At 63.5% G+C, this 57,671-nt stretch carries 28 protein-coding genes and 2 pseudogenes (1 of these 30 running past the window's edge); 19 read left to right on the forward strand and 11 right to left on the reverse strand.

Features of this window, described 5'->3' with window-relative positions; all coding sequences use genetic code 11:
- Window positions 1-143 precede the first annotated feature (143 nt).
- The 8 genes from cobW (at window position 144) to A7D21_RS07730 (ending at window position 34,186) form a co-directional block, all read left to right on the forward strand.
- Window positions 144-1,205 carry a cobalamin biosynthesis protein CobW gene (gene cobW / locus A7D21_RS07695; protein ID WP_053256492.1) on the forward strand — a complete coding sequence of 354 codons (1,062 nt, stop codon included), beginning with the start codon at window positions 144-146 and terminating at the stop codon, window positions 1,203-1,205.
- 3 nt (window positions 1,206-1,208) lie between these two features.
- Complete coding sequence (gene cobN / locus A7D21_RS07700; protein WP_069551393.1) at window positions 1,209-4,970, forward strand: cobaltochelatase subunit CobN; 3,762 nt, start codon at window positions 1,209-1,211, stop codon at window positions 4,968-4,970.
- On the forward strand, window positions 4,970-5,968 hold the full coding sequence (locus A7D21_RS07705) for an ATP-binding protein (protein ID WP_053256490.1): 999 nt from the start codon (window positions 4,970-4,972) through the stop codon (window positions 5,966-5,968). Before cobN ends, A7D21_RS07705 begins: the two co-directional genes overlap by 1 nt.
- A 53-nt stretch (window positions 5,969-6,021) precedes the next feature.
- Window positions 6,022-6,633 (forward strand): VWA domain-containing protein, encoded by a 612-nt coding sequence (locus tag A7D21_RS07710; RefSeq protein WP_069551458.1) that lies wholly within the window; start codon window positions 6,022-6,024, stop codon window positions 6,631-6,633.
- Between the two features lie 207 nt (window positions 6,634-6,840).
- Window positions 6,841-19,752, forward strand: coding sequence for a non-ribosomal peptide synthetase (locus A7D21_RS07715; RefSeq protein ID WP_069551394.1), 12,912 nt, complete (start codon window positions 6,841-6,843; stop codon window positions 19,750-19,752).
- The gene (locus tag A7D21_RS07720) at window positions 19,749-31,085 is read left to right on the forward strand and encodes a non-ribosomal peptide synthetase (protein WP_069551395.1); all 11,337 of its coding nucleotides are present in this window, start codon (window positions 19,749-19,751) and stop codon (window positions 31,083-31,085) included. The genes A7D21_RS07715 and A7D21_RS07720 overlap by 4 nt, the downstream gene beginning before the upstream one ends.
- Complete coding sequence (macA, locus tag A7D21_RS07725) at window positions 31,082-32,224, forward strand: macrolide transporter subunit MacA (protein WP_218188673.1); 1,143 nt, start codon at window positions 31,082-31,084, stop codon at window positions 32,222-32,224. The genes A7D21_RS07720 and macA overlap by 4 nt, the downstream gene beginning before the upstream one ends.
- A 3-nt stretch (window positions 32,225-32,227) precedes the next feature.
- Window positions 32,228-34,186 carry a MacB family efflux pump subunit gene (locus A7D21_RS07730; protein ID WP_053256487.1) on the forward strand — a complete coding sequence of 653 codons (1,959 nt, stop codon included), beginning with the start codon at window positions 32,228-32,230 and terminating at the stop codon, window positions 34,184-34,186.
- A 68-nt stretch (window positions 34,187-34,254) separates the two neighbouring features.
- Here the strand turns inward: A7D21_RS07730 and A7D21_RS07735 are convergent, their stop codons facing one another.
- Window positions 34,255-34,932 (reverse strand): response regulator transcription factor, encoded by a 678-nt coding sequence (locus A7D21_RS07735; protein WP_078828139.1) that lies wholly within the window; start codon window positions 34,930-34,932, stop codon window positions 34,255-34,257.
- 232 nt (window positions 34,933-35,164) lie between these two features.
- Window positions 35,165-36,409 (reverse strand): methionine gamma-lyase, encoded by a 1,245-nt coding sequence (locus A7D21_RS07740; RefSeq protein ID WP_069551397.1) that lies wholly within the window; start codon window positions 36,407-36,409, stop codon window positions 35,165-35,167.
- 123 nt (window positions 36,410-36,532) lie between these two features.
- Between A7D21_RS07740 and A7D21_RS07745 the strand changes: the two genes are divergently transcribed.
- Entirely contained in the window at window positions 36,533-37,003 is a 471-nt protein-coding gene (locus tag A7D21_RS07745) for an Lrp/AsnC family transcriptional regulator (RefSeq protein ID WP_053256484.1), read from the forward strand.
- 78 nt (window positions 37,004-37,081) lie between these two features.
- On the opposite strand, the gene A7D21_RS07750 is transcribed toward A7D21_RS07745, so the two are convergent.
- Window positions 37,082-37,852, reverse strand: a complete 771-nt coding sequence (locus A7D21_RS07750) for a helix-turn-helix domain-containing protein (RefSeq protein ID WP_053256483.1) — start codon at window positions 37,850-37,852, stop codon at window positions 37,082-37,084.
- A gap of 98 nt (window positions 37,853-37,950) precedes the next feature.
- Here A7D21_RS07750 and A7D21_RS07755 point away from each other — a divergent pair, with 98 nt between their 5' ends.
- Window positions 37,951-39,081: an MFS transporter gene (locus A7D21_RS07755; RefSeq protein WP_069551398.1), complete on the forward strand. Its 1,131-nt coding sequence runs from the start codon at window positions 37,951-37,953 to the stop codon at window positions 39,079-39,081.
- Here A7D21_RS07755 and A7D21_RS07760 read toward each other — a convergent pair.
- Window positions 39,071-41,212, reverse strand: coding sequence for a TonB-dependent siderophore receptor (locus A7D21_RS07760; RefSeq protein WP_069551399.1), 2,142 nt, complete (start codon window positions 41,210-41,212; stop codon window positions 39,071-39,073). The genes A7D21_RS07755 and A7D21_RS07760 overlap by 11 nt on opposite strands.
- A 105-nt stretch (window positions 41,213-41,317) precedes the next feature.
- Window positions 41,318-42,214, reverse strand: coding sequence for a helix-turn-helix domain-containing protein (locus A7D21_RS07765; protein WP_053256480.1), 897 nt, complete (start codon window positions 42,212-42,214; stop codon window positions 41,318-41,320).
- 138 nt (window positions 42,215-42,352) lie between these two features.
- Between A7D21_RS07765 and A7D21_RS07770 the strand changes: the two genes are divergently transcribed.
- Genes A7D21_RS07770 through A7D21_RS07780 form a run of 3 tightly spaced genes read left to right on the forward strand, consistent with a single transcriptional unit; the run spans window position 42,353 to window position 46,114 of the window.
- Complete coding sequence (locus A7D21_RS07770; RefSeq protein ID WP_053256479.1) at window positions 42,353-43,711, forward strand: glutamine synthetase family protein; 1,359 nt, start codon at window positions 42,353-42,355, stop codon at window positions 43,709-43,711.
- Window positions 43,712-43,733: 22 nt separating this feature from the next.
- The gene (locus A7D21_RS07775) at window positions 43,734-44,822 is read left to right on the forward strand and encodes a polyamine ABC transporter substrate-binding protein (RefSeq protein WP_069551400.1); all 1,089 of its coding nucleotides are present in this window, start codon (window positions 43,734-43,736) and stop codon (window positions 44,820-44,822) included.
- A complete protein-coding gene (locus A7D21_RS07780; RefSeq protein WP_069551401.1) occupies window positions 44,819-46,114 on the forward strand; it encodes an FAD-binding oxidoreductase in 1,296 nt (431 codons plus the stop codon). Before A7D21_RS07775 ends, A7D21_RS07780 begins: the two co-directional genes overlap by 4 nt.
- Window positions 46,115-46,227: 113 nt before the next feature.
- On the opposite strand, the pseudogene A7D21_RS07785 reads toward A7D21_RS07780, so the two are convergent.
- Window positions 46,228-46,754: pseudogene (locus A7D21_RS07785) on the reverse strand (LysR family transcriptional regulator); the annotation flags it as partial.
- On the opposite strand from A7D21_RS07785, the pseudogene A7D21_RS07790 reads away from it, so the two are divergent.
- From A7D21_RS07790 to A7D21_RS07800, 3 genes and pseudogenes are all read left to right on the forward strand, one after another.
- Window positions 46,732-46,989: pseudogene (locus tag A7D21_RS07790) on the forward strand (aldo/keto reductase); the annotation flags it as partial. The pseudogenes A7D21_RS07785 and A7D21_RS07790 overlap by 23 nt on opposite strands.
- Window positions 46,990-47,004: 15 nt before the next feature.
- Window positions 47,005-47,802, forward strand: coding sequence for an SDR family NAD(P)-dependent oxidoreductase (locus tag A7D21_RS07795; protein WP_053256474.1), 798 nt, complete (start codon window positions 47,005-47,007; stop codon window positions 47,800-47,802).
- Between the two features lie 27 nt (window positions 47,803-47,829).
- Window positions 47,830-48,246, forward strand: a complete 417-nt coding sequence (locus A7D21_RS07800) for an SRPBCC family protein (protein ID WP_053256473.1) — start codon at window positions 47,830-47,832, stop codon at window positions 48,244-48,246.
- 132 nt (window positions 48,247-48,378) lie between these two features.
- Here the strand turns inward: A7D21_RS07800 and A7D21_RS07805 are convergent, their stop codons facing one another.
- On the reverse strand, window positions 48,379-49,770 hold the full coding sequence (locus A7D21_RS07805) for a HAMP domain-containing sensor histidine kinase (RefSeq protein ID WP_053256472.1): 1,392 nt from the start codon (window positions 49,768-49,770) through the stop codon (window positions 48,379-48,381).
- Window positions 49,748-50,431: a response regulator transcription factor gene (locus A7D21_RS07810; protein WP_003219726.1), complete on the reverse strand. Its 684-nt coding sequence runs from the start codon at window positions 50,429-50,431 to the stop codon at window positions 49,748-49,750. Before A7D21_RS07810 ends, A7D21_RS07805 begins: the two co-directional genes overlap by 23 nt.
- A 410-nt stretch (window positions 50,432-50,841) precedes the next feature.
- On the opposite strand from A7D21_RS07810, the gene A7D21_RS07815 reads away from it, so the two are divergent.
- A complete protein-coding gene (locus tag A7D21_RS07815) occupies window positions 50,842-51,747 on the forward strand; it encodes a hypothetical protein (protein ID WP_069551404.1) in 906 nt (301 codons plus the stop codon).
- A gap of 153 nt (window positions 51,748-51,900) precedes the next feature.
- Here A7D21_RS07815 and A7D21_RS07820 read toward each other — a convergent pair whose 3' ends face one another.
- On the reverse strand, window positions 51,901-53,130 hold the full coding sequence (locus A7D21_RS07820) for a multidrug effflux MFS transporter (protein WP_083272168.1): 1,230 nt from the start codon (window positions 53,128-53,130) through the stop codon (window positions 51,901-51,903).
- A 92-nt stretch (window positions 53,131-53,222) separates the two neighbouring features.
- Between A7D21_RS07820 and A7D21_RS07825 the strand changes: the two genes are divergently transcribed.
- On the forward strand, window positions 53,223-54,644 hold the full coding sequence (locus A7D21_RS07825) for a PLP-dependent aminotransferase family protein (RefSeq protein ID WP_069551406.1): 1,422 nt from the start codon (window positions 53,223-53,225) through the stop codon (window positions 54,642-54,644).
- A 126-nt stretch (window positions 54,645-54,770) separates the two neighbouring features.
- On the opposite strand, the gene A7D21_RS07830 is transcribed toward A7D21_RS07825, so the two are convergent.
- Together A7D21_RS07830 and A7D21_RS35190 are read right to left on the reverse strand one after the other, a co-directional pair.
- On the reverse strand, window positions 54,771-55,691 hold the full coding sequence (locus A7D21_RS07830; RefSeq protein ID WP_053256468.1) for a MurR/RpiR family transcriptional regulator: 921 nt from the start codon (window positions 55,689-55,691) through the stop codon (window positions 54,771-54,773).
- A gap of 83 nt (window positions 55,692-55,774) precedes the next feature.
- Window positions 55,775-55,978 carry a hypothetical protein gene (locus tag A7D21_RS35190; protein ID WP_141125166.1) on the reverse strand — a complete coding sequence of 68 codons (204 nt, stop codon included), beginning with the start codon at window positions 55,976-55,978 and terminating at the stop codon, window positions 55,775-55,777.
- Here A7D21_RS35190 and iolC point away from each other — a divergent pair.
- Window positions 55,977-57,671 carry the 5' portion of a 5-dehydro-2-deoxygluconokinase gene (gene iolC / locus A7D21_RS07835; protein ID WP_069551407.1) on the forward strand. It continues 243 nt past the right edge of the window, so the window shows 1,695 of its 1,938 coding nt (coding positions 1-1,695); the start codon lies at window positions 55,977-55,979; its stop codon lies beyond the right edge, outside the window. The two genes, A7D21_RS35190 and iolC, sit on opposite strands and share 2 nt — an antisense overlap.

Below are 57,671 nucleotides of genomic sequence, written 5' to 3' on the forward strand. Positions count from 1 at the left end.
GCAAGACCCGCATGCCCCAAGCCAGGAGACCTGCCTCGTCACCGATTTTCTACTTCAACCGGGCGGGGTGATCCGGTGACGAAATCAGCTTCTGCGCGTTGCGCAGGGCCATCGTCCCGTATGCCCGCCCCAAAGGGCATCCGATGAAAACACTGGCCAAACTTCCCGTCACCATCGTCACCGGCTTCCTCGGCTCGGGCAAAACCACCTTGCTGCGCCATATGCTCGACAACGCCCAGGGCCGTCGCATCGCCGTGATCGTCAACGAGTTCGGCGAGCTGGGCATTGACGGTGAAATCCTCAAGCAGTGTTCGATCGGTTGCACCGAGGAAGAAGCCAACGGCCGCGTGTACGAACTGGCCAACGGCTGCCTGTGCTGCACCGTGCAGGAAGAGTTCTTCCCGGTGATGCGCGAGTTGGTCGCCCGTCGCGGTGACCTCGACCATATCCTGATCGAAACCTCGGGCCTGGCCCTGCCAAAACCCTTGGTCCAGGCCTTCCAGTGGCCGGAAATCCGCAGCGCCTGCACGGTTGACGCGGTCATCACCGTGGTCGACAGCCCGGCCGTGGCCGCCGGAACCTTCGCCGCGTTCCCGGACCAGGTGGATGCCCAGCGCAAACTCGACCCGAACCTGGACCATGAATCGCCGCTGCATGAGCTGTTCGCCGACCAACTGGCCAGCGCCGACCTGGTGATCCTGAATAAATCCGACCTGATCAGCCCTGAAGACCTGGCCCGCGTGCGCCTCGAAGTCGCCGAAGAGCTGCCACCCGCCGTAAAAATCATCGAAGCCAGCAGCGGTCGCCTGCCGCTGGACGTGTTGATCGGCCTGGGCGCCGGTTCCGAAGCACACATCGACGACCGCCACAGCCATCACGATCATCACCACGAAGGGGAAGACGACCACGACCACGATGCGTTCGATTCCATCTCCATCGACCTGCCGCAAGCCGATGAAGCGCTGCTGCTCGACGCCCTGACGCAGTTGGTGGTGCAACACGGCATCCTGCGCGTCAAAGGTTTCGCGGCGATCCCGAACAAACCGATGCGCCTGCTGATCCAGGGCGTGGGCACACGTTTCGACAAGCACTTCGACCGTGCCTGGCAGGCTGATGAAGCACGCGTCACGCGTCTGGTGCTGATCGGCCAGGCGCTGGACGCGGCGGGCCTCGAAGCGCAACTGCGCGCCGCCCTCAGCGTTTAACCCATGCACCTGCTCAGGACCCAGCCCGGCGGTTTCGTCTCGGAAGACAACATTGCCGACTTAGGCCAAACCCCCGCTGAACTGGTGATCCTGTGCAGCGGCGACTCCAGCCTGGCACTGCTCGCCGAAGCGGCTCAGCAGTTACCCGACGACTACCCCAGCTTTCGCCTGGCCAACCCGATGCAGGTGCAAAACCATGCCTCTGTCGACCTGTACGTGGACGAGGTGCTGCGCCACGCCAAGGTCATCCTGATTTCGCTGCACGGCGGCATCGGTTATTGGCGCTACGGCATCGAGCGCCTGGTGGAGTTGGCCGAGCGTGGCGTGCAACTGATCCTGGTGCCGGGCGATGATCGCCCGGACCCGGAACTCAGCGGCTTGAGCACCGTAGGCGTGGACGCGCGCGACCGCCTGTGGCACTTCCTGCGCCAGGGCGGCCTGGGCAACGCGCTGGATTTCTATCGCTGCCTGGCAAGCAGCTACCTGGCCCGTGACTATGCCTGGGCCGAACCGCAAAGCCTGCCGCGCACCGCGATTTATCACCCGCATAAAGCCAACCCGCGCTTGAATGACTGGCAGTCGGATTGGCAGGCAGACTGGCCGGTAGCCGCCGTGCTGTTCTACCGCTCGCATTTGCAGGCGGCCAATACCGGGTTTATCGACGTGTTCTGCCAACGCTTGCAAGCGGCGGGTCTTAACCCGTTGCCGATAGCGGTGGCCAGTTTGAAAGAGCCCGGCTGCCTGACGGTGGTCGAAGACTGGCTGGATGACGTGCAGGCGGCGGTGATTCTGAACACCACCGGCTTTGCCCAGTCCAGCCCGGAAGCCCCGCATTTGCGCCCGTTCCGGCGCAATATTCCGGTGATCCAGGCGATTTGCGCCCAGGACAACCAGCCCGGCTGGGAGGCCAGCGAGCAAGGCCTCGGCCCGCGCGACCTGGCGATGCATATTGCCTTGCCGGAGCTGGACGGGCGCATTATCAGCCGTCCCATCAGCTTCAAAGACCTGGCCTGGCGCAGTGAGCGCAGCCAGTCCGACGTGGTGTGTTACCGCGCTGCGCCCGAGCGTATGGATTTCGTCGCCGAGCTGGCGCGGCGTTGGGTTGAGCTGGCGCGGGTGCCGAATGCGCAAAAGCGCATCGCGCTGATCCTCGCCAACTACCCGACCCGCGACGGCCGCATCGGCAATGGCGTGGGCCTGGATACCCCGGCGGCGGCGCTGAATATCCTGCGCGCGCTGCAAGCCGACGGTTATCCAGTGCCCAGTGAGTTGCCGCACAGCGGCACGGCCTTGATTCATGAGCTGCTTGGCGGCGTGACCAACGATCTGGACAGCCTCGACCTGCGCCCGTGCCACCAAAGCCTGGGCCTGGACGACTACGAGGCGATGTTCAAGCGCCTGCCGGAAGCCAATCGCCAGGCGGTACTGGAGCGCTGGGGCACGCCGCAGAACGATCCGATGTGCCGCGACGGCCGCATGATGATCGCCGGCCTGCGCCTGGGCCTGACCTTCGTCGGCATCCAGCCGGCGCGGGGTTATCAGGTGGACCACAGCGCGGTCTATCACGACCCGGACCTGGTGCCGCCCCACGGCTATTTGGCGTTCTACTTTTGGTTGCGCCACACCTACGGCGCCCATGGCGTGATCCACGTGGGCAAGCACGGCAACCTCGAATGGCTGCCGGGCAAGGGTGTGGGGCTGTCGGAAAACTGCTGGCCCGACGCGCTGCTGGGGCCGTTGCCGAATATCTACCCGTTTATCGTCAACGACCCGGGCGAGGGCGCCCAGGCCAAGCGGCGCACTCAAGCGGTGATCATCGACCACTTGATGCCGCCACTGACGCGGGCCGAGACCTACGGCCCGCTGCGTAACCTGGAGCTGTTGGCCGACGAATATTACGAGGCGCAATTGCTGGACCCGCGCCGCGCCCTTGAATTGCAAAAAGACATTCTCAAGCTGGTGCGCGAAACCCATATCGATCAGGAGCTGGAGCTGGACAACGACGCCGACGCCGCGATCTGGTTGCCGCGCCTGGACACTTACCTGTGCGACTTGAAGGAGTCGCAGATCCGCGACGGCCTGCATATTTTTGGCGAGTCGCCCGACGGCCGTTTGCGCATCGACACCTTGCTGGCCTTGCTGCGCATTCCGCGCGGCGATGGGCGTGGTCCGCAGTCGAGCTTGCTGCGCGTTTTGGCCAAGGCGTTTGCGCTGGGCTTCGACCCACTCGATTGTGCGCTGGCCGAGCCGTGGACCGGGCGTCGCCCCGAGGTGCTGCAAGCCATTGATCCGCAGCTCTGGCGCACTGCCGGTGATACCCGCGAGCGCCTGGAGTTATACGCCGCGCGGCTGATCGAACAAGCGCTGGAAGGGCCGCTCGAGCAACTGGAGGAACCCGGCTGGGAGGACGTGAAGGCGGTCATCGAAAGCCTGCGCATCGTCGTGGCGCCACGCCTGGATGCGTGCGGGCCGGCGGAAATGCGCGGTTTGCTGGATGCGTTGAGTGGCCGCTTTGTACCCGCAGGCCCCAGCGGCGCACCGAGTCGTGGGCGCCTGGATGTGCTGCCCACCGGGCGCAATTTCTTTACCGTGGATGTGCGTAACCTGCCCACCACTACCGCCTGGCGCATCGGCTTTCAATCCGCCAACCTGATCCTTGAGCGGCACCTGCAAGACCACGGCGACCACCTGCGCCAGCTCGGCCTGTCGGTCTGGGGCACTGCCACCATGCGTACCGGCGGTGATGATATTGCCCAGGCCATGGCGCTGATGGGCGTACGCCCGGTGTGGGCCACCGGCAGCCAGCGCGTGGATGACTTCGAGATTCTGCCGATCAGTTTGTTGGATCGCCCGCGCGTTGACGTGACGCTGCGCGTGTCCGGGTTCTTCCGCGATGCCTTTGCCAATCTGATCCGGCTGTTTGATGCAGCCGTGCAAGCGGTGGCGGCCTTGGATGAGCCGGATGCCATGAACCCGCTGGCGGCCAAGGTGCGCAGCGAGCGCGAGGCGCTGCTCAGCGCGGGCCTGGATGAAGAGGCGGCGGCGAAACAGGCCGGCTGGCGCATCTTTGGCGCCAAGCCTGGCGCCTACGGCGCGGGCGTACAGGGTGCGATTGATGGTCGCTTGTGGCAGAGCCGCGAGGATTTGGCCGAGGTCTACCTGAACTGGGGCGGCTATGCGTATGGCGGTGCCGACGAAGGCACTGCCGCCCGCGAACAGTTCGCCCAGCGCCTGAGCCAGGTGCAGGCGGTCCTGCAGAACCAGGACAACCGCGAGCACGACCTGCTCGATTCCAACGACTACTACCAATTCCAGGGCGGCATGCTCGCCGCCGTGGAAACCCTGAGCGGTGACAAGGCCGCCAGCTATCATGGCGACCATAGCCAGCCGGACCTGCCCAGGATCCGTACCCTGAAGGAAGAGCTGAACCGGGTTATCCGTTCCCGTGCCGCCAACCCCAAATGGATCGAAGGCGTGAAGCGCCATGGCTATAAAGGCGCGTTCGAAATGGCCGCGACGGTGGACAATCTGTTCGCGTTCGACGCCACCACTGCGCTGATTGATGATCACCAATACGCCTTGCTCGCCGACGCCTACTTGCTCGACCCTGACACCCGGGCGTTTGTGCAGCAGCACAACCCCGATGCCCTGCGCGACATGACCGAGCGTATGCTCGAAGCCCAGCAGCGCGGCATGTGGCAAGCGCCGGGCGCGTATCGCGAGGCGTTGGAAAACCTGTTGCTGGACATAGAAGAAGACAGCTGATGACTGATATTGCGCATTTCCCGCTGTCCGCCGTGGTCGGCGCCGACGACTTGAAACTGGCCCTGTGCCTCACCGCCATCGACCCGAAAATCGGCGGCGTGCTGATCGAAGGCCCGCGCGGCATGGCCAAGTCCACGTTGGCCCGAGGCCTGGCGGATTTGTTGGCCAGCGGGCAGTTTGTCACCTTGCCGTTGGGCGCTACCGAAGAGCGGCTGGTGGGCACGTTGGATCTGGACGCAGCGCTGGGCGAAGGCCGCGCGCAATTTTCCCCCGGCGTCCTGGCCAAGGCTGACGGCGGCGTGCTGTACGTTGATGAAGTCAACTTGCTGCCCGATCACCTGGTGGACCTGCTACTCGATGTGGCCGCCAGCGGCACCAACCTGATCGAGCGCGACGGCATTTCCCACCGGCATTCGGCACGCTTTGTATTGATCGGCACCATGAACCCGGAAGAGGGCGAGTTGCGCCCGCAACTGCTCGACCGCTTTGGCTTCAATGTGGCCTTGAGCGGGCAAACCCTGCCCACCGAGCGCGGGCAGATTATCCGCCGCCGCCTGGATTTCGACAGCGATCCTGCCGCGTTTTGCAGCCAATGGGCTACGCAGCAAGCCGCCTTGCGCGATCGCTGCACCCAGGCGCGGGCGCGGCTCGACAGCATTGCCTTGGATGATCAGGCATTGGCGCAGATCACTGAGCGCTGTTTTGCCGCCGGTGTCGATGGCTTGCGCGCAGACCTTGTGTGGTTGCGCGGCGCGCGCGCCCATGCAGCCTGGCGCGGCGCGGGCGCTATCGCCGAGGAAGATATCGACACCGTGGCCGAATTTGCCTTGCGTCATCGTCGCCAGGTGCAAACGCCTCCGGCGAGCCCGCCCGATAAAGGCCAGGCGCCACAACCTTCGGACAGCTCACCCGGCCAAGGCCAATGGGGCGCTATGCCCGCAGCGCCGTTGCCCACGGGCGCGCGCCGGGATGTGCCCACCTGGCCAAAAAAGCCCTAGGCATTCGCCCCCGACCTGACGCGGGGGCGGATGCCCGGCCCAAGGCGGGGCGACTGGAAAAAGGCAGGCACGGCAAAGCGCGTAGCGCACCGTTTGGTTCGATCAACTGGCCGGGCACCTTGCTCGGTGGTCGCCCGCAAACCCGTGAGGATTTGGTGTACCACCTGCGCAGTCGTGCAGCCCATGAGTTGTGGCTGGTGATTGTCGATGCCTCGGCGTCCACCCGGCGCCATGGTGCGTTGAGTGACGCCAAAGGCTTGCTCGCCCAGTTGTTTGATGACGCGTATCGGCAACGGGCGCGCATGGCGTTACTGACGGCCAGCGGGCACGTGCCCAAATGGCAGGTGCAGGGGGTGAAAGCCGCCAAGGGCCTGACCGATTGGCTCGCTCAACTCGGTGCCGGCGGCGGCACGCCGTTGCTGGCGGCGCTGTCCGAAGCCGGGCATTGGCTGCACGCGCGGCGCAAGCGCTACCCGGCCGAGCAGCAGCGTTTGCTGGTAATTACCGATGGGCGGCTCAAAGATATCGCCGGATTAGCGGCGCTCGAGTGCCCGGGATTACTGGTGGATATCGAGCGCGGCCCGATCCAGCTCGGGCGCGCCCAACAGCTGGCGCTTGTGTTGCAGTTGGACTATCGGCATATCGACAGCGTGCCGCTGCAATAAAAGTGAACGTTCCCTGATTCCCGCTTGTCCCCGCTTCCCATGTCACCCCCCGCCTGCCAAATCCCTTAATTTTTCAAGCCTGCCGGAAGCCGCTCCTGGCCTCCGGCTGTGCCCGCGATTTTTTCAGGGCGCCCAGCACACCCGATGCAAGCGGCAGCTGAAAACGGACTTTCTCCTCAACCGTGACTTATCAGGCAGGTTACCCCCATGCAGTTCAGCGAATTATTGGCAGCGATTTCCACCCATGCGATCCGTCTGCAACTGGAAGAGGGCGACCTGATCATCCTGGGCGACGATGAGGCACTGGATGACGCGCTGTGGGACCAACTGATTGCCCACAAACCGCGCCTGCTTGAGTGGGTGGCCGAGCATGGCGGTGACTGGCTGAGCCCGGCGTACCGCATCACCCCGGACATGTTGCCGCTGGTCAACCTCGACCAAGCGGCCATCGACCGGATTGTCGCCGCCATCCCCGGTGGTGCGGCGAATGTGCAGGATATCTACCCGTTGGCGCCGCTCCAGGAGGGGATGCTCTACCATCATTTGTCGGCGCAACAGGGCGATCCGTACGTGCTGCACGCGCAGTTTGTGTTCGACAACCGCGCGCGTCTGGAGGGGTTTGCGCAAGCGCTGCAATGGGTCGTCGACCGCCACGATATCCTGCGCACCTCGATGGCCTGGGAGCGCCTCGATGAGCCGCTGCAAGTGGTGTGGCGCAAGGCAACCCTGGCGTGCGAACAGGCCTCCTTGACCGGCGGCGACGTGTTGGCCCAACTGCTGGCGCGCTACGATGCGCGCACTTACCGCATGGGCCTGGATCAGGCGCCGTTGCTGCGCCTGGTGTTTGCCGACGACCCGGCCAACCAGCGCGTGGTGGCGATGCTGCTGTTTCACCACACTATTCTCGACCACACTGCGCTCGACGTGGTGCGCCATGAAATCCAGTTGTACCTGGCCGGCCAGCAAGCCCAAGCCGCTGAACCGGTGGCGTTTCGCAGCTACATCGCCCATGTGCGGCACGCCGTCAGCGAGCAGGCGCATGAGGCGTTCTTCCGCGAGATGCTGGCGGATATCGAGGCGCCGACCTTGCCGTTCGGCCTGCAGGATGTGCGCGGCGATGGGCAGGGCATTGATGAAGCGCGCATTCCCGTAGACAGCAGCGTAAGCCGTCGCCTGCGCACCTTGGCGCGTCCGCTTGGGGTGAGCGTGGCGAGCATGATGCACGTGGCTATGGCGCGTGTATTGGGGGTGGTCTCCGGTCGCGAGTCGGTGGTGTTCGGCACGGTAATGCTCGGCCGCATGGGCGCGGGCGAGGGCAGTGAGCGCGCCTTGGGCATGTTTATCAACACCTTGCCACTGCGCGTGGATGTGGGCGCGCAGGCTGTGCGCGCCGAGGTCCAGGCCACCCATGCACGCCTTAGCGCCTTGCTCAATCACGAACACGCCTCCCTGGCACTGGCCCAGCGGTGCAGTGGGGTGGCGGCGCCTATGCCACTGTTCAGCGCGATGCTCAACTACCGCCACAGCGCCGCCACCGATATGGCCGCCGTGATTGAGGTTGCCGAAGGCATTCAGGTGCTGGGCGCCGAAGAGCGCACCAACTACCCGCTGACGGTCAACGTGGATGACCTGGGTGAAGACGTTGCGTTGACGGTAATGGTCGACGCCGCCATCGGTGCGCAATGCGTTGCCGGTTACCTGCATACCGCTTTGGAAAGCCTGGCCGATGCCCTGGAGCAGCGACCGGATCAGCCGCTGAGCGGCCTGAATATTCTCCCCGATGCCGAGCGTCACCACCTGCTGCACAGCCTCAACCAAAGCCCCGCGCACTACACCGACACCGCCCTGATCCACCAGCAAGTCGAAGCTCACGCCGCCGCCCAACCCGACGCCATTGCCGTGCGCTTTGAACACCTGCGCCTCACCTATCGCCAACTCAACGAACGCGCCAATCAGCTCGCCCACCGCCTGCTGGCCCAAGGCATACGCGCGGATGATCGAGTGGCGATTTGCGTGGAGCGCGGCCCGGAAATGATCATCGGCCTGCTGGGCATCCTCAAGGCCGGTGCCGGCTATGTCCCCATCGACCCGGCTTACCCGCTGGAGCGCATCGCCTACACCCTGGCTGACAGCGAACCCTCGGCGGTGCTGGTGCACGCCAACACTCGCCATCTGGTCGGCGACCGCATGGCGATTGATCTCGACAGCGTGCAAGGTGAGTCCATCGTCAACCCGCGGGTCAATCTCAGCCCGGCCAACCTCGCCTATGTGATCTACACCTCAGGTTCCACCGGCCTGCCCAAAGGCGTGATGATCGAGCATCGCCAGGTGGCGCGGCTGTTCACGGCCACCGAGCCGTGGTTCGGCTTCAACCCTAACGATGTGTGGGCACTGTTTCATTCCTTTGCGTTCGACTTCTCCGTGTGGGAAATCTGGGGCGCGCTGATGCACGGTGGCCAGCTGTTGATCGTGCCGCAACTGGTCAGCCGCTCGCCGGATGAGTGCTACACGCTGCTCTGCGAAGCCGGCGTGAGCATACTCAACCAGACGCCGAGTGCCTTCCGGCAACTGATCGCCGCGCAGGGCAGCAACCCGCAGTCGCATTCCTTTCGCCAGGTGATTTTCGGCGGCGAGGCGCTGGAGCCCGGCATGCTCAAACCGTGGTACAGCCGCGCGATCAACGCCGGAACGCAATTGGTCAATATGTACGGCATCACCGAAACCACGGTGCACGTCACTTATCGCGCGCTGGAAGCGGCGGATGCGCAGTTGGTCGGCGTGAGCCCGATTGGCGTGCGTATTCCCGACCTGCAGCTCTACGTGTTGGACGAGCAGCGCGAGCCGCTGCCGTTTGGCGTGGTTGGCGAGTTGTACGTCGGCGGCGCCGGTGTGGCGCGCGGTTACCTCAACCGTGATGCGCTCAACGCCGAACGCTTCCTGGCCGACCCGGCCACCGGCCTGCGCATGTACAAGACCGGCGACCTCGGCCGCCTGCTGGCCGATGGCAGCGTCGAGTACCTGGGCCGCAACGATGACCAGGTGAAGATTCGCGGTTTTCGTATCGAACTGGGTGAAATCGAAGCACGCCTGGCCACCGCCAACGGCGTGCGTGACGCCGTGGTGATCGCCCGTGAGGACGAGCCGGGTAACAAACGCCTGGTCGCCTATGTGATTGGCGAGCACGACGTCAGCGCCGCCGCACTGCGCGACCACCTGCTGCTGAGCCTGGCCGAATACATGGTGCCCAGCGCCTTCGTGCTGTTGGATAAGTTGCCGTTGACCACCAACGGCAAGCTCGACCGCAAGGCCTTGCCGGCACCGGATGCCGATGCCCTCGCGCGGCGTGACTATGCCGCCCCGCAAGGCGCGATTGAAACCGCCATCGCCGGTATCTGGCAGCAGCTGTTGAAGCTCGACAAGGTGGGCCGCGACGACAACTTCTTTGAACTCGGCGGCCACTCCCTGCTGGCGGTCAAGTTGATCGAACGCATGCGCCAGATGGACTTGAGCGCTGATGTGCGCGTGCTGTTCGGTCAACCCACGCTGTCTGCCCTGGCGGCTGCGGTGGGTGGGCAGCGGGACGTACAGGTGCCGGTCAACCTGATCGAGCCCGCCAGCGAACACATCACCCCTGACATGCTGCCCTTGGTGGCGCTGGACCAGGCCGGCATCGACCATATCCTGCGCACCGTGCCCGGCGGTATCGCCAACGTGCAGGACATCTACGGCCTGGCGCCGTTGCAGGCCGGTATTCTTTATCACCACCTGGCAACCACCGAGGGCGATCCCTATGTGTTGCAGGTGCAGTTCAGCTTTGCCGACCAAACAGCGCTGGATGCGTTTGTCGGTGCATTGCACAGCGTCATAGCCCGCAACGACATCCTGCGCACCAGCCTGCTCTGGGAAGGCCTGGATGAACCGGTACAAGTGGTCTTGCGCCAGGCGCCGCTGGCGGTTGAGCGCATCGACGTGCAGGGGGGTGATGCCCTGGCGCAGCTGCAACAACGCTTCGACCCACGCCACTATCGCCTCGACCTGTCCCGCGCCTCGTTGATGCACTTTGGATACGCCCCGCAGCAGGACGGCTTCGTCGGCATCCTGCTGCTGCACCATATCCTGATCGATCACACCGCCCTGCACGTGCTGGTGGAGGAAATGAGCGCAAGCCTGGCCGGTCGCAGCGCGCAACTGCCGGACGCGGTGCAGTACCGCAACTACGTGGCCCAGGCGCGATTGGGGGTGACTCAGGCGCAACATGAAGCCTTCTTCAGCGACATGCTCGGCGATATCGACGAGCCGACGCTGGCGTTCGGGTTGCAGGATGTCAATGGCGACGGCAGCGGTATTGTCGACGCTCACCTGCCACTGGACCCGGCCCTCAGCCAAGGCCTGCGCGAACAGGCGCGGCAACTGGGCGTCAGCACTGCCAGTTTGGTGCACCTGGCCTGGGCCCAAGTGTTGGCGCAAGTTTCCGGCCAGCAAGACGTGGTATTCGGCACCGTGCTGCTCGGCCGTATGCAAGGCGGCGAGGGCGCCGACCGGGCGCTGGGGATGTTCATCAACACCTTGCCGCTGCGGGTCAGCCTCGGCGCGACCAGTGTGCAAGCCGGCGTACGCGCCACCCACGCGCGCCTCGCGCAGTTGCTGGGGCACGAGCACGCCTCGCTGTCACTGGCCCAGCGGTGCAGTGGCGTGCCGGGTTCGCTGCCGTTGTTCAGCACGCTGCTCAACTACCGCCACAGCGCAGCCGGGGACGCGCCGGGAGCCAGCCCGTTCGCCACCTCCGGGATCGACATTCTCAGTTCCGAAGAGCGCAGCAATTACCCGCTGGTGCTGAACGTCGATGACCTCGGCACAGGGTTTGCGCTCACCGTACAAGGCGTGGCCACGCTGGATGTGCAGCGCGTGGGCGACTCTATGCGCACCGCGTTGGCCCACCTGGTCACCGCGCTGCAACAAGCGCCGACCACGCCCCTGCACGCGGTGTCGATTTTGCCCGCAACCGAACGCCACCAGGTGCTGGTGGGTTTCAATGCCACCGCCCGCGAATACCCGGCGCAGTTCACCGTGCACCAGTTGTTCGAAGCCCAGGCGCTGGCCCGTCCCGAAGCCGTGGCGGCGATGCATGGCGCGTTGTCATTGAGTTATCGCGACCTCAACCGCCGGGCCAATCGCCTGGCCCATCACCTGATCAACCAAGGTGTGCAACCGGGCGAAAGTGTTGCGATTGCGCTGCCACGTTCGCTGGATTTGCTGGTCTGCCAACTGGCGATCCTCAAGTGCGCGGCGGTGTATGTGCCGCTGGATGTCAACGCCCCGGCCGAGCGCCAGGCCTTCATGGTGCAGGACAGCGGTGCGCGCCACGTGTTGACGGCCCTGGCCGACCTGAACCTGGATGCGCTGTCACCGCGCAATCCCGACCTGGTCCAGTCGTCCGACAGCGTGGCGTACATCATGTACACCTCCGGCTCCACCGGCGCGCCGAAAGGCGTGCAAGTGCCGCACCGCGCGGTCTCGCGCCTGGTGCTCAACAACGGCTACGCCGATTTCAATGAGCGTGACCGTGTGGCCTTCGCGTCCAACCCGGCCTTTGACGCCAGCACCCTCGACGTGTGGGCGCCGTTGCTCAATGGCGGTTGCGTGGTGGTGGTCGAGCATGCGGTGCTGCTGTCCCAGGCGGCCTTTGCTTCGCTGTTGCAGGAGCAAGCGGTCAGCGTGCTGTGGATGACCGCAGGCTTGTTCCATCAATACGCAGATGCATTGCTGCCGGTGTTCCGTCAGTTGCGCTACCTGATTGTCGGCGGCGATGTGCTTGACCCGCTGGTGATCGGCCGCGTGCTCAACCACGGTAAGCCCCAGCACCTGTTGAACGGCTACGGCCCGACCGAAGCCACCACGTTCTCCACCACGTTTGAAATCAGCGCGGCGTGCGCGGGCGGCGTGCCGATTGGGCGGCCGATTGCGAATGCGCAGGCCTACGTGCTGGATGCGCGCCAGCAGCCGCTGCCGCTGGGCGTGGTCGGCGAGCTGTATATCGGCGGTGCGGGCGTGGCCAACGGCTACTTGAACCAGCCGCAACTGACCGCCGAAAAGTTTATCCCGAACCCCTTTGGTGAAGGCCAGCTTTACCGCACCGGCGACCTGGCCTGTTGGCAGGCCGACGGTAATTTGTTGTACCAGGGGCGCAATGACCTGCAAGTGAAGATCCGCGGTTTCCGCATTGAACCCGGTGAAATCGAGAGCTGCCTGGCCGCGTTCCCCGGTGTCAAGGATGCGGTGGTCATGGCCCGCGAAGACGAGCCTGGCGATAAACGCCTGGTGGCCTACTACACCGCCCAGGCCGCGTTGGAAATCGAAGCGCTGCGTGCCCACGTGCAAGGCCAGTTGCCGGATTACATGGTGCCGTCGGCCTATGTCTGGCTGGAACTGTTGCCGCTGACCGCCAACGGCAAACTCGACCGCAAGGGCTTGCCGGTGCCGGGGCCGAGTGCGTTGCTCAGCCGTGGCTATGAGGCGCCGGAAGGCGCGGTGGAAACCCTGCTGGCGCAGATCTGGCAGGACGTGCTCAAGCTGGAACGCGTCGGGCGCCATGACCATTTCTTCGAGCTGGGTGGGCATTCGTTGCTTGCGGTCAGCCTGATCGAACGCATGCGCCAGGTGGGTTTGAGTGCCGATGTGCGCGTGCTGTTCAGCCAACCGAGCCTTGCCGCATTGGCGGCGGCGGTCGGCAGCGGGCGCGAGATTGTGGTGCCGGCCAACCGCATTCCACCGGGCTGCACGCGTATCACCCCGGCGATGTTGACGCTGCTGGACATTGATCAAGGCGCCATCGAGCGCATCGTCGCCACAGTCCCTGGCGGCGCGGCCAATGTGCAGGATATCTACCCGCTGGCGCCATTGCAGGAAGGCATTCTCTATCACCATATCAGCGCCGAGCAGGGCGACCCGTACCTGCTGCAATCGCGCATGGCGTTTGACAGCCTTGAGCGCCTGCACGCCTTTATGGGCGCGCTGCAACAGGTCGTGGCGCGTCACGACATCCTGCGCACCGGGGTGGTCTGGGAAGGCCTGGCCAGCCCGGTGCAAGTGGTCTGGCGCGAAGCACCGTTGACGGTGCAGGCCGTCGCCCTGGACCCGGCCGACGGCGGCATCATTGAACAACTGCATGCGCGCTTTGACGCCCGCCATTACCGCCTGGACATCACCCAGGCGCCGTTGCTGCGCATGGTCTACGCCCAGGACCCTGCGAATGATCGGGTCGCCGCCATCCTGTTGTTCCACCACTTGGCACTCGACCATACCGCCATGGAAGTGGTCGGCCAGGAGATGCGCGCGTTTCTGTTCAACCAGGCGCATGCCTTGCCGGTGGCTGCACCGTTTCGCAACTACGTAGCCCAGGCACGCCTGGGAGTCAGCGTGGCCGAGCATGAGCAGTTCTTCCGCGAGATGCTCGCGGATGTCGATGAACCAACCTTGCCGTTTGGCGTGCAGGATGTGCAGGGCGACGGCCGGGATATCGAAGAGGCCGAGCAGCCCCTGGACGCGGCGCTGGCGTTGCGGGTGCGTGAGCAGGCGCGTGTGGCGGGCGTCAGCGCGGCCAGCCTGATGCACCTTGCCTGGGCGCACGTGCTGGGGTGGCTGTCGGGGCGCGACGACGTGGTGTTCGGCACCGTCTTGATGGGCCGACTGCAGGCCGGCGATGGCGCGGACCGCGCGTTGGGCATGTTCATCAACACCTTGCCGCTGCGGGTGGATGTGGCTGGCGGCGCCGCGAGCGCGCTCAAGGCAACCCATTCACGCTTGAGTGGGTTGTTGGCGCATGAACATGCGTCCCTGGCGCTGGCTCAGCGTTGCAGCGGCGTCCCGGCCGCCGTGCCGCTGTTCAGCGCCTTGCTCAACTACCGGCATAGCAGCCCCGGCGAGATGGCCCGCGACGGCCACGGCATTTGGGCAGGCGTGCAACTGTTGGGCGGCGAAGAGCGCAGTAACTACCCGCTGACCCTCAGCGTCGACGATCTCGGTGCAGGCTTTGGCTTGACCGTGCTGGCCTTGCCGCAGATCGGCGCCCAGCGCCTGTGTGGTTACATGCATAACGCCGTGGAGCAGTTGGTCACGACACTGGAGCAGGCACCGAACACCGCTCTGCATCAGTTGCCGATGCTGCCGCCGGCAGAACGTGAAACCCTGCTGCGTGAGTTCAACGCAACCGCCGCCGATTTCCCGACGGGGCAGACCGTCCAGGGGGCTTTTGAAGCCCAGGTCGAACGTCAGCCCCACGCGATTGCCGTGCAACAGGACGGCGAATCCCTGACCTATCAACAGCTCAACCAGCGCGCCAACCAGTTGGCCCATCACCTGCTGGCGCTGGGCGTACAGCCGGATGATCGGGTGGCGATCTGCTGCCGCCGTGGCCCGCAGATGTTGGTCGGGCTGCTGGGCATTCTTAAAGCCGGCGCCGGGTATGTGCCCATCGACCCGGCGTACCCCACCGAGCGTATCGCTTACCTGTTGCAGGACAGCGCGCCGGTGGCGGTGCTGGCGGAAGCCGGCACCCGTGATCTGTTGGGCGCGGTCGCCACCGTGGACCTGTTGGACGACAGTCGGCAACACCTTGCCGTGAGCAATCCTCAGCTCGCCGGCCTGACTGCGGCCCATTTGGCCTACGTGATCTACACCTCGGGCTCCACCGGCCAACCCAAAGGCGTGATGGTCGAACACCGCACCGTGGAAAACCTGGTGCACTGGCATTGCGAAGCTTTCGGCCTGGATGCGCGCAGCCACACCAGCAGCGTCGCCGGTGCAGGGTTCGACGCCATGGCCTGGGAGGTGTGGCCCGCGCTGTGTTCGGGGGCAACGCTGCACGTGCCGCCGGCCAACGTCGGTAATGAAAACATCGACGAGTTGCTCGCCTGGTGGCTGGCGCAGCCGCTGGACGTGAGCTTCCTGCCGACGCCGGTGGCCGAGTACGCGTTCAGCCAGAACCTGCAACACCCGACCCTGCGCATCCTGCTGATCGGCGGCGACCGTCTGCGCCAGTTCACTCAGGAGCGGCGTTTTGCCGTGATCAATAATTACGGGCCGACCGAAGCCACGGTGGTCGCCACCTCTGGCCGGGTGCGCGCCGGGCAGGCGCTGCATATCGGCCGGCCGGTCGCCAATGCCAGTGCGTACGTGCTTGATGCACACCAGCGTCTGGTGCCGGTGGGCGTGGCCGGTGAACTGTATGTGGGCGGCGGCGGCGTGGCGCGGGGCTATTTGCACCGCCCGGACTTGAGCGCCGAACGCTTCCTGCAAGACCCGTTCAACGAAGGGCGCATGTACCGCACCGGCGACCTGGTGCGCTGGTTGCCCGATGGCAATCTCGAGTACCTGGGCCGTAATGATGACCAGGTCAAAGTGCGCGGCGTGCGAGTCGAACTCGGCGAAATCGAAAGCCGCCTGGCGGCGCTGGACGGTATCGGCGAAGCCGTGGTGTTGGTGCGCGAGGGCCGTCTGATCGCCTGGTTCACCGAACACTACCCGCTGGCGATTGACACCCTGCGCGCACAACTGCGCGAGCAGCTCCCCGACGCGCTGGTGCCGGCCGCCTACGTCAAGCTCGACGCGCTGCCCCTGACTGCCAACGGCAAACTGGACCGCCAGGCGCTGCCGCAGCCCGATCAAGCGGCGTTGCTGAGCCGCGACTATGAGGCACCTCAAGGTGAGGTGGAAACCACCCTGGCGCGTATCTGGGCCGAGGTGTTGCAGGTCGAGCAAGTCGGCCGTCACGACCACTTCTTCGAACTGGGTGGCCACTCGCTGCTGGCCGTCAGCCTGATCGAACGCATGCGCCAGGTCGGCCTCAGCGCCGATGTGCGTGTGCTGTTCAGCCAGCCAACGCTCGCGGCCCTGGCCGCCGCCGTGGGCAGTGGTCGCGAAGTGCAGGTGCCGGCCAACCGCATCAGCGTTGATTGCCGGCGCATCACCCCGGACATGCTGACGCTGGTGACACTCGACCAATCGACGATTGATCAGGTGGTCGCCCGCGTCCCCGGCGGCGCCGCCAACGTGCAAGACATTTACCCGCTGGCGCCGTTGCAGGAAGGCATTCTCTATCACTACATCACCGCCGAGCAGGGCGACCCGTACCTGCTGCAATCGCACCTGGCCTTCGACAGTGTGGAGCGCCTGCATGCCTTTGCCCAGGCGCTGCAACACGTCATCAACCGGCATGACATCCTGCGCACCGGTGTGGTGTGGGAGGGGTTGGCGCAACCGCTGCAAGTGGTGTGGCGCAAAGCCGAGCTGAGCATGCAGGCCGTGCACCTGCAAGGCGATGTACTGGCCGGTCTGCACGAGCGTTTCGATGCGCGGCGCTACCGCCTGGATATCAGCCAGGCGCCCCTGATCCGCCTGATGTACGCCAACGACCCGGCCAACGCGCGTGTGGTGGTGGTGCTGCTCTATCACCATATCGCCCTCGACCACACCGCCTTCGACGTGGTGCTGCGCGAAATGCAGGGCTATCTGCTCGGCCACCCGGCCCCCACGGCGGCGCCGATGCCGTACCGCAACTATGTGGCCCAGGCGCGTTTGGGCGTGAGCGAACAGGAACACGAACGCTTCTTTCGCGAAATGCTCGGTGATGTGGACGAACCGACCTTGCCGTTCGGCTTGCAGGATGTGCGCGGCGACGGCAGCGCCATCGAAGAACATTGCCTGCGCCTGGACAGCGCCCTCAACCATCGCCTGCGCGCCCAGGCCCGGTTGCTCGGCGTGAGCACCGCGAGCCTGTTCCACCTGGCCTGGGGCCAAGTGCTGGCGGCGACGTCGGGGCGTCACAGCGTGGTGTTCGGCACGGTGCTGGTGGGCCGCATGCAAGGCGGCGAGGGCGCTGACCGGGCGCTCGGGGTGTTTATCAATACCTTGCCGCTGCGCCTGGAAATCGACGCGCAAGGTGCACGCGCCGCGGTGCGTGCGACCCATGCCCGGCTCACCGCGTTGCTGGGGCATGAGCACGCGTCGCTGGCGCTGGCTCAGCGCTGCAGCGGGGTGACGGCACCGGCGCCGCTGTTCAGCTCGATGCTCAACTATCGCCATCGCGGCGCCGCGACTCAATCGGCAGACGCGCAACAGGCCTGGGAAGGCATGCAAACCCTGGTCAACGACGGGCGCACCAATTACCCGCTGACGTTGAACGTGGATGACCTGGGCGATGGCTATGAGGTCACCGCCCTGGCGAAAATCGACGCGCAACGGGTGTGTGGCTATATGCAAACAGCCTTGGCCGGGCTGGTCGATGCCCTGGAGCAGGCACCGCATCAGGCGCTCAATCGCTTGCCGATCCTAGGCCATGACGAGCGGCACACACTATTGGTGGAGTTCAACTCAACGCAGGTGCACTACAACCTCGACCAGACCCTGCACGGCCTGTTCGAAGCCCAGGTCGAGCGCACGCCGGATGCCATCGCGGTCAAAGCCGGCGACCTGCAGCTGACCTATCAGGCACTCAACGAACGCGCCAATCGCCTCGCCCATCACCTGCGTGAACGCGGCGTACAGCCGGATTCGCGTGTCGGTATCTGCGTCGAGCGTGGCCTGGACATGGTCATCGGCCTGTTGGCCATCCTCAAGGCCGGTGGCGGTTATGTACCCCTCGACCCGGCGTACCCACGCGAGCGTATTGCCTACATGCTGCAAGACAGCGCGCCCGTGGTGGTGCTGGCGCAGGGCGCCACCGTTGAGTTGCTCGGCGATGTGCCGGTGCTCGATCTGGACCACGACACCTGGCAACACCAGCCTGCTGCCAACCCTCAGGTGCCGGGGCTCACCGCCCAGCATCAGGCCTACGTGATCTATACCTCCGGTTCCACCGGCCAGCCCAAGGGCGTGATCAACGAGCACGCCGGCGTGGTCAACCGCCTGCTGTGGATGCAGGACGCGTACGGCCTCAAAGCCCATGACACGGTGCTGCAGAAAACCCCGTTCAGCTTTGACGTGTCGGTGTGGGAGTTCTTCTGGCCGCTGTTGACCGGCGCACGCCTGGTGATGGCGCGCCCGGGCGGCCACAAGGAACCGGCGTACCTGTGCGAAGTGATCGAAGCGGAGCACATCACCACGCTGCACTTTGTGCCATCGATGCTCGAGGTGTTCCTGGCCCACGGCGATGTCAGCAAGGCCGCCGGGCTGGTGCGCGTGATGTGCAGCGGCGAAGCCTTGCCGGGCAGCCTGGTGCGGCGCTTCAAGCAGCAATTACCGGAGATCGGCCTGTACAACCTGTATGGCCCGACCGAAGCGGCCGTGGATGTGACGGCCTGGAACTGTGCACGCCCCGATGTGCCGGACAACACGCCGATCGGCAAGCCGATTGCCAACACGCGCATGTACCTGCTGGATGCGCAGTTGCAGCCGGTGCCGTTGGGTGTGGTCGGCGAGCTGTTCATTGGCGGCGTGCAAGTGGCGCGCGGCTACTTGAATCGGCCTGAGCTGACCGCCGAACGCTTCCTCAAGGACCCGTTCACAGGTGGCCGTATGTACCGCACCGGTGACGTCGGCCGCTACCTGCCCGATGGCAATCTCGAGTACCTGGGCCGCAACGATGACCAGGTGAAGATCCGTGGTTTGCGCATCGAACTGGGCGAAATCCAGGCGCGGCTGCTGGAGCATCCGCAGGTTAACGAGGCTGCCGTGGTGGCCCGTGACGATCGCCTGGTGGCTTATTACACCGGTGCGCCGGCCGACATCGAACACCTGCGCGCCCACCTGTTGCAGCACCTGCCGGACTTTATGGTGCCCGCGTTGTTCGTGCACCTTGACGCGCTGCCCCTGAGCCCCAACGGCAAGCTCGACCGCAAGGCCCTGCCTGCGCCAGGCATGGACGCGCTGAGGGTGCGCGAGTACGCGGCGCCGCAAGGTGACACCGAGATCCTTCTCGCGCAGCTCTGGGCGGAACTGCTCAAAGTGGAGCGGGTAGGGCGCCATGACAACTTCTTTGAACTGGGCGGGCATTCGCTGCTCGCCGTGAGCTTGATCGGACGCCTGCGCCAGGAAGGCATGGAAGCCGATGTGCGGGCGTTGTTTGAACAGCCGACCCTGGCCGGCTACGCCGCCATAACCGAACGAATGGAGATCGTCCTGTGAGTATTTTTGAGCTGTTGGCGACGCTGAAAACCAAGGACATCCAACTGGCGCTCAAGGGCGAGCAGTTGTCGGTGCAAGGCAATAAACAAGCGTTGAGCGACCCGGCGATCCTTGCCGCGTTGCGCGAACACAAACCCGGGCTTATCGCGTTGATCCAGGCCGGGGAGTATTCGGCGAGCAAGGCCGGTGAAGTCGAGGTGCCAGCCAATGCGATACCGGCCGGTGCCGAGCGCATCACGCCGGGTATGCTGACCTTGTCGACGCTGAGCCAGGACGAGATCGACCGTATCGTCTCGACCGTCGACGGCGGCGTGGCGAATATCCAGGATATCTACCCGCTGGCGCCCTTGCAGGAAGGCATTCTGTTCCACCACGTCAGCGCCGAACAGGGTGACCCGTATGTGATGCAGTCGCAGTTCGCGTTTGACAACCTGGCGCGCTTCGAGGCATTTGCCCAGGCCTTGCAAGCCGTGATGGACCGCCATGACATCCTGCGCACAGGCGTGGTCTGGGACGGCTTGCAGGAACCCTCGCAAGTGGTCTGGCGCCAGGCGCGCCTGCCGGTGCAGGCCCTTCAGCTCGACCCGGCGGACGGCGACATCGCCGCGCAATTGCACGCGCTGTTCGACGCCCGCCACTATCACCTCGACGTCACGCAGGCGCCGCTGCTGCGCCTGGTACGTGCCGACGACCCGCTGAATCAGCGGATCGTCGCGACCCTGCTGTTCCACCATATGGCCCTCGACCACAGTGCCCTTGAAGTGGTGTGCCACGAACTGCAGGCGTGCCTGTTGGGGCAGGGCGCAGCGCTGGGCCGGCCCGTGCCGTTTCGCAACTATGTGGCCCAGGCGCGGCTGGGCATCAGCGAGCAGGAACATGAACAGTTCTTTCGCCAGATGCTCGGCGATATCAGCGAGCCGACGTTGCCGTTTGGGTTGCAGGATGTGCAGGGCGATGCCCGCGGCATCGCTGAAGTCAGCCTGCCATTGGCGCCGGCGTTGGCGCAGCGCTTGCGCGCGCAAGCCCGGCAACTCGGTGTGAGTGCCGCCAGCCTGTTTCACCTGGGCTGGGCCCAGGTGTTGGGGGTGCTGGCGGGCAAAGAACAGGTGGTATTCGGCACCGTCCTGATGGGCCGCATGCAAGGCAGCCATGACACCGATCGGGCGCTGGGGATTTTCATCAACACGCTGCCGTTTCGCGTGGACGTAGGCAGCCAGGACGTGCGCACCGGGGTCAAGGCCACCCATGCACGGCTGACCACCTTGCTGCGCCATGAGCACGCCGCCTTGGCGCTGGCCCAGCGTTGCAGCGGCGTGGCGGCGCCGACGCCGCTGTTCAGTGCGCTGCTCAATTACCGTCACAGTGCGCCGGCGGCCGATAACGCGGCGTCGTCGGCCTGGCAAGGGATCGTCGCGCTCAGCGCCGAAGAGCGCACCAACTACCCGCTGACCTTGAGTGTGGATGACCTCGGTGACGGCTTTGGCTTGAGCCTGCTTGCCAGCACCTTGGTCGACCCGCAGCGCGTCTGCGCCTACCTGGAAACCGCCCTGGACAACCTGGTGACCGCGCTGGAGCAAGCGCCGCAGACGGCCCTTCACCATGTGTCGGTGGTGCCTGCCGCCGAGCGACATCAACTGCTGGAGCAGTTCAACGCCACTCAGATGCATTTCCCGCAGGGCACCACGTTGCATGGGCGCATTGAAGCCCAGGCCGCGCGCACGCCCGAGGCCATCGCCGCGGTGCACCAGGGCCGCCAACTGAGCTACGCCGAGTTGAACCAGCAAGCCAACCTGCTGGCCCATCACCTGCTGGCCTTGGGCGTCAAACCGGATGACCGCGTGGCCATCGTCGCCCGTCGTGGCCTGGATACCCTGGCCGGGTTGCTGGCGATCCTCAAGGCCGGAGCCTGTTATGTGCCGGTCGACCCGTCCCACCCGGCCGAGCGCCTGAATTATCTGCTGACCGACAGTGCGCCGGTGGCGGTGTTGACCCAGCACGCCCTGCTGGAGCGCCTGCCTGCCCTTGATGTGCCGGTGATCAACCTGGATCGCTTCACCTGGCAGCACCATTCGGCGAGTAACCCCAAGGCCGCTGCGACCGCGTCCAACCTCGCCTATGTGATCTACACCTCCGGCTCCACCGGCCTGCCCAAAGGCGTGATGGTTGAACACCACACGGTGGCCAATCTGGTGGACTGGCACTGCCGTGCCTTTGACCTGTGTGCCGGGCGCCACACCGCCAGCGTCGCCGGTTTCGGCTTTGATGCGATGGCCTGGGAAGTGTGGCCGGCGCTGTGTGTCGGCGCGACCTTGCACCTGCCGCCCGCCGATGAAGGGGCGCAAGACGTCGACGCCTTGCTGGCCTGGTGGTGCGCGCAGCCGCTGGACGTGTGCTTCCTGCCCACGCCGGTGGCCGAGTACGCGTTCAGCCAACAGATCGAACACCCCACGCTGCGCACCTTGCTGATCGGCGGCGATCGCCTGCGCCAGTTCGCGCGTGCCCAGCGTTTCGAGTTGATCAACAACTACGGCCCCACGGAGGCCACGGTGGTTGCCACTTCCGGCAAGGTCGAGGCCGGGCAGCCGTTGCATATCGGTAAACCTGTCGCCAATGCCACGGTGTACGTGCTGGATGAACAACAACGGCCGGTGCCATTGGGGGTGGCCGGTGAGTTGTATGTGGGCGGCAAGGGCGTGGCGCGCGGTTATTTGAATCGCCCGGAACTGACCGCCGAACGTTTCCTGCAGGACCCGTTCAACACCGGCCGCATGTACCGCACGGGTGACCTTGCGCGCTGGTTGCCGGACGGCACTCTCGAGTACCTGGGGCGCAATGATGACCAGGTGAAAATCCGCGGCGTGCGCATTGAGTTGGGCGAGATCGAAACCCCGCTCAACCAGTTGCCGGGGATTCAGGAGGCCGTGGTGCTGGTCCGTGAGGATCGCCTGGTGGCTTACTTCACTGAACATGCGCAGCTCGACCCGTTGGCCGTCGGTGATATCCGCGCCCATCTGGTGGCGCACCTGCCCGACTATATGGTGCCGGTTGCCTATGTGAAGCTTGACGCGCTGCCCCTGACCGCCAACGGCAAACTCGACCGCAACGCCCTGCCGGCGCCGGATAGAGCCGCCGTGTTTACCCGCGAATACGAGTCACCCGAGGGCGAAATCGAAAGCGTGCTCGCCCAGATCTGGGCCGATGTGCTGCACGTAGAACGTGTCGGGCGCCGCGATCACTTCTTTGAACTGGGCGGGCACTCGCTGCTGGCGATGCGCATGGTGTCGCAGGTGCGCCAGCGCCTCGGGGTTGAACTGAACCTCGGCGACCTGTTTGCCAATGCCGAACTGGCGGCGGTCGCCGAGGTGCTGACCCGCTCGGGGCGCAGCACGTTGCCGGACATCCTGCCGGCCAACCGTGATGAACCTGTGCCGTTGTCCTTCGCCCAGCAGCGCCTGTGGTTCCTGGCGCTGATGGAAGGTGCCAACACGGCCTACAACATCCCTATCGGCTTACGTTTGCGCGGGCAGTTGCATGTCGAGGCCTTGCGCCGGGCGCTGGCGCGTATCGTTGCGCGCCACGAAACCCTGCGCAGTCGTTTTGCCCAGCAGGGCGATGACGCCCATGTGCTGATCATGCCGGCCGAAGACGTGCTGCCCCTGCAAGTGCAGGACCTGCGCCGTCACCCGCAACCCCAGCAGGCGTTGGATGCGTTGATCCACGGCGAGGCCTCGGCTCCGTTTGACCTGGAGCGCGGCCCGTTGCTGCGCGGGCGACTGGTGGTGATGGCGGACGAGCACCATGTGCTGTTGCTGACCCTGCACCATATCGTCTCCGATGGCTGGTCGATGGGCGTGCTGACCCGCGAACTGATGGCGCTGTATCAAGCCTTCAGCCACGGCCAGCCCGACCCGTTGCCGCCGTTACCAATTCAATACGGCGACTTTGCCGTGTGGCAGCGCTTGTGGCTCAGTGGTGAAGTGCTGCAGCGCCAGAGCCGTTATTGGCAGCAAGCCCTAGCCGGTGCGCCGGCCTTGCTCACGCTGCCCACCGACCGCCCGCGCCCGGCGCAGCAGGACTATGCCGGCAGCAGCGTCGCAGTGCGCCTGGATGAACGCCTCACCGCCGGGCTCAAGGCCTTGAGCCAACGGCACGGCACCACGCTGTACATGACCTTGATGAGTGCCTGGGCCTCGCTGTTGGCGCGGTTGTCCGGGCAACACGACGTGGTGATTGGCTCGCCGGTGGCCAACCGCAATCGCAGCGAAATCGAAGGGTTGATCGGCCTGTTCGTCAACACCCTGGCGGTGCGCATCGACACGTCGGGCGAATTGAGCACCGAGGCGTTGCTGGCGCGGGTCAAGGCGCTCACGCTGCACGCCCAGGCCCACCAGGACTTGCCGTTCGAGCAGGTGGTGGAAATCACCCGGCCGCTGCGCAGCCTGGCCCATAGCCCGGTGTTCCAGACGTTGCTGACCTGGCAGGACAGCAGCGCGCCGATCCTCGCGCTGGGTGATCTGGCCCTGGAAGGCATCGTCGAGAACAGCCACTTTGCCAAGTTCGACCTGTCGCTGAACCTCGGCGAAGTGCAGGGCAGCATTCTCGGTGCGCTGGAATATGCCGTGGCACTTTTTGATGAATCGACCGTGCAGCGTTATGCCGGCTACTTCACCCGCGTGCTGCAGGCCATGGTCGATAACGACCAGGCGGTGCTGGAGCATGTGCCGCTGGTGGGTGAACGTGAGCGTCAGCATCTGCTGTTCGATTTCAACGCCACCGCCGTCAGTTACAACCTTGAGCAGACCTTGCACGGGATGTTCGAGGCGCAGGTGGCGCGCACGCCGCATGCGGTGGCGGTCAAGGCGGGCGAGCAGCACCTGACCTATGCCGAGCTGAACGCGCAGGCCAATCAGTTGGCCCGTCACCTGCAGGCGCTGGGCGTACAGGCGGATTCGCGCGTGGCGATCTGCGTCGAGCGGGGCCTGGAGATGGTTATCGGCTTGTATGCGATTCTCAAGGCTGGCGCGGCGTATGTGCCGCTGGATCCGGCCTATCCCCACGAACGCATTGCCTACATGGTGCAGGACAGCGCGCCGGCAGTGGTGCTGGCCCAAGCGGCTACACGTGGCTTGTTGGGCGAGGTGGCAGTGGTCGATCTGCACCAGCCGACCTGGCAGCATCAACCCGTCGACAACCTCGGCGTCCAGGGTGTGAGCGCCTATGTAATCTACACCTCCGGCTCCACCGGCCAGCCCAAAGGCGTGATCAACGACCATGCCGGTGTGGTCAATCGCCTGCTGTGGATGCAAGACGCTTATGGGCTTACGGCGCAGGACACCGTGCTGCAGAAAACCCCGTTCAGTTTTGACGTGTCGGTGTGGGAATTCTTCTGGCCGCTGTTTACCGGCGCACGGTTGGTAATGGCGCGCCCAGGCGGGCATAAAGACCCGGTGTACCTGTGCGAAGTGATTGCCACCGAACACGTCACCACCGTGCATTTCGTCCCCTCAATGCTCGATGTGTTCCTCGCCCATGGCGATGTGACTCAGGCCGCCGGCCTGGTACGCGTGATGTGCAGCGGTGAAGCCTTGCCGGGCAGCCTGGTGCGCCGGTTTAAACAACAGCTTCCAGGCAGTGCGCTGCATAACCTGTATGGCCCGACCGAAGCCGCTGTCGATGTGACGGCGTGGAACTGCGCAGGCGCGGTGACGCCGGACAATACGCCGATCGGCAAACCCATCGCCAATACACGCATGTATGTGCTCGATAGCCAGTTGCAGCCGGTGCCGTTGGGCGTGGTGGGCGAGCTGTTCATCGGCGGCGTGCAAGTGGCGCGGGGCTATCTGAACCGGCCGGAGTTGACCGCCGAGCGTTTCCTTGACGACCCGTTTACTCACGGCCGGATGTACCGCACCGGTGACGTCGGGCGCTACCTGGTCGACGGCACTCTCGAGTACCTGGGGCGCAATGATGACCAGGTGAAGATCCGTGGTTTGCGTATTGAACTGGGCGAAATCCAGGCGCGATTGCTGGAACATCCGCAGGTCAACGAAGCGGCGGTGGTCGCCCGCGAAGAACGGCTGGTCGCCTATTACACCGGCACTCACAGTGACATCGACGGCCTGCGCAGCCACCTGCTGCAGCACCTGCCTGAGTTCATGGTGCCGGCGATATTCGTGCACCTGGATGGGCTGCCGCTGAGCCCCAACGGCAAGCTCGACCGCAAGGCCTTGCCGGCGCCGGGCCTGGATTCCCGGGTGGTGCGCGCGTATGAGGCGCCTCAAGGTGATACCGAAATCGCCCTGGCCAGCCTGTGGGCCGAATTGCTCAATGTGGAGCTCGTGGGCCGTCACGACAACTTCTTTGAACTGGGCGGGCATTCATTGCTGGCGGTCAGCCTGATGGGCCGGATGCGCCGCCTCGGGTGGTCGGCGGATGTGAAAGTGCTGTTTGGTCAGCCGACACTGGCCGCCCTGGCGGCAGCGCTGGGCGGTGGTCGCGAAGTCGCGGTGCCGGCCAACCGCATTGCTGCTGATTGCACCCACATCACGCCGGACATGCTGGCGCTGATCCGGTTGGACCCGGCGGCCATCGAGCGCATTCTCGCCGGCATCCCCGGCGGTGCGGCGAATGTGCAGGACATCTACCCGCTGGCGCCCTTGCAGGCGGGCATTGTTTATCACCACCGCGCCGTGCTGGAGGGTGACGCTTATCTGCTGCAGGCGCAGTTCGCCTTTGCCAACCTGCTGCGCCTGCAAGCCTTCACCCGGGCGTTGCAGGCGGTGATCCGGCGGCATGACATCCTGCGTTCATCCTTCCATTGGGACGGCCTGGAAGAGCCGGTGCAGGTGGTTTGGCGTGAAGCCTCGTTACGCGTCGAAACCGGCCCGTTGCCGCAACGCCTGGACCTTGCCCAAGCCCCGTTGATGCGCCTGGTGTATACGCAGGAGCCCCAGCGGGTGGTCGCCACGTTGCTGTTCCATCACTTAGTGATGGACCACCTTGCGCTGGAAATCCTGCAGCATGAAATGCAGGCATTTCTGTTGGGGCAAGAGGCCGAGCTGGGCACGCCGGTGCCGTATCGCAACTATGTCGCGCAGACCCGCCTGGGGGTTGATGATCACGAGGCGTTCTTTCGCGAGATGCTGGGTGAGATCGACGCGCCCACCGAGGTCGAACACCTGGGCGCCGCTGAAAAAGCTCAGCGGGCGGTTGAGCCTCAGTTGAGCCAGCGCCTGCGTGCCCAGGCGCGCCAAGCGGGTGTCAGTGCCGCCAGCCTGCTGCATGTGGCCTGGGCCCATGTGTTGGGCAAAGTCAGCGGCCGCGAACAGGTGGTGTTCGGCACGGTGCTGCTCGGTCGTCTGCAAGGGGGTGAAGGCGCCGAACGGGCCATGGGGGTGTTTATCAACACCTTGCCGTTGCGGGTCGACCTGGGCCAACACTCAGTGCACACCACGCTGCGTGCAACCCATGCACGGCTGACCCAACTGCTCAGCCATGAACATGCGCCGCTGGCACTGGCCCAACGTTGCAGCGCGGTGCCGGTGGCGACACCGTTGTTCAGCGTGCTGTTCAACTACCGTCACAGTGCGCCGCAAGCCGGTGGCGTGGCGGCAGCATGGCAGGGCATTCAGTTGCTCAAGGCCGAGGAACACACCAATTACGCGCTGTCGGTGAGCGTTGATGACCTGGGTGATGGCTTGCGCCTTGAAGCCATGGGGCCGGGGGCTCGACGTTTGTGTGACTACCTGCACACGGCCCTTGAACAGGTGGTGGAGGCGCTGGAGCACAACCGTGAAGTCGCCATCGGCTGCCTGCCGATTCTGGCGGCCGCTGAACGCCAGCAGTTGGCGGACTTCAACGCCACGACCCGCGCGTTCCCCCGCGAACACACGGTGCAGCGCCTGTTCGAAGCCCAGGCCCAGGCCCGCCCGGATGCCTTGGCGGCGTTGCACGGCGAGCACCTCCTTGGGTACGGCGAACTGAATACGCGCGCCAACCGTCTGGCTCATCACTTACTGAGCCTGGGCGTGCGTCCTGCCGATAACGTGGCGATCCTGCTCCCGCGTTCGTTGGACCTGCTGGTCAGCCAGCTGGCGATCCTCAAATGCGCCGCCGCCTATGTGCCGCTGGACATCAACGCGCCCGCCGAGCGCCAGGGCTTTATGGTGCAGGACAGCGGCGCGAGCTGGGTGATTACCCGCAGCGATACCGCCATCGAGTACCCGGCGCGGCGCCTCGACCTGGACAGCCTGGCGCTTGACCCGCAACCGAGCCACAACCCGGACGTGTCGCAGTCCTCGGACAGCGTGGCGTACATCATGTACACCTCCGGCTCCACCGGCACGCCGAAGGGCGTGTTGGTGCCGCATCGCGGCATCACGCGCCTGGTGCTTAACAACGGCTACGCCGACTTCAATGCCGCCGACCGCGTGGCGTTTGCCTCCAACCCAGCGTTCGATGCGAGCACCATGGACGTGTGGGGCCCGCTGCTGAACGGCGGCCAGGTGCAGGTTGTCGACCACGCCATATTGCTCGACCCAGTGGCTTTCGGGCGGGCGTTGAGCGGGGCGACGGTGCTCTTCGTCACCACGGCGTTGTTCAACCAGTACGTGCAGATGATTCCCGAGGCCCTGGCCGGCTTGCGCATGCTGTTGTGCGGCGGCGAACGTGGCGACCCGGCGGCGTTCCGCAGCCTGCTGGCGCAGGCGCCCGCATTGCGCCTGGTGCATTGCTATGGGCCGACGGAAACCACCACTTACGCCAGCACCTATGAAGTGCGCGCGATCGCCGATGACGCCGACAGCGTGCCCGTGGGGCGGCCGATTTCCAACACGCAAATCCATGTGCTGGATGCGCAATTGCAGGCGGTGCCGCTGGGCGTGACCGGTGAGATTTGCATCGGTGGTGACGGCGTGGCCAAGGGGTATTTGAACCGGCCGGAGCTGACCGCGGAAAAGTTTGTCGACGACCCGTTCAACGCGGGGGCCTTGATGTACCGCACCGGCGACCTTGGCCGCTGGACGGCGGATGGCCTGCTGGAATGTATCGGGCGCAACGACCATCAGGTGAAAATCCGCGGCTTTCGCATCGAACTGGGTGAAATCGAAGCCCGCCTGGCGAGCTTTGCGGGCATCCAGGACGTGGTGGTCCTGGCGCGTGAGGACGTGCCGGGTGACAAGCGCCTGGTGGCGTATTTCACCTGGGCGGCCGCGCCCGTTGGCATCGACAGTGTGCGCGCGCACCTGCACGGCCAATTGCCGGAATACATGCTGCCGTCGGCCTATGTGCCACTGGCGCATTTGCCGCTGACGGCGAATGGCAAGGTCGATCGCAAAGCCTTGCCGCTGCCGGCCCTGGACGCCTTTACCGGCTGCGAGTTTGAAGCGCCTGCCGATGCGTTGGAAGACACCCTCGCACAGCGCTGGGCGGATGTCTTGAAGCTGGAGCAGGTCGGTCGACACGACAGCTTCTTCGAACTGGGCGGGCATTCATTGCTGGCCATTCGACTGGTCAACCTGCTGGATGAAGCCGGCCTGCAGGTGACTCTGGCCGAGTTGTTCCAGCACGCCAGCGTCGCCAGCGTGGCCGCCATGTTGCGCCAGCGCACGGATGAACCGGTGGTGCGTGACAGTGCATTGATAACGGTGCGCAGCAGCGGCTCGCAGCCGCCGCTGTTCCTGATCCATGAATTCAGCGGCATGGACGTGTACTTCCCGGCACTGGGTCAACACTTGCCCGGTGATTATCCGATCTATGGCCTGGCGGGTCTGGCGCTCGGTGAGGCGCACCTGAACACCATGGAAGGCCTGGCGGCCCGCTTGGTCGGCCTGATACGCAGCGTTCAGCCCCATGGGCCTTACCGTGTGGCGGGCTGGTCGTTCGGCGGCGTGCTGGCGTATGAGGTGGCGATGCAACTGCTGGGGCTGGATGAAGCGGTTGAGTTCCTCGGGTTGATCGACAGCTACGTGCCGCGCATGACCGACCAGGGCAAGGCGCGCTGGAGCGGGCCGGATGCCCTGAAGCGGCATTTGTTGTTGCAGTGCACTGCGTATTGGAAAGCACAGGGAGGTGTGGATGAGCTGGCGAGCCTTGAACAGTTGGAGGCGGGCATTGGACAGCTGGACTTTGCGGCTCTGCTGCAACGCTGTCGCGATGAAGGTCTGCTATACGCGCAAATGGCAGCGGCTACGGACGCGGACCTCTTGAGCTTTATCGAGCGGGAAGTGGGGCATGGGCACGCGCTGGCGCATTACAGCGTGTTTGCGTTGCCGGTTCCGGTGCATTTGTTTAGCGCCATGGAGCGGCCGACCGAGTTGTCGCGGCGCAGTGTTTCGCTGGGCTGGGAGGCGGCGTTGGCACCTGGGCAATTGCGCCAGATAGACGTGCCAGGTGACCACCAAAGCATGATGCAGGCGCCGCATATTCAGGCGTTGGGCCGTGCGATGAGCGAGGCGCTGGCCACAGGTTCGGCGGTGCAGCAAGGCGTGTATCAGCCGCTGTTGCGCATTCAGAGCGGGCGGGCGGGGTATGCGCCGGTGTTTTGCGTACCTGGGGCGGGGGACAGCGTCACCGGGTTTGTCGGATTGAGTGAAGCGCTGGGGCGCGACTGGCCGCTGTTCGGCTTGCAGCCGCGTGGGTTGGATGGCGAGGCGGTGCCCCATAGCCAGGTGGAAGCGGCAGCCGCGTGTTATCTGACGGCGCTGGCGCAGGAGTGCCCGCGCGGGCCGGTGCATCTGGTCGGGCATTCGTTCGGCGGCTGGGTCGCGCTGGAGATGGCCGTGCGGTTGCAGGCGATGGGCCGAGAGGTGGCGTCGTTGACGGTGATCGACAGTGAGTCGCCGGGCGGCAATGGCGTGGTAGGGCGGCCGTATACGTCGACGGCGGCCTTGTTGCGGTTGATCGAAGCCATGCAGTTGTCGGCCGGAAAGTCCTTGGACATCGACCCCGTGGCGTTTGCCGGGCGTGATGAAGTGGCGCAGCGTGAGTGGCTGCATGCCGGGATGGTCGCGGTCGGTTTGTTGCCGGCGCGCGCCAGTGTGGACGCGATGGCGGGGCCCGCACGTACGTATGCCGCAGCCTTGCGCACGGTGTATCGGCCGACCCAGCGCTACCACGGGGTGGTGCGATTGGTATTGGCGCAGGACCCGGCGCTGGATGCAGCGGGCAATCAACGGGAGCAGGGGTTAATGATCGACGGTTGGCAGCGTCAGGGCAGTGGCCTGGAGGTTTGGTATGGCGGCGGCAATCACTTCACATTGCTCAAGGCCCCGAATGTTCACGGGCTTGCGCGGTGGTGGCTGGACGGTGTGGTGATTGGGGAGGTGGTGTCGTGAAGTTTGGTAAAACAGGCGTGTCCCTGGCAGTCGCCATCGTGGCTGGTCTGGTCGTCTACGCGGTGCAAGCACCCGCTGACGCCCCGCAATACCTGACCGCTACGGCCGAACGCGGCGACATCGAAAACGCTGTATTGGCCACCGGCGTGCTGGAAGGCATCAAGCAAGTGGATGTCGGCGCCCAGGTTTCCGGCCAATTGAAATCCCTCAAAGTCAAAGTCGGCGACAAGGTGAAAAAGGGCCAATGGCTTGCCGAAATCGACCCGCTGATTCTGCAGAATACCCTGCGCAAAGCCCAGGTAGACGAGGAAAACCTCCAGGCCCAACGCCGTGCCACGGCCGCTCAACTCAAACAGGCCAAGGCGGTTTACGAACGCTATAAGGGCTTGCAGGTTGACGAGTCGGTCTCGCGCCAGGACTTCGAAGACGCCGAGTCGACGTTCCAGGTGCAGCAGGCCAACCTGTTGTCCCTGGATGCACAGATAAAAAGTGCGCATATCCAGATCGACACCGCCAAGGTCAACCTGGCCTACACCCGTATCGTCGCGCCCATCGATGGCGATGTGGTGGGGATCGTCACCCAGGAAGGCCAGACCGTGATCGCCAGCCAGCTGGCGCCGGTGCTGCTCAAGCTGGCAGACCTGGACACCATGACCGTCAAGGCTCAAGTGTCGGAGGCGGATGTGATCCATATCAGCCCCGGCCAGCAGGTGTATTTCACCATCCTGGGCGAGGCCGACAAGCGCTACTACGCCAAGCTGCGCGGCACTGAGCCGGCGCCGCAGAACTTCCTCGAAACCCAGACGGCGGGCACACCCAAGCAAAACACCGCGGTGTTCTACAACGCACTGTTCGACGTGCCCAACCCCGAACACCGCCTGCGCATCGCGATGACCGCGCAGGTACGCATCGTGCTCGACACTGCCCAGGCTGCATTGATGGTGCCGGTGGCGGCACTCGGGGCGCGCAACGCCGATGGCAGTTACCCGCTGCGCGTGCTGGACGCCAAGGGCAAGGCGGTGTCGCGCGACGTGAAGACCGGGATCAATAACAACGTCAAAGTACAGGTTCTGGAGGGCCTGGCCGAGGGCGATAACGTCGTGATCGGCGACGCCACACCTGCTGTGGCGGGGAACTGACGCATGACCCAGCCACTGTTGGAACTCAAGGGCATCACCCGTACGTTCATGGCCGGCGAGCGTGAGTTCATTGCGCTCAAAGGCATCGACCTGAGCATTCATGCCGGGGAAATGCTGGCGATCATCGGCGCCTCGGGCTCGGGCAAGTCGACCCTGATGAACATCCTCGGCGGCCTGGATTACGCCACCGCCGGCAGCTACAAAATCAAGGGTATCGAAACGCGCTCGCTGGGCGATGAGCAGTTGGCGGAGCTGCGCCGCGACTACTTCGGTTTTATCTTCCAGCGCTACCATTTGCTCGCGCACCTGAGTGCCTTGCATAACGTCGAAATGCCGGCGATCTATGCCGGCACACCGCAGACCCAACGCCACAGCCGAGCGCGGGAACTGCTCACGCGCCTGGGCCTGGCCGGGCACACCAGCCACCGGCCCAGCCAGCTGTCGGGCGGGCAGCAGCAACGGGTGAGTATCGCGCGGGCGTTGATGAACGGCGGCGAGGTGATTCTCGCCGACGAACCCACCGGCGCACTCGATACCCACAGCGGCAAGGAGGTGATGCGTATCCTGGCTGAACTGCACGCCGCCGGGCACACGGTGATTATCGTCACCCATGACCCAAAGGTGGCGGCGAATGCCCAGCGCATTGTCGAAGTGTGCGACGGTGAGATTGTCAGCGACCAGGCCAATGACCGTGTCGGCCTGGCGCTGCCCAGCGAAGCCCCGATCGAGTCCACGCGCAGCGGCGCCCGACGTTTGGTGGCGAGCCTGGGGTTGTTCAAGGAAGCGTTCAACATGGCCTGGGTGGCGCTGATTTCCCACCGTATGCGCACCTTGCTGACCATGCTCGGCATCGTCATTGGCATCACCTCGGTGGTGTCGATTTCGGCCATCGGCGAAGGTGCCAAGCGCTATGTGCTCAAGGACATCCAGGCCATTGGCAGCAACACCATCGACATCTTTTCCGGCACCAGTTTCGGTGACAGCCGCGCCTCGGCCATCGAGACACTGATGCCGTCGGATGTGGAGGCGTTGAACCAACTGTACTACGTCGACAGCGCCACGCCGGTGGTCGGCCGCAACCTGCTGCTGCGTTTCGGCAATATCGACGTGGACGCGCAGGTGAATGGGGTCAGCGACCGTTACTTCAACGTCAAAGGCCTGAAGCTCGAAGCCGGCATCGCCTTCAGCGAAAGCGACGCGCGACGCCAGGCCCAGGTGGTGGTGATCGACCACAACACCCGGCACCGTCTGTTCGGGCCAAACGTTGACCCGCTGGGCCAGGTGATCCTGGTGGGCAACTTGCCGTGCACGGTGATCGGTGTGACGGCTGATAACAAAAACATGTTTGCCGCGAGCAAGGCGCTGAACGTGTGGGTCCCTTATGAGACGGCGGCGGGGCGATTGTTGGGGCAGCGTCATCTGGACAGCATCACCGTGCGCATCAAGGACGGCCAGCCGAGCAAGGTGGTGGAAGACAACGTCAATAAACTCATGCTGCAACGCCATGGCACCAAGGATTTTTTCACCAATAACCTCGACAGCATCATGCAGACCGTGCAGAAAACCAGCCGCTCCCTGGCGCTGCTGTTGTCGCTGATCGCAGTGATTTCGTTGCTGGTGGGCGGTATCGGGGTGATGAACATCATGCTGGTGTCGGTCACCGAGCGCACCCGTGAAATTGGTATACGCATGGCCGTGGGCGCACGGCAGTCGGACATCCGCCAACAGTTTCTGGTGGAGGCGGTGATGGTCTGCCTGATCGGCGGGATGATCGGTATCTCGCTGTCGTTCGCGATCGGCTATCTGTTTTCGTTGTTTGTGAAGGAGTGGGAGATGGTGTTTTCCCTGGGATCTATCGTCACCGCCTTTGCCTGTTCGACGATGATCGGGATCGTGTTTGGCTTTGTACCCGCCAGGAACGCGGCGCGGTTGGACCCGATTGAGGCGCTTGCAAGGGACTGATTGCGCTCAAGCAGCCGCTATCCAGTGTGGGAGCCGGCAAGCCGGCTCCCAGCGGGTTTTGCACTGCGTCAGAGCGGCGGGGTCAGCCCTTCTTCGGTGGCGTACATCCACCGCAACAACGAGTGCCGCCCGCTGATCCCCAGCTTGATCGCCGCGCGTTTGAGGTAGCTCTCGATGGTGTTGACCTTCAACGTCAATTGCTCTGCCAACTCCGGTGCCGTGCGCCCGGCCAGCAGGCCTACGCACACCTCAAGTTCACGCTTGGACAAGCTCAGGCCCGAGTGCAGCAGGCGTTCTTCGATGCGCCGGCGCAGGGTTTCGATGCCTGGTTTTTCCGGCTCCGCTGCATCGTTGCAGGGGCGGCCGGGCTGGATGGCGGTGATGTGTTTCTCGACCATGGGCAGCAACAGCGTGGAGAAGTCCTGCAGCATGTTGCGTTCCTGCGCCGAAAAGCTCTCGGACTGATGCGAGCGATACACCGACAGCACGTAGCGCACATCGTCCTTGCGGCGTGTGAGGTGCAGTTGTGCGGCGGGTTGCTCTGCGCCCAAGGCCGCGACCGAGTCGGTGTAGACCGGGCTGATCCGGCGTCGCGTGTGCCCCTCTGCACTCACCCGCAATTGGGTGATATGGGTGGCGTCCACTGCCAGTTGAGTAAGGATCAGGTCATGCAGCATGCGTGGGAAATGGCGGCTGCCGGTGCTGGCGATGACTTTGCCTATATGGGGGAACAGGTGTGAGTTCATCAGTTCGTCCATGAGTTTCGAATGCGGGTACTCAGCCTTATAACGACGGGGTCCAAGCAGGTAACCAGGCTGAATAACCTACAGTGATAACGCGCCCGCCGAGCACCTATGCTAGTACAGCCTGACAAAAGGATGGGGATCCAATCTGCAAAAAATCAGATTAAAAACGCATAACGGCGGTCAGACCAGTCCGACCACCGTTTGTGAGAAAGGCTTACATCAAACCCAGGCCTTATTTCATGGCGTGCTCGTCGCTCAAGGCCCGACGCGGCGCAGTGCGGCTGCATTTGGCCAGCGCCTGATGGATGTCTGCCAGCAGGTCGGCGACGTCCTCAAGCCCGACCGACAACCGCACCAGCCCCTCGCTGATACCGTGTTGCGCACGTTCTTCCGGGGTGTAGGTGGAATGGGTCATGCTGGCGGGGTGCTGGGCCAGCGACTCGGCGTCGCCCAGGCTGACTGCGCGGGTGAATAACCTGAGGGCATTCATGAAGCGCCGACCGGTCTCGATGCCGCCCTTGAGTTCAAAGGCAATCATGCCGCCGGACTGTTTCATCTGGCGTGCCGCCAATTCGTATTGCGCGAAAGCGCGCAGCCCGGGATAGGTCACCCACTGCACGGCCGGGTGCGCCTGCAAGGCTTCGGCCACCGCCTGGGCGTTGCTGCAATGGCGGTCCATGCGCAGGGCCAGCGTCTTGAGGCCGCGCATCAACAGTGACGCGTCCTGCGGCGACATCACTGCGCCGGTCAGGTCTTTGAGCCCTTGCAGGCGGATGCGTTGCGCCAGGGCCTGATTGCTCACGGCGATACCGGCGGTGATATCACCGTGGCCGCTGAGGTATTTGGTGGCCGAGTGCACCACCACGTCGGCCCCCAGTTCCAGGGGGCGTTGCAGGTAAGGCGTGCAGTAAGTGTTGTCGACCACCACGGTGATGTTGGGCTGCTGATGCGCCAGTGCGGCCACGGCGGTAATATCCACCAATCGCAGGTTGGGGTTGGCCGGGGTCTCGCAGTAGATCATCCGGGTGGCGGGGGTGAGTGCCGCGCGCAGGGCGGCCAGGTCGGTGAGGTCGACATGGCGCACCTTGATACCGAATTCACCGATGCCGTGGTGCAGCAGGGCGAAGGTGCAGCCATAGAGGGTCTGGCTGACGATCACTTCATCGCCTGGGCGCAGCAGGGTCCAGAACGTCGCAGCAATCGCGCCCATGCCGGAACTGAACGCCACGGCCGCCTCACCGTTTTCCAGGGTCGCCATGCGCGACTCCAGCAGGGCCAGGGTCGGGTTGGAAATCCGCGTATAGAAATGCCCGCTGGCTTCACCGGCAAAGCAGGCAGCGCCGTATTCGACCGTGGGAAAAGCGAACGTGGCGGACAGGTAGATCGGCGGCACGAGTGCGCCGTGATGGTCCGTGGGGTCATAACCGTGGTGGATGGCGCGGGTGGAAAAGCCGAATGTGTTGTGTTTATTGTTCATGTCGGACGCTCCTTATTTCCTACAATGCTATGCTCATAACCACAGATGAACGTTGCAAGATTTGCACGCAAATCCCGGTTTAAGGGATGAAATACCCCTAAAAATAATGAATAGAGGCAAGCTATGCCCATCAGCCTGGATCGCACCGACAAAGCGCTCTTGAACGCCCTGCAAGGCAATGCCCGCCTGACCGTGGCCGAGTTGGCCGAGCGTGTTGCCTTGACCACGTCGCCGTGCTGGCGACGGGTGCGCAACCTGGAGGAGAGCGGGGTGATCAGCGGCTATCAGGCGATCCTCTCGCCCAAGGCGCTGGGGTATGGCGTGACGGCCTTTGTCAGCATCATGATGGAGAGCCACACCCAGGAAATCGCTCGCGCGTTTGAGCAACGATTGCTGGAGATTCCCGAGATCGTGGCGTGCCACAACGTGTCGGGGCGCTATGACTTTTTACTTGAGGTGGTGGCCAAGGATCTGGAGTCGTTTGGCGAGTTTGCGCGGGAGGTGTTGCAGACCTTGCCGTGCGTCAAAGAGATCTATTCGAGCTTTTCCTACAAGTCGGTGCGGCGGTTGCGGGTGATACCTTTGCCTGGGTGACCGCGTACATATCCCCGGTCTGCCAGCCCCCGCGCCGCCGACAAAGACTGCATCGCGCCATCCGCCTGAAGTAGCCGTTCAGTGTGTCTTCAAGTACCCGCGTGGCGTGGTGCCGGTCATACGTTTGAAGAAGGCGATCAACGCGCTGTCACTGGCAAAGCCCAGTTCGAAGGCGCAGTAGCCCACATTACGTCCCGTGGCGAGCAATTCGATGACTCGCATCAAGCGCCACTGCTGGCGCCATTGCTGATAGCCCAGGCCGGTTTCCCGCAGGAAAATCCGGCCGATGGTCTTGGTGCTGGCGCCAATTTGCTTTTCCAGGTCTTGCAGTGTGGGTGGCAATGTTTCGAGGTCGGCCAGCAAGGGGGCCAGGCGTTTGTCCTGCGGCAATGGCAGGAGCATCGGCTGCTCGGCGGCAGCCTGGATTTCGTCCAGGCACAAGGCCAACAGATGGGCATATCGGCCACTGTGCCAATCGGTCTCGTAGGGGGCCATCGCCATCGGTTCCAGCACCGCGTGCAGCAAGGTGCTGACTTCAATGACCCGTACCTGGTTTGGCAATTGCTCGGCCAATGCCGGGCTCACGTACAACGAACGGTAATCCACTGTTTTATGCATCACCGCGCGATGGGGCACGCCGCAGGGTATCCACGCCGCACGGGAGGGCGGCAGCAGGCACAGTTGGTTGTCCAGGGTGATACGGGTGCACCCTTGTCGAGTGAACAATAGTTGCCCGCGCTGGTGCCGATGCAGGCCGGAGTCATGGTCGCCGAGCAGCGCGGCGATGCCCACAACGGGCGCCGCCAGGCAGTCGGGATCGAAGGATGCATCGGCGGCAAGCCAAGCCATAGGTTGTCCGATTTAATGGATAAGTTGTCGAAGTCAGGATAATAGCCCAGTCGCTCGTTTTTAAACTTCTTGCGTTGTTTTATGCGAGTGAGTTGTTGATGAACCTAAAAAAAATAGGGGTGTTGGCGGTGGTGTTGCTGATGTTTCCGCAACTGGCCCAAACGCTTTACAGCCCGGCCCTGGGTGATATCGGTCGGGCGTTTGCGGTTGGGCCTGAACGGGCAGGGCAGACCCTTTCGGTGTATTTCCTGGCGTTCGCGTTCGGGGTGGTGGTGTGGGGCCGGTTGTGCGATCGCTGGGGGCGTCGACCGGTGATGTTGGCCGGGCTGGCCTTATATATTGGCGCCACAGCGCTGGCCTTGGGTGTAAGCACGTTCAATGCTTTGTTACTGGCCCAGGCCCTGGCCGCGTTTGGCGCGGCAGTAGGCTCGGTGGCGACGCAGACGATCTTGCGCGACCGTTTCCATGGTGCGCAATTGGCCCAAGTGTTTTCCATAATGGGCGTTGCCCTTGCTGCCAGCCCGGCGCTTGGTTTGTTCAGCGGCGCGACCCTGGTGCAGCACTTTGGTTATCGCGGCATGCTCACGGGCTTGTTGCTGCTGGCATTGGCATTATGGGGCTGGTGCGTCTGGGCCTTGCCTGAAACACGTCCAGTGTCATTGCCGACGGCATCGCTGCTCGAGACTCTGAACCTGATGCTCAGGGACGCAGCGATTTGGCGCTCGGTCGGGTTGGTGGCGGCGTTCAATATCGCGTTGTTCGGCTATTACAGCGTGGGCCCGTTTATCTTTTCACAACTGGGGTTGTCCGCCGCTGAGTTTGGTTACAGCGGTGTGCTGCTGGCGCTGGGGTCTGGGCTCGGGGCCTGGTTGAACAAGCGGTTGCTCAACCGTGGCATGAACGGTGATCAGTTGGTACTGACCGCCGCCGGATTAGCGGTGTTGGGTGGCTTGCTGGTCTTGCTGCTGCAAGACAGCTGGTTGTTCGTAGGGCCGATGGTGCTTGTGGTGCTGGCATTCGGCATGGCGATTCCTAATGTGCTCGGGGCCGCGCTTGTACGTTATGCCGACCGCCTTGGCAGCGCCGCCGCGGTATTCGGCTTGCTGTATTACCTGGTCATCGGCGCGGGACTTACCCTGGTGGCCTGGGCCCAGAACCTTGGCTGGAGTCTGTTGATCTGTGGCGTGGCGGCGCTGTGGATGGCAACGCCGCGGGTGTTCAGAAGTTGACCGAAGCACTCAGCCGCGCCGTCAACGGTGCGCCCTGGAACAGATAGTCATCGCCCATGTACTCGCCTGCATCGCGCCAATAGCGCTTGTCGAACAGGTTGTCGACGCTCAGGCGAAACACCGTTTCATAACCGTCGATTTTAGTGGTGTAACGGCTGCCGACATTGACCACTGCGTAATCGCCGACCTCCACATTGCCGCTGCGGTTGGCGTATTTCCTGGCGCTGTATTGCACGCCGCCGAGCAGCGCTAAACCATTCATCCATGGCAACGCGTAGTCGGCGTACACACTGGCGCGCAGTGTGGGCACATTGATCGCCTGGTGACCTTCATAATCTGGCGTGCCACTGTTGTTCACCCGCGCGCGAATCGCCGCCACGCTGGTTGCGATTTGCAGGCGGTCGGTGGCCCAGCCGTTGGCGGACAGTTCCAGGCCAGTGTTTTTTTGTTCGCCTTGTTGCACGTAGGTGAAAGTGTCGCCTGCGGGCCTGGCGTACTGATAAGCCTGGCGCGTCTGGAATACGGCGGCGGCGAAGCTGATGCGGCGCCAGTCATATTTAACACCGGCTTCGATTTGCCGCGAGACGGTCGGTGCCAGGGTGTCGCCGCTGTTAGTGGCGAACCACGGCGCAGTGCCGCCCAGGGAAAGCCCCTTGCTGTAGCGGGTGTACAGCGAGATATTTTCCACGGGTGTGTAAATTAACGAGGCTTGAGGCAGGAACACGTATTGCTGGGTGTGGCGTGATGCGTTGCCATTCTCATCGAAAGCTTTTTCATCCAGGCGCACTTCGCGACCGCCGAGGATGGTCTGCCATTGCTCGTTGAAACGGATGCGGTCGGTGACGAACAGCCCGTATTGGCGGCTGTCGAGGTTGCGGTGGCTGTCGTGCAGGGGTTTATCGGTAGGCGTGAAGGTGGGCGCATCCTCATAGATATTGCCGCTGCCGATCCACTCATTGACTGACTTACGTTTGTCGATCACCCGGCGAAACGCACTGGTGCCGAAGGTCAACTCATGGCCCAGGCCTGCAGTGTCGAACAGCCCGGTCATGGCCGCCTGGACTTCATCGTCGCGGCGGGTGTCATCGGGGCTGCGGTAGTCGTAGATGTCGTAGTTGCCTTCGGGGCTGAAGTAATTGCCGACGCCCTGAGTGTCGCCACCCCAGGCAAACGAACTGTAGTCATCAATTACCACCTTGCTGCGCGCCGCGCTCACACTGCCTTTCCACTGGTCGCTGAAGCGGTACTCAAACTTGCCGGTGAGGTTCAACGCGTCGATACCGACCGGGTGGGAACCACTCTGGTGCCCCAACAGTTTTTTTGGCGAGGCGTCATGCGGCACCTGCGTGCCGCCCAACAGTTGATAACCCGGCACCGAGCGCTGTTGCTTGGTCTGGTATTCCGCATCCAGTTGCAGCAGCGCGTCGGGGCTGATGTTCCAGTCGAAGGCCAGGGACACAAAATCGCGCTGGCCATTGGCATGTTCCACATAGGCGTTGAGGTCTTCATGGGCGACGTTGGCGCGCAGGCCGAACTGCTGCTCGCTGCCAAACCAGCCGCCGACATCGGTGGCGATATAGCCACTGCCACGGTCATCGGTGGCCACCGTCACCGAACGTACATCCTCCGGGCGTTTGGTCACGTAGTTGATCACGCCGCTGGGTTCGGAAATCCCGCTTTGCAGACCGGCCAGGCCCTTGAGCACTTCCACCTGCTGCTTGTTTTCCAGGGCGACGTTCTGTTCGCCGGTGATGGTGCGCCCGTTGATCTTGTAGCTGCTCGCGGCATTCAGCGAGAAGCCGCGCACTACAAAGTTTTCGTAGTAGCCGATGGGCGCATAGCTGTCGCCCACCGAGGCATCGTTGCGCAGCACTTCACTGAGCAGGCGCGCTTGTTGGTCCTTGATCAGCGCGGCGTTAATCACCGTGATCGATGCCGGCGTGTCCAGCAGCGGGGCCTCATTGAAGCCGCCGACCGAAGCGGTGTCCGTGCGGTAGCCGGCTTCTTCCTGGCCCTGGACCTGTACCGCCGGCAGTTCTATGTCAGCCGCCGGGCTGCTACCGATACCGCCACTGAGCAGCAAACCAAGGGCAAAACGTGACGTGACGACGGGGCGAAAACGCAAAACCATGGGGGCAGGGCCTTAAAGCGCAGGGCAGGGGGGCGCATAAGCTAGGGGTATGTGTGAGGTTTTACAAGATGCAAAGCGCCGGCTCGGCCACCGGTTGACGGTGTTTCAAGCGTGGCGCTTGAGGGTCTCGCTGGGCAGTTCCTTGAACAACGCCCGATAGCTGTTGGAAAACCGCCCCAAATGCCAGAACGACCAGTTCATCGCCACTTCGGCCACGGTGGTGTCGGTGGCGCTGAGCAGTTCGCGGCGGGCGCCGTTCAAACGCCGCAAGCGCAACCACTGCGCCGGGCTCATGCCGGTGTAGGTCTTGAACCCTTGCTGCAAGTGACGCAGCGGCACGCCGGCAATCTGCGCCAGTTCGAGCAAGTTGACGGTTTCGTCCGGTGCATCCGCCGCCCACTCGCCGATGCGCGCCATCAACTGGCGTTCTGCACTGCGACGCTGTAACGAGCTACGGTCCAGGCACACGCACGCGTTGTCGAGAATGAACAGGCAATCGTCGAGTAACTGTTGGGTGAGGGTGTCGCGGCTGATCGGGTCGAGCGTGGCGGACAACCGTGTCAGTGTGCCGCTGAGCCAGCGCGTGAACAGCGCGTTTTGCTGGCACGTCAGCGGTGCCATGAACAACCCTTCCAGTTTTGCCACGTCGAGCCCATGGCGCTGGACGAACTGCGGGCCGAACACGACGGCCACTTCACGGTAATTTTCCGGGGTGATCCAGGTGTTGCGGCTTTCGCCATTGAGCATGTACAGCGCGTTGTCGCTGCCATCGAAACAGAACGCCAGCGCGCCCGGCGGGGCGTTGAAGTGCTGTTCCACGCGCGTGTTCATGCACTCTTCGTACACCTGCACGCCTTGCAGGTCGAGGTAGCGGATATGCCCGGCAAAATGCCCCGGGGACATCTGCTGGTACTGCTGCACCCAACCGGGTGTCGCACTGCATTGAGCGGCCACATCACCGGTGGTGAAGGCCTGTACGCGCAAAGCTGTTGCCTGTGTCATGGGTAACCTGGGCGCACTCTATTGGTGCGTTATGGTTCGTGCAAAGTGGATAGATGCCGACGTGCGGCGGCATCAAGATAGACCTCAATGCGCCGAGAGTACAAGCCGACGCCGCATCCAACCCATGACGAGGTCCTTATGAACGCCCCCTTCGATCAGCTGTCCGCCTGGCTGAAAGAACACAAGATTACCGAAGTCGAATGCGTGATCAGTGATTTGACTGGCATCGCACGCGGCAAGATTGCGCCCACCAACAAGTTCCTGCATGAGCGAGGCATGCGCCTGCCGGAAAGTGTGTTGCTGCAAACGGTGACCGGGGACTTTGTCGACGACGATATCTACTACGACCTGCTCGACCCGGCCGACATCGACATGATCTGCCGCCCGGTGTCCAACGCCACGTACGTGGTGCCATGGGCCATCGAGCCTACGGCCATCGTGATCCACGACACCTTCGACAAGCAGGGCAATCCCATCGAGCTGTCGCCGCGCAACGTGCTGAAAAAAGTCCTGCAGCTTTATACCGACCAAGGCTGGCAGCCGATTGTCGCGCCGGAAATGGAGTTCTACCTGACCCAGCGCTGCGAAGACCCCGACCTGCCGCTGAAAACCCCGGTGGGCCGTTCCGGCCGCGCGGAAACCGGACGCCAGTCGTTTTCCATCGACGCCGCCAACGAATTCGATCCACTGTTCGAAGACGTCTACGACTGGTGCGAGCTCCAGGGCCTGGACCTCGACACGCTGATCCACGAGGACGGCCCGGCGCAGATGGAAATCAACTTCCGCCACGGCGACGCCCTGGATCTGGCCGACCAGATCACCGTGTTCAAACGCACCCTGCGCGAGGCTGCGCTCAAGCACAACGTGGCGGCCACCTTCATGGCCAAGCCCGTCGCCGACGAACCGGGCAGCGCCATGCACTTGCACCAGAGCGTGGTGGACATTGCCACGGGCAAGCCGGTATTTGTCGACGCCGACGGCAAGATGAGCCAACTGTTTTTGCACCACATCGGCGGCCTGCAAAAGTACATCCCCAAGCTGCTGCCGATGTTCGCTCCCAATGTGAACTCGTTCCGCCGCTTTCTGCCGGACACCTCGGCGCCGGTCAATGTCGAGTGGGGCGAAGAAAACCGCACCGTCGGCCTGCGCGTGCCGACTTCCAGCCCCGACGCGATGCGCGTGGAAAACCGCCTGCCGGGCGCGGATGCCAACCCCTATCTGGCGATTGCCGCCAGCTTGCTGTGTGGGTACCTGGGCATGATCGAACAGATCGAGCCGAGCGCGCCGGTGGAAGGCCGCGCCTATGAACGCCGCAACCTGCGCCTGCCGTTCACCCTCGAAGATGCGCTGGCGCGCATGGAAGATTGCGACACGGTCAAGCAGTACCTGGGCGATAAGTTCGTGCGCGGCTACGTCGCGGTCAAACGCGCCGAGCACGAAAATTTCAAGCGGGTGATCAGTTCCTGGGAGCGTGAGTTCCTGCTGTTGAGCGTCTAAAAAAACTCAAAGGGGTGTCGATATGCGTCTTGTGAAAAAGCTTCTCCCACTGGCTCTGGTGGCGGCGTTCAGCAGTGCAAGCCAGGCCGCGCCGACGGTCAGCGTCTACAACTGGACCGATTATATCGGCGAGACCACCCTGGCCGATTTCCAGGCCAAGACCGGGATCAACGTCATCTATGACGTGTTCGACTCCAATGAAACCCTGGAAGGCAAGCTGCTCGCGGGGCGCACCGGCTATGACGTGGTGGTGCCGTCCAACCACTTTCTGGCGCGCCAGGTGAAAGCCGGCGCGTTCCTCAAGCTGGACCGCTCGCAGTTGCCGAACTTCAAGAACCTCGACCCCAAGTTGCTCAAGCTGCTGGAGAAAAACGATCCGGGCAACGCCCACTCGGTGCCCTACCTGTGGGGCACCAACGGCATCGGCTATAACGTCGACAAGGTCAAGCAGGTGCTCGGCGTAGACCACATCGATTCGTGGGCGGTGCTGTTCGAACCCGAGAACATCAAGAAGCTGCACGAGTGCGGCGTGGCCTTCCTCGATTCGGCGGACGAGCTGTTCCCGGCGATCCTCAAATACATGGGCAAAGACCCGCGCAGCGAGAACCCCGAGGATTACAAACAGGCTGAGGCCAAGCTGTTGACGCTGCGGCCGTACATCACCTATTTCCACTCCTCCAAGTACATTTCGGACTTGGCCAACGGTGATATCTGTGTGGCCTTCGGTTATTCCGGCGACGTTTTTCAGGCCGCCAACCGCGCCAAGGAAGCCAAGAACGGCGTGAATATCGCGTACGCGATTCCCAAGGAAGGCTCCAACCTGTGGTTCGACCTGCTGGCCATTCCCGCCGACGCCGGCAACCCGAAAGAAGCCCACGCCTTTATCAACTACCTGCTCGACCCTGAGGTAATCGCCAAGGTCAGTGCCTCGGTCGGTTATGCCAACGCCAACCCGGCGGCCAAGCCCTTTATGGCGCCGGAACTGGTGAACAACCCTGAGGTGTACCCGTCTCAGGAAGTGCTCGACAAACTCTATATTTCCACCACGCCGACCCCGGCGACCATGCGCCTGATGACCCGCGCCTGGAGCAAAGTGAAGACCAACAAATGAAGCACGCCAGCGACCACGCCCAGTCCTATTACCTGGCTTCGGCCAATGCCATGCCTGAGCGTCCGTCGCTGGGCACCGACCTGAGCGCCGATGTCTGCGTGATCGGCGGTGGTTTCACCGGTGTCAACACCGCCATTGAGCTGGCCCAGCGCGGGCTCTCGGTGATCCTGCTGGAGGCCCGGCGCATTGGCTGGGGCGCCAGCGGACGCAATGGCGGGCAGTTGATTCGCGGTATCGGCCATGATGTGTCGGGGTTTGCCAAATTTGTCGGCGAGGAGGGCGTTCGTTACCTGGAGCGAGCTGGAATTGATTCAGTCGCGCTGGTGGGCGAGCGTATCCGCGAACACGCCATCAATTGCGACCTGCGCTGGGGCTTTTGCGAATTGGCCAATACCCCGGCGCAGTTCGCCGCGTTCAAAGGCGAGCAGGACAGCCTGGCGGCGATGGGGTATGCCCATCAAACCCGTCTGGTCGGCCCGCAGGCGATGTCACAGGTCGTCGGCTCGGCGGCTTATGCCGGTGGCCTGATCGACATGGGCTCCGGGCACTTGCATCCGCTGAACCTGGTGCTGGGCGAGGCGCAGGTGGCCGAGTCCCTCGGGGTGCGGATTTTCGAGCACACCCAGGTGCTGGAGCTGATCCACGGCGACACGGTGCAGGTGCGTTGCGCTGGTGGCACCGTGCGCGCCGCCAGCCTGGTGCTGGCGTGCAATGCACATTTGGACGAGTTGGAGCCGCGCTTGAGCGGCAAAGTCCTGCCGGCGGGCAGTTACATCATCGCCACCGAACCGTTATCCGAGGCGTTGGCCAAGCAATTGATCCCGCAAAACTTTGCGCTGTGCGACCAGAAAGTCGGCCTGGATTACTACCGGCTTTCCGCTGATCGGCGCCTGTTGTTCGGCGGTGCCTGCCATTACTCGGGGCGTGACCCGGCGGACATCGCCGCCTATATGCAACCGAAACTGCTCAAGGTGTTTCCGCAGTTGGCAAACACGCCCATCGAGTTTCAATGGGGCGGCAAAATTGGCATCACCGCCAACCGTTTTCCTCAGGTCGGGCGGCTCCAGCAATACCCGAATGTGTTCTATGCCCAAGGCTACTCCGGGCATGGGCTCAACGTAACGCATTGGTGCGCGAAGCTTTTAGCCGAAGCCATTCATGCCGGCCACAGCCAGGGCCTGGATATTTTCAGCCAGGTGCCGCACATGACCTTCCCGGGCGGCAAGGCTTTGCGTTCGCCGCTGTTGGCGTTGGGGATGTTGTGGTTCCGGCTGCGCGAGTGGGTCAGCTGACGCGCGGCAGTCTGAATGTGGGAGCGGGCTTGTTCGCGACAGCAGGGTGCCAGGCGCTGCATTCGGTGACTGCTTCAGCGCCTTCGCGAGCAAGCCCGCTCCCACATTTATCGTCAGGCTTCAGGTTCGGTGAGCACCTTGCGGAAGGTTTCGACCAAGGGCCGCAGGTTGATCCGATGCCATGCCGCCCACAGCGGGGTGGTGTAGGTCCGCCGGGGCAATTCACGCAACACCACACCGGGTGGCGCATTGCGGCTCAGGCCTGTTTGCACCAGGGCCACGCCCAATCCCGAGGCTACCAGGCCGAGTGCAGTAAACGGCTCGCTGGCTTCCATGGGGACTTGCGGCGTGAAACCGGCGCGGATGCAGGCGGCGACGAAATCATCGGCCGGGCGTCCCTCAGTACACGCCGGGCATTGGGCAGCACGCCGGCATGCATGGCGTTTTCGATGTGGCCGATGCACAGGCCACCTTCTTCGCCGCGGCCCAGGCGCTTGCCCAACGATTCCAGGCGATTGGCATGGGTCAGCAGCGCCTTGGTTTCGGCAAGAAAGGTCTGGCCATCGCGGGTCAGCCGAATGCGTTGCTGGCTGCGTTCGAACAGGGTCAGGCCCAAGCGTTCTTCGAGCTGGGCGATCTGCCACACCGTCGAGCAGATCAAGGCGATTGCCCTGGCGTTTGGCGTTAGCGTGAAAGCAGCCGCCCTGCAATTTTGCCTGGCCCACCCGGCAGTGGCCGCGGTGATTCCGGGTGCCAGTCGTCCGGGGCGGATTGCCGAAGACGTCGCCGCGTTGTCAGAGAAGATTCCGGCGGCCTTCTGGCAGGCGCTGCGCGATGCCGGCTTGATCTCGGCCCGTGCGCCGTTGCCACTTTAATTTCAGGAGTCTGATATGAACATCGATGTGAGCGGCAAAGTAGCCATCGTCAGCGGCAGTACCGCAGGCATTGGCCTGGGCATCAGCCAGGCGCTGGCAGCGTCCGGCGCAACCGTGGTGGTGATCGGGCGTGAAGCGGGCAAGGTCGATGCCGCCCTGGCAAGCATTCGCCAGGCGGTCCCGGCGGCTGACCTGCGCGGGTGGGTGGCAGATCTGGGTACGGCGCAGGGTGCCGCGACACTGTTCGCCGCTGAACCGCGCGCCGACATCCTGGTCAACAACCTGGGCATCTTCAACGACGTGGATTTCTTTGAGGCGCCGGACAGCGAGTGGACGCGCTTCTACGAGGTCAATGTGATCGCCGGCGTGCGCCTGGCGCGCCATTATGTGCCGGGTATGGTCGAGCAGGGCTGGGGGCGGGTGATCTTCCTGTCGTCGGAGTCCGGCGTGGCGACACCGGCGGACATGATCAACTACGGCGTGACCAAAAGTGCCAATTTGGCCGTCTCCCACGGCCTGGCCAAACGTCTGGCGGGTACGGGCGTGACCGTCAACGCGGTGCTGCCGGGGCCGACCTTTACCGACGGCCTGGAGCATATGCTCAAGGACGCCACGGCCAAGTCCGGGCGCAGCGCGCGGGACGAGGCGGATGTCTTTGTGCGCAATGCGCGGCCTACCTCGATCATCCAGCGTGCGGCAAATGTGGATGAAGTGGCCAACCTGGTGGCGTACATTGCTTCACCCCTGTCATCGGCGACCACCGGTGCCGCGTTGCGGGTCGACGGTGGTGTTGTCGACAGCATGGCGATCTGACCTGTTATTTTTTCTGGAGTATTTATCGTGGCGACAGCTTCTTCTGTGATTGAAATTCCGGTCTCGGCCGATCAGGTTTGGCAATTGGTGGGTGGCTTTAACGCGCTGCCGGATTGGCTGCCCTTGATCGTCAAGAGTGAGGCGAGTGAAGGCGGGCGTTTGCGCCACCTGGAAACCGCCGATGGCGGTGTGGTGGTCGAGCGTATGCAGAGCTTTGATAACGTGGCGCGCACCTACAGCTACACCATTGAGCAGTCGCCGTTTCCGGTCAGTGCTTACCTGGCGACCCTGCAGGTTGAGGCGTTGACCGAGGCGTCGGCGAAAGTGACCTGGTCCGGTGTGTTCACCCCGGCTGCCGGGACCACGGATGCGCAGGTGGAGGCCTTGTTTGCCGGTGTTTACAGCGGCGGGCTTGAGGCGCTGCGCGCTAACTACCCGGCCTGATCCAACAGGCACCGCAAGTTCCCGGTGGGAGCTGGCTTGCCTGCGATAGCGGAGTGTCAGGCAATGAAAAAGTTGCCTGACAGATTGCCATCGCAGGCAAGCCAGTTCCCAGCGGGGTTTGTGGCAGTTGGGTCATTCGGGCATCAGCTGCTGCCGACACTCCAACACCAACCGCGCACCGCCGCTCTGGCTGCTGCCGACTTCCAGCTTGAACCCGTGCAAGTTGATGATCGCCGCGACAATCGACAAGCCCAGACCAAACCCGCCTTGCTGGTCGCCTTCATCCACGCGATAGAAGCGCTGGAACACCGCATTGCGTTCCGCCGCTGGAATGCCCGGGCCGGTATCGTGTACTTCGATGCGCGTGCTGCCGCTGTCGTTAACCCCGCGCAATATCACTTCACCGCCCGGTGGCGAGAACTTGATCGAGTTGCTCAACAGGTTGGCCAGGGCTTCGAACAGCAACGCGCGGTCGCCGGTGATCCATGGCAGTGACTCGGGCACTTCGAGCCGCAGCTGCAATTCGCCTTCTTCCGCCAGTGGCAGGTAGAAGTCATGCAACTCGCGCAGCAGCGGCAACGGGTCCATGACCAGGAAGCCTGAGCGGCGCTGGTGGTCTTCCAGCTCCGAGATCCGCAGCAGGCCCCGGAAGCGCGCCATCAGGGTGTCGGTTTCGGCAATCGCATCGTCAAGTTTCACCGCGTAGTCCGAATCTTGCTCAGCCTCTTGTTTGATGCGGTAAAGCTGCGCACGCAAGCGTGTCAGTGGGGTGCGCAGGTCATGGGCGATGTTGTCGCACACGCCCTTGACCTCGTTCATCAGCTTCTCGATACGGTCGAGCATGGCGTTGACGATGGCGGCGAGCATGTCCAGTTCGTCACGCCGGTTCGACAGCGGCAAACGGTGGGTCAGGTCGCCGGCGACGATAGCCTCGGCGCTGGCCTGGATCCCGCGAATGCGGCGCAGCGGACGGCGGCGCAACAAATGCCAGCCGGCCGCACCGGGGATAATCGTCAGCGACAGCGCCCACAGCAGGGCATGCCAGATGATCCGGGTGACGCCGAACAGCGAGCCGTTGGCGCGCACCAGTACCAGCCAACGGCCGTCTTCGGTGTGGGTGGCCACGGCGTCGCAGCTGTCCTTGGGAAGTTTCGGGTCGTCGGAGTCGACGCAATTGGCCAGGGCGTGGATCTTGCCGTCCAACGGCAGGTCCGGTGGCACGGCGCGGATCGGGCCGCTCAATGGGCGAAATTGCTCATCGAACAGGCCATAGGCGTCCACGCCCTTCATGTCGAAGGTCATGCTGGTGGTCAGGGCTTCCACCAGTTCTTCGCCGTCGAAACGCTGAAACAAATGCTGGCGCTGCATCAGCGAATGGCGCGACAAGTCGCTGAGGTACCCTGACACCTCGTAGTACAGCACCCCCATGAGGATGCAACTCCAGGCCACAAACAGCGAACTGTAAAGCGCCAGCAAGCGGCTGCTGGAGGAGCGCCAGCCCTTAGAGGGGTTCAGCAATGACATAACCGGAACCTCGTACCGTGCGGATCAACGGCGTGAGGCCCGGTGGATCGATTTTTTTGCGCAGGCGACCGATGTGCACGTCAATCAGGTTGGTGCCCGGGTCGAAGTGATAACCCCAGACTTCCTCGAAAATCATCATCCGCGAGAGAATCTGCCCGGTGTTGCGCATCAAAAATTCGAGCAGTTTGTATTCGGTCGGCAGCAGGCTCAGCGGTTGCTCGGCGCGGCTGGCTTCGCGGCTGATAAGGTTCAGTTCAAGGTCGGCCACGCGCAAGGCGGTTTCGAATTCCTTGACCGTGCTTTTGCGGCGCAGCAGCACTTCGACGCGGGCGGCCATTTCGTCGGACGCGAACGGTTTGGTCAGGTAGTCATCTCCGCCGGCACGCAAACCCCGCACACGTTCGTCGACATCGGAGAGGGCGCTGATCATCAGGATCGGCGTCGACACCCCGATGGTGCGCAGGGTCGTGACGATGGCCAGGCCATCCAGCTCCGGCAGCATTCGGTCGAGGGTGATCAGATCGTAATCACCACTCACAGCACGGACCAGGCCTTCACGGCCGTTGTCCACCCAATCCACGTCCAGTCCATGGCTACTCAGCTCGGCGACGATCTCGCGGGCCGTTACGGCGTCATCCTCGATGGTCAAAATACGGGTCATAGGATTACCTGGTGAGCGATTCACACTAGAAGTGGGGCTATTTTGCCAAGAACCAGCTGAATGTTTCCTAAATTAAACTTCATGTTGGCAAAACCACCACACATTTAATCGCTGAGCCACTGCGGTGCGGGGGTTGGCTTGCCGGCAATGGCGGTGGGCCGGCAACCGTTTTGTCATTCATACGCCGCTAGCCGAGGCAAGCCAGCGGCGACGCGCATCGCGTTTGAGGCGAGATTGCATAACGCCCGCCCTCAACACGCATTTCTTGCAACTTGCATGGTTTAACGAAGTTCAATTTAGTTAACTTGTTGAAATATAAGGATTTTAATTTATGCGCCGGCTGGCACGCTGCCTGCACTGTCCCTTTTGAGACTTGTAACACTATTTTTCCTGCCGGGAGCAAAACAACAATGATCACATCCTCATCCACGCTGCAAGAGTCGAGTTCGCTCTCCGGGGTATCCTGGGGGGCGATTTTTGCCGGGGCCGCAGCGGCCGCTGCATTGTCCCTGATCCTGGTGCTGCTGGGCTTCGGCCTGGGCTTTTCGGCGGTGTCGCCGTGGGCCGACAGCGGTATCAGTGCCAAGGGGCTTGGCATTTCCACCATTATCTGGCTGGCCTTTACCCAGATCGTTGCCTCGGGCCTGGGCGGTTATATCGCCGGTCGGTTGCGCGTGAAGTGGGCCAATATGCACGGCGATGACGTGTACTTTCGCGACACCGCCCATGGTTTCCTCGCTTGGGCGGTTGCGACGCTGGTCACTGCGGTGCTGGTAGTCGGTTCGGTGAGCAGCGTGGTCAGCGGTGGCGTTAAAGCCGGTGCCAGCGTAGCTGCGGGCGCCGCCAGCGGCATGAGCCAGGCAGCCGGCAGCGCCGCCAAAGGCGCCAACAGCGGCGACTTCGATTATTACGTCGACAGCCTGTTCCGCGATGACCGCCCAGCCGCCGTCAGCGACGACGCCGTACACGGCGTGGTAGCCCGCATCCTCACCCGCACACTGAGCAACGACGGCCAGTTGGCACCGGAAGACCGTGCCTACCTTGCCCAGTTGATCAGCCAGCGCACCAACCTCAGCCAGGCCGACGCCGAAGCGCGGATCGACAAGGTCTACGGCGAAGCCCGTAAAGCCATCGAAGACGCCAAGCTCAAGGCCAAGCAAGCGGCCGATACCGCGGCGAAAGTGGCTGCCTACACCTCGCTGTGGACCTTCATTGCCCTGTTGATCGGTGCGTTCTTCGCCAGTTTCGCCGCGACCTTCGGCGGTCGTCGTCGGGATGCCGTGGTGTATGTCGAAACCGAACACTTTGTCCGTTAATTCAAGGAGAACATCATGCGCTCATTACTTCTGTGGTTCCTCGGCGTGCCGATCCCGGTCATTATTCTGATCGCGATCTTCATGCACTAAACCTGAGCCTGGCTCGGTCCCCAGTGTGAGCGGGTTTGCTTGCGAAGGCGGTCTTTCAGCGGTTCATGAGCTGACGGATGCAGCGCTTTCGTGAGCAAGCCCGCTTTCACGTTTGGGCGCGCGCAGGGTCAGCCAGCCGGTGACCAGCAATGCACTGGCGACCAGGGTCATGATCACCAGCGGTTGTGAAGTACCGTCCGACAGCAGCCCGGTCGCCCAACTGCTGACCGCCGTCAGGAACATCTGGGTGAAAAAGAACAACCCCGATGCCGTCCCGGCAATCGCGCCGTAAGGCTGCAGTACCGAGAGCTGGCAGGCGGGAATCACCATCCCCACCGACACCATGATCACCACCATCGGCAGCACAATGGCCAGCCAATCAGCCGGCAACAAGGTCGTAGCCGCCGCGAGCAGCAGGCTACCCAGCACGTTCAGGCCGATTGCGGCGCTGATCAACGCATCGGGTTCAAAGCGCAGCACCAGGCGCCGGAACAGGTTCGCCCCGAGCATATAGCCGCTGATCGTCGCGGCAAACACCAGCGCGTAGGCCGTGGTGGACAGGTGGAAGCCCCGTTGCAACAAGGCCGACGACTCGCTGATAAACGGGAAATAGGTGCTGTACACGCAGCCGATGGCCAGGGAATACCGCAGGAAGTAACGGTCGCGCAGAAGCTGGCCGTACAGGCGTAGCAGATTGCTTGGCGGTGCTGCAGCGACTTGCGGCGGACGGGTTTCCGGCAATCGGCGATACACCACCAGATACAGCCCCGCGCCGATGACGCCGAGCACCACAAACAGACCCCGCCAGTTGATAAACGGCAGCATCAGGCTGCCCAGCACCGGCGCGGCCATCGGCGAGATGGCCATGGCCATGGAAATCAGGCCCAGCAGGCGCGCCTGCTCATGGCGGTCGAAGTAATCACGCACGATCACCCGACCGATCACCGTGGTGCAGCAACCGCCCAGGGCCTGGAACAGGCGGGCGATGATCAGCACTTCAAGGCTGTTGGCCAGCGCGCAGGCAACGGTGGCGAGCACATACAGAAACAGCCCCACCAACAAAATCGGGCGACGCCCGAAGCGGTCCGTCAGCGGGCCGCTGACCAGCAAAGATATCGCCGAGCCCAAGGTGTACAGCGTGAGGGTCAGTTGCAGTTGGCTGTCGCTGCTGTGGAAGTCATCGGCCATGGCCGGCAAGGCCGGCAGGTGCATGTCCAGGGTGATGCGCGGCAGGCCGATCAGTACGGTCAGCAGCACCAGCCAGAACCAGGAGGAGAGCACGCGTTGAGTCATGGGAAGCGCCTTCGCCATTCATTGAACCCGAACTCTAGCGGCTTTGTGGTTTAATCCTCAGGGCCACTTATGCATAGAGTGATTGGACCACTATGAGCCGAGGAAAAGCCGCATCCGCCCTGGACCTGCCGCGCCCGGATACGTTGGACGCCGGTAAGCAGCAGGGCGCCTACGAGGCCTTGCGCACGGCGATCTTGACCCGCCAATTGCCGGCCGGCAGCCGCTTGCCGTCGACGCGCAGCCTGGCCGAACGCTGGCTGGTGTCGCGCGGCACGCTCGAAGCGGCGTTCGAACGCCTGCACAGCGAGGGCTATGTGCAGCGCGTGGCGGGCTCCGGCACGCGGGTGAGCGCGGTGATCCCCGAGCAATTTATTGCGGCCCCGGCGCCCACCGAAAGCCCACGCCGTATGGCCGTGCCCGATCTGCCCGAGGCGGGGGTGCAAAGTCACGTGCCTTTCGTTGCACGGCGCCCGGATGCCGGCCTGTTCGATCTGAAAGCCTGGGCACGCTGCATCACCCGTGGGCTGCTGTCGGCAGGGCCGGGTGCGTTGGAAGCCGCCCACCCGGCCGGGTTACCGGCCTTGCGCGCGCACATTGCCGATTACTTGCGCAGCTATCGCGGCATGCACTGCGAGGCCGATGAGGTGATCGTCACCACCGGTATTCGCCATGGCCTCGACCTGATTGCGCGCACGTTGCTTAAACCGGGCGACACGGCGTGTGTCGAAGACCCCGGCTATAAACCGGCGCGCCGCCTGTTCAGGCTGGCAGGCGCGCAGGTGGTGCCGATCCCGCTCACGGCTGAAGGCCTCGACACCGGCCAGCTCCCTGGCACTGCGCGCGTGGCGTATGTCACGCCTGCACACCAGGCGCCGCTGGGCATGACCCTGTCGGTCTCGCACCGCCTGGCGCTGTTGGACTGGGCCGCGCGCGCGGATGCCTGGGTGGTCGAAGACGATTACGACAGCGAATACAACTACAACAGTGCACCCCTGGCGGCGCTCAAATCCCTGGATGGCGGCGATCGGGTGATTTACTGCGGCAGCTTCAACAAGAACCTGTTCCCTGGCTTGCGCGTGGGTTTCATGGTCGTGCCCACCACGCTGCGACCCGCATTGCTGCGCACCTTGCAACTAAGTGGCCAGTCAGTGGGCGTTACGGATCAATTGGGCTTGGTGGAGTTTCTGGGCAGCGGGGCCTTTGTGCGCCACTTGCGCGCCTCGCGCCAGGCGTATCAGGCCCGCCGCGACGCGTTGCTGGCCTGCCTCCCGCATGGCTGCACGGTCAGCGGTCAGCAGGCCGGGTTGCACTTTGTGCTGTGGTTGCCGGCCGGCGCCGATGAGGCGGATTTCTGCGCGCGTGCCGCCGCTGTGGGGTTGACCTTGCAACCGTTGGGCACGTTTTGCGTCGAGGCGAACTTGCCGCCGGCGGTGATCATCGGCTACACCGCGTTGACCCTCGCGCAGATCCGTTTTCACGGGCGCGTGCTGAGCACATTGCTACTCGCGACGTGACGCGCGTTTGGCCAGGCTCGCGCCCATCGCCATCGCCATCGCCATCGCCATTGACTGACCCGCCGCCATCGCGGCAGGGGTATCGCGGGCAAGCTGCTCGCGCATTAGGTCTGCGGTGACATCAGGTCAGTCGTCGAAGCCGACCTGCTCGTGAATCTCATCCACCTTCAATTCCAACCGGTACGCCACGGCAATAAACAACGCCTGGCACAGGCACAAGGTGGCGCTCAACGAACGGAAGGCAAATGACGACCCTTCATTCACCAACAGCACCGCGTTCGCCCGCTTGGCCAGGGGCGAGAGGTTGCTGTCGGTGATGATCAGGGTCTTGGCCTGGTGGTGTTGGGCAATGCGCAGGCAGTGCTGGGTCTCTTTGCCGTAGGGCGTAAAGCTGATGGCAATCACCAGGTCATTGGCGCGCACGCTGCGCATCTGTTCGCGGTAGCTGCCGCCCAGGCCTGAGATCAGGTGAATGCGCTTGTTGGTGTGTTGCAGGTTGTAGACCAGATAATCGGCCACTGCAAAGGAGCGGCGCACACCGACCACGTAGATATTGTCGGCATTGACCACCAGGTCGACGGCTTTCTCAAACGCCACATCATCCAGTTCCAACCCCAGGCGCTCGATGCCGGACAGGGTGGCATTCACACATTCGCGCGCCAGGTCGCCGCCGCTGGCCTTCTGCGATTTGTTCGCGATCATGCTGCGAATGCGCTGCTGGTAGTTCTGCACCGGCGTGGTCTTGTGGGTGTAGGCCTCGCGAAACAGCGCCTGCATCTCACTGAAACCACTGAAGCCGAAACGCTGGGAAAACCGCACGATGGCCGACGGGTGTACTTCACATTCGCGGGCGATGTCGCTGATGCGGTCAACCATGATCCGGTCGCTTTGCTGGCTCATGTAGCTGGCGATGCGTTTGAGCTGGCGCGGCAGGCTTTCGTATTCGTCGGTGATCAGCTGCAACAGGCGCTCGGCATTGATCGGGGGGCTGGCGAGAGGGTCTTGCGAAGGAGTCTCGGGCGTGGCCGGCTGATCGGTGCGGGACATGGGTAATCCTTTTGGCTTGTTCTTCTGATGCGCTGATGGGTGTGCGCAAGTCTACAGGGTAGGCGCAAAAAAATACCCCGGCATCACGGCCCCTGCGCGCCGCTGAAACGCTGCAGGAGGGCTGGCATGCCATTATGCTGGCTTATTGGAAAAAATATTCCACTAAAAATAATTATGGAATAAATATTGATTGAGGCCGCTGAACGTTCTAGTCTGCTTGCACCAAGAGCGTGTGCCGTCACCACGGCGGCACCACGCAGGCTGATAAAAATAACAGGAGCCAGCATGGGCCAGACTCGTTTTGCCAGTGGGCGTCAATTGGATCTGATTTGCCTCGGGCGCCTGGGCGTCGACCTCTACGCACAGCAAGTGGGTGCGCGGCTTGAGGACGTGTCCAGCTTCGCCAAGTACCTCGGCGGGTCGTCCGCCAATATCGCTTTCGGCACTGCGCGGCTGGGGCTCAAGTCGGCGATGCTGAGCCGGGTAGGGGACGACCATATGGGCCGCTTCCTGGTGGAATCCCTGGCCCGTGAGGGCTGCGATGTCAGCGGCATCAAGGTCGACGCGGAGCGCCTGACCGCTTTGGTGCTGCTGGGCCTCAAGGACCGCGAAACGTTCCCCTTGGTGTTCTACCGCGAAAACTGCGCCGACATGGCATTGCGCGCTGAGGACATCAGCGAAGCCTTTATTGCCTCCAGCAAAGCCTTGTTGATCACCGGCACACATTTCTCCACCGACGGCGTGTACAAGGCCAGCATCCAGGCCCTGGACTATGCCGCCAAACACAACGTCAAGCGCGTGTTGGATATCGACTACCGCCCCGTGCTGTGGGGCCTGGCGGGCAAGGCGGATGGTGAAACGCGGTTTGTTGCCGACCAGAATGTCAGCCAGCATGTGCAGCAAATCCTGCCGCGTTTCGACCTGATCGTCGGCACCGAAGAAGAGTTTTTGATTGCCGGCGGCAGTGAAGATTTGCTCACCGCGTTGCGCACCGTACGGGAGCTGACCCCGGCGACCCTGGTGGTCAAGCTCGGCCCGCAAGGTTGCACGGTGATCCACGGCGCGGTCCCCGCGCGGCTGGAGGAGGGCGCGATTTACCCGGGCGTGCGGGTGGAAGTGCTGAATGTGCTTGGGGCCGGCGATGCGTTCATGTCGGGCTTCCTCAGCGGTTGGATAAACGACGCCAGTGATGAACGCTGCAGCCAGTTGGCCAACGCTTGCGGCGGTCTCGTCGTGTCCCGCCACGCTTGCGCACCGGCCATGCCAACGCCTGCCGAACTGGATTACCTGTTCAATAGCCCGGTGCCCATCACCCGCCCAGACCAGGACGTCACCCTGCAGCGCCTGCACCGGGTCACGGTGCCGCGTAAAGCCTGGAAGCAGCTGTTCGTCTTTGCGTTTGACCACCGCTGGCAATTGGTGGACCTGGCGCAAAAAGGCGGCCAGGACCTGACACGTATCAGCGACATCAAGCAGCTGTTTATCCAGGCCATTGAGCGCGTGGAATACAAGCTGCGTGAGCAAGGTGTCGAGGCGGATGTGGGCCTGCTGGCCGATCAGCGCTTCGGGCAGGACGCGCTCAATACCGCCAGTGGTCGCGGCTGGTGGATCGCCCGCCCGGTGGAAGTGCAGAACTCGCGGCCCCTGGCGTTTGAGCACGGTCGTTCGGTAGGCAGCAATCTGATCGCCTGGCCGCAGGAGCAGATCATCAAGTGCCTGGTGCAATTCCACCCCGACGACGAACCGATGCTGCGCCTGGAACAGGAAGCGCAACTCAAGGCGGTGTATGAAGCTTCGCTGGTCAGCGGCCATGAGCTGTTGCTGGAAGTCATCCCGCCTAAAGACCACCCGTCGAGCTATCCGGACGTGCTGTATCGCAGCCTCAAACGCTTGTACAACCTGGGTATTTACCCGGCGTGGTGGAAGATCGAGGCGCAATCGGCGGCTGACTGGAAACAGCTCGACGAACTGATCCAGGAG

It is taken from the genome of Pseudomonas sp. AP19 (assembly GCF_001728855.1).
In the GTDB taxonomy this organism is placed as follows: domain Bacteria; phylum Pseudomonadota; class Gammaproteobacteria; order Pseudomonadales; family Pseudomonadaceae; genus Aquipseudomonas; species Aquipseudomonas fluorescens.

Bases quoted from the DNA above. Each gene is read 5' to 3' on its own strand.
- A7D21_RS07795 (WP_053256474.1), top strand. From the start codon at position 47,005: ATGAACATCGATGTGAGCGGCAAAGTAGCCATCGTCAGCGGCAGTACC.
- A7D21_RS07820 (WP_083272168.1), bottom strand. From the start codon at position 53,130: ATGACTCAACGCGTGCTCTCCTCCTGGTTCTGGCTGGTGCTGCTGACC.
- cobN (WP_069551393.1), top strand. From the start codon at position 1,209: ATGCACCTGCTCAGGACCCAGCCCGGCGGTTTCGTCTCGGAAGACAAC.
- A7D21_RS07815 (WP_069551404.1), top strand. From the start codon at position 50,842: ATGATCACATCCTCATCCACGCTGCAAGAGTCGAGTTCGCTCTCCGGG.
- A7D21_RS07825 (WP_069551406.1), top strand. From the start codon at position 53,223: ATGAGCCGAGGAAAAGCCGCATCCGCCCTGGACCTGCCGCGCCCGGAT.
- A7D21_RS07705 (WP_053256490.1), top strand. From the start codon at position 4,970: ATGACTGATATTGCGCATTTCCCGCTGTCCGCCGTGGTCGGCGCCGAC.
- A7D21_RS07740 (WP_069551397.1), bottom strand. From the start codon at position 36,409: ATGAACAATAAACACAACACATTCGGCTTTTCCACCCGCGCCATCCAC.
- A7D21_RS07805 (WP_053256472.1), bottom strand. From the start codon at position 49,770: ATGTCATTGCTGAACCCCTCTAAGGGCTGGCGCTCCTCCAGCAGCCGC.
- A7D21_RS07765 (WP_053256480.1), bottom strand. From the start codon at position 42,214: ATGACACAGGCAACAGCTTTGCGCGTACAGGCCTTCACCACCGGTGAT.
- A7D21_RS07745 (WP_053256484.1), top strand. From the start codon at position 36,533: ATGCCCATCAGCCTGGATCGCACCGACAAAGCGCTCTTGAACGCCCTG.
- A7D21_RS07755 (WP_069551398.1), top strand. From the start codon at position 37,951: ATGAACCTAAAAAAAATAGGGGTGTTGGCGGTGGTGTTGCTGATGTTT.
- A7D21_RS35190 (WP_141125166.1), bottom strand. From the start codon at position 55,978: ATGCTGGCTCCTGTTATTTTTATCAGCCTGCGTGGTGCCGCCGTGGTG.
- A7D21_RS07760 (WP_069551399.1), bottom strand. From the start codon at position 41,212: ATGGTTTTGCGTTTTCGCCCCGTCGTCACGTCACGTTTTGCCCTTGGT.
- A7D21_RS07735 (WP_078828139.1), bottom strand. From the start codon at position 34,932: ATGAACTCACACCTGTTCCCCCATATAGGCAAAGTCATCGCCAGCACC.
- A7D21_RS07830 (WP_053256468.1), bottom strand. From the start codon at position 55,691: ATGTCCCGCACCGATCAGCCGGCCACGCCCGAGACTCCTTCGCAAGAC.
- A7D21_RS07770 (WP_053256479.1), top strand. From the start codon at position 42,353: ATGAACGCCCCCTTCGATCAGCTGTCCGCCTGGCTGAAAGAACACAAG.
- A7D21_RS07780 (WP_069551401.1), top strand. From the start codon at position 44,819: ATGAAGCACGCCAGCGACCACGCCCAGTCCTATTACCTGGCTTCGGCC.
- A7D21_RS07730 (WP_053256487.1), top strand. From the start codon at position 32,228: ATGACCCAGCCACTGTTGGAACTCAAGGGCATCACCCGTACGTTCATG.
- A7D21_RS07750 (WP_053256483.1), bottom strand. From the start codon at position 37,852: ATGGCTTGGCTTGCCGCCGATGCATCCTTCGATCCCGACTGCCTGGCG.
- cobW (WP_053256492.1), top strand. From the start codon at position 144: ATGAAAACACTGGCCAAACTTCCCGTCACCATCGTCACCGGCTTCCTC.
- A7D21_RS07715 (WP_069551394.1), top strand. From the start codon at position 6,841: ATGCAGTTCAGCGAATTATTGGCAGCGATTTCCACCCATGCGATCCGT.
- A7D21_RS07775 (WP_069551400.1), top strand. From the start codon at position 43,734: ATGCGTCTTGTGAAAAAGCTTCTCCCACTGGCTCTGGTGGCGGCGTTC.
- A7D21_RS07810 (WP_003219726.1), bottom strand. From the start codon at position 50,431: ATGACCCGTATTTTGACCATCGAGGATGACGCCGTAACGGCCCGCGAG.